Origin of the sequence: Acidithiobacillus sp. (assembly GCF_023229925.1) — a bacterium.
In the GTDB taxonomy this organism is placed as follows: Bacteria; Pseudomonadota; Gammaproteobacteria; order Acidithiobacillales; family Acidithiobacillaceae; genus Acidithiobacillus.
This window is the reverse complement of sequence record NZ_JALNYM010000003.1, coordinates 1-56,073: the sequence shown is the minus strand read 5'-3', so window position 1 is coordinate 56,073 and position 56,073 is coordinate 1. Positions and strand designations below refer to the sequence as shown.

Annotated in this window: 64 protein-coding genes (2 of these 64 cut by a window edge); 18 read left to right on the top strand and 46 right to left on the bottom strand. The window is 57.8% G+C overall.

Annotation, left to right across the window (positions count from 1 at the left end; genetic code table 11):
* Position 1: a 1-nt sliver of a hypothetical protein gene (locus M0P56_RS10285; protein ID WP_291509938.1), read on the bottom strand. Its footprint begins 311 nt before the window's first position; just 1 of its 312 coding nucleotides falls inside the window; the start codon is cut by the window's left edge — 1 of its three bases falls inside, at position 1; the stop codon falls past the left edge of the window.
* A protein-coding gene (locus M0P56_RS10280; protein ID WP_291509937.1) for an ATP-binding protein crosses the window boundary here: on the bottom strand, positions 1-1,505 show its 5' portion. It extends 10 nt beyond the left edge of the window; only the first 1,505 of its 1,515 coding nucleotides appear in the window; the start codon lies at positions 1,503-1,505; its stop codon lies off the left edge, out of view. Before M0P56_RS10280 ends, M0P56_RS10285 begins: the two co-directional genes overlap by 11 nt.
* A gap of 81 nt (positions 1,506-1,586) precedes the next feature.
* Positions 1,587-2,702, bottom strand: coding sequence for a carbohydrate porin (locus M0P56_RS10275; RefSeq protein WP_291509936.1), 1,116 nt, complete (start codon positions 2,700-2,702; stop codon positions 1,587-1,589).
* A gap of 14 nt (positions 2,703-2,716) precedes the next feature.
* Positions 2,717-3,832, bottom strand: a complete 1,116-nt coding sequence (locus M0P56_RS10270) for a PQQ-binding-like beta-propeller repeat protein (protein ID WP_291509935.1) — start codon at positions 3,830-3,832, stop codon at positions 2,717-2,719.
* Between the two features lie 568 nt (positions 3,833-4,400).
* Positions 4,401-4,664 carry a hypothetical protein gene (locus tag M0P56_RS10265; protein ID WP_291509934.1) on the bottom strand — a complete coding sequence of 88 codons (264 nt, stop codon included), beginning with the start codon at positions 4,662-4,664 and terminating at the stop codon, positions 4,401-4,403.
* Positions 4,665-5,160: 496 nt separating this feature from the next.
* The gene (locus tag M0P56_RS10260) at positions 5,161-5,433 is read right to left on the bottom strand and encodes an oxidative damage protection protein (protein WP_291509933.1); all 273 of its coding nucleotides are present in this window, start codon (positions 5,431-5,433) and stop codon (positions 5,161-5,163) included.
* A gap of 129 nt (positions 5,434-5,562) precedes the next feature.
* Positions 5,563-6,672: an A/G-specific adenine glycosylase gene (gene mutY / locus M0P56_RS10255; protein ID WP_291509932.1), complete on the bottom strand. Its 1,110-nt coding sequence runs from the start codon at positions 6,670-6,672 to the stop codon at positions 5,563-5,565.
* Positions 6,669-7,838: a hypothetical protein gene (locus M0P56_RS10250; protein ID WP_291509931.1), complete on the bottom strand. Its 1,170-nt coding sequence runs from the start codon at positions 7,836-7,838 to the stop codon at positions 6,669-6,671. The genes mutY and M0P56_RS10250 overlap by 4 nt, the downstream gene beginning before the upstream one ends.
* A gap of 97 nt (positions 7,839-7,935) precedes the next feature.
* Positions 7,936-9,648, bottom strand: coding sequence for a phosphoenolpyruvate--protein phosphotransferase (gene ptsP / locus M0P56_RS10245; RefSeq protein ID WP_291509930.1), 1,713 nt, complete (start codon positions 9,646-9,648; stop codon positions 7,936-7,938).
* A complete protein-coding gene (locus M0P56_RS10240) occupies positions 9,645-9,917 on the bottom strand; it encodes an HPr family phosphocarrier protein (protein WP_291509929.1) in 273 nt (90 codons plus the stop codon). The genes ptsP and M0P56_RS10240 overlap by 4 nt, the downstream gene beginning before the upstream one ends.
* A 35-nt stretch (positions 9,918-9,952) precedes the next feature.
* Entirely contained in the window at positions 9,953-10,369 is a 417-nt protein-coding gene (locus M0P56_RS10235; RefSeq protein ID WP_291509928.1) for a PTS sugar transporter subunit IIA, read from the bottom strand.
* Positions 10,366-11,265: an RNase adapter RapZ gene (gene rapZ, locus M0P56_RS10230; RefSeq protein WP_291510159.1), complete on the bottom strand. Its 900-nt coding sequence runs from the start codon at positions 11,263-11,265 to the stop codon at positions 10,366-10,368. The genes M0P56_RS10235 and rapZ overlap by 4 nt, the downstream gene beginning before the upstream one ends.
* Positions 11,265-12,221 carry an HPr(Ser) kinase/phosphatase gene (gene hprK / locus M0P56_RS10225; RefSeq protein ID WP_291509927.1) on the bottom strand — a complete coding sequence of 319 codons (957 nt, stop codon included), beginning with the start codon at positions 12,219-12,221 and terminating at the stop codon, positions 11,265-11,267. The genes rapZ and hprK overlap by 1 nt, the downstream gene beginning before the upstream one ends.
* A 30-nt stretch (positions 12,222-12,251) precedes the next feature.
* Positions 12,252-12,698, bottom strand: coding sequence for a PTS sugar transporter subunit IIA (locus M0P56_RS10220; protein WP_291509926.1), 447 nt, complete (start codon positions 12,696-12,698; stop codon positions 12,252-12,254).
* Positions 12,699-12,704: 6 nt separating this feature from the next.
* Positions 12,705-13,046, bottom strand: a complete 342-nt coding sequence (gene raiA / locus M0P56_RS10215) for a ribosome-associated translation inhibitor RaiA (RefSeq protein WP_291509925.1) — start codon at positions 13,044-13,046, stop codon at positions 12,705-12,707.
* Positions 13,047-13,156: 110 nt separating this feature from the next.
* The gene (locus M0P56_RS10210) at positions 13,157-14,575 is read right to left on the bottom strand and encodes an RNA polymerase factor sigma-54 (RefSeq protein ID WP_291509924.1); all 1,419 of its coding nucleotides are present in this window, start codon (positions 14,573-14,575) and stop codon (positions 13,157-13,159) included.
* 12 nt (positions 14,576-14,587) lie between these two features.
* Positions 14,588-15,313, bottom strand: coding sequence for an LPS export ABC transporter ATP-binding protein (lptB, locus tag M0P56_RS10205; protein WP_291509923.1), 726 nt, complete (start codon positions 15,311-15,313; stop codon positions 14,588-14,590).
* The gene (gene lptA / locus M0P56_RS10200) at positions 15,310-15,840 is read right to left on the bottom strand and encodes a lipopolysaccharide transport periplasmic protein LptA (protein WP_291509922.1); all 531 of its coding nucleotides are present in this window, start codon (positions 15,838-15,840) and stop codon (positions 15,310-15,312) included. The genes lptB and lptA overlap by 4 nt, the downstream gene beginning before the upstream one ends.
* Complete coding sequence (gene lptC / locus M0P56_RS10195; protein WP_291509921.1) at positions 15,830-16,399, bottom strand: LPS export ABC transporter periplasmic protein LptC; 570 nt, start codon at positions 16,397-16,399, stop codon at positions 15,830-15,832. Before lptC ends, lptA begins: the two co-directional genes overlap by 11 nt.
* A 25-nt stretch (positions 16,400-16,424) precedes the next feature.
* Positions 16,425-16,967: a phenylphosphate carboxylase subunit delta gene (locus tag M0P56_RS10190; protein WP_291509920.1), complete on the bottom strand. Its 543-nt coding sequence runs from the start codon at positions 16,965-16,967 to the stop codon at positions 16,425-16,427.
* Between the two features lie 8 nt (positions 16,968-16,975).
* A complete protein-coding gene (locus tag M0P56_RS10185; RefSeq protein WP_291509919.1) occupies positions 16,976-17,962 on the bottom strand; it encodes an SIS domain-containing protein in 987 nt (328 codons plus the stop codon).
* Between the two features lie 9 nt (positions 17,963-17,971).
* A complete protein-coding gene (locus M0P56_RS10180; RefSeq protein WP_291509918.1) occupies positions 17,972-18,250 on the bottom strand; it encodes a hypothetical protein in 279 nt (92 codons plus the stop codon).
* Positions 18,251-18,281: 31 nt separating this feature from the next.
* Entirely contained in the window at positions 18,282-18,716 is a 435-nt protein-coding gene (locus tag M0P56_RS10175; RefSeq protein ID WP_291509917.1) for a hypothetical protein, read from the bottom strand.
* Complete coding sequence (gene murU, locus M0P56_RS10170) at positions 18,706-19,395, bottom strand: N-acetylmuramate alpha-1-phosphate uridylyltransferase MurU (RefSeq protein WP_291509916.1); 690 nt, start codon at positions 19,393-19,395, stop codon at positions 18,706-18,708. Before murU ends, M0P56_RS10175 begins: the two co-directional genes overlap by 11 nt.
* Positions 19,368-20,399: a phosphotransferase gene (locus tag M0P56_RS10165; RefSeq protein ID WP_291509915.1), complete on the bottom strand. Its 1,032-nt coding sequence runs from the start codon at positions 20,397-20,399 to the stop codon at positions 19,368-19,370. Before M0P56_RS10165 ends, murU begins: the two co-directional genes overlap by 28 nt.
* 152 nt (positions 20,400-20,551) lie before the next feature.
* Between M0P56_RS10165 and M0P56_RS10160 the strand changes: the two genes are divergently transcribed.
* The 17 genes from M0P56_RS10160 to tatC all read left to right on the top strand — a co-directional run bounded on the left by M0P56_RS10160 (position 20,552) and on the right by tatC (position 35,119).
* On the top strand, positions 20,552-22,624 hold the full coding sequence (locus tag M0P56_RS10160; RefSeq protein ID WP_291509914.1) for an LPS assembly protein LptD: 2,073 nt from the start codon (positions 20,552-20,554) through the stop codon (positions 22,622-22,624).
* Entirely contained in the window at positions 22,624-24,057 is a 1,434-nt protein-coding gene (locus M0P56_RS10155) for a peptidylprolyl isomerase (protein ID WP_291509913.1), read from the top strand. Before M0P56_RS10160 ends, M0P56_RS10155 begins: the two co-directional genes overlap by 1 nt.
* Entirely contained in the window at positions 24,050-24,874 is an 825-nt protein-coding gene (locus tag M0P56_RS10150; protein WP_291509912.1) for an ABC transporter permease, read from the top strand. Before M0P56_RS10155 ends, M0P56_RS10150 begins: the two co-directional genes overlap by 8 nt.
* Before the next feature lie 89 nt (positions 24,875-24,963).
* Complete coding sequence (locus M0P56_RS10145; protein ID WP_291509911.1) at positions 24,964-25,218, top strand: BolA/IbaG family iron-sulfur metabolism protein; 255 nt, start codon at positions 24,964-24,966, stop codon at positions 25,216-25,218.
* 36 nt (positions 25,219-25,254) lie between these two features.
* Positions 25,255-25,587, top strand: a complete 333-nt coding sequence (gene grxD, locus M0P56_RS10140; protein WP_291509910.1) for a Grx4 family monothiol glutaredoxin — start codon at positions 25,255-25,257, stop codon at positions 25,585-25,587.
* A 9-nt stretch (positions 25,588-25,596) separates the two neighbouring features.
* Positions 25,597-26,868, top strand: coding sequence for a UDP-N-acetylglucosamine 1-carboxyvinyltransferase (gene murA, locus M0P56_RS10135; protein ID WP_291509909.1), 1,272 nt, complete (start codon positions 25,597-25,599; stop codon positions 26,866-26,868).
* Positions 26,865-27,512 carry an ATP phosphoribosyltransferase gene (gene hisG / locus M0P56_RS10130; RefSeq protein WP_291509908.1) on the top strand — a complete coding sequence of 216 codons (648 nt, stop codon included), beginning with the start codon at positions 26,865-26,867 and terminating at the stop codon, positions 27,510-27,512. Before murA ends, hisG begins: the two co-directional genes overlap by 4 nt.
* On the top strand, positions 27,509-28,810 hold the full coding sequence (hisD, locus tag M0P56_RS10125; RefSeq protein ID WP_291509907.1) for a histidinol dehydrogenase: 1,302 nt from the start codon (positions 27,509-27,511) through the stop codon (positions 28,808-28,810). Before hisG ends, hisD begins: the two co-directional genes overlap by 4 nt.
* The gene (gene hisC / locus M0P56_RS10120) at positions 28,807-29,886 is read left to right on the top strand and encodes a histidinol-phosphate transaminase (RefSeq protein WP_291509906.1); all 1,080 of its coding nucleotides are present in this window, start codon (positions 28,807-28,809) and stop codon (positions 29,884-29,886) included. Before hisD ends, hisC begins: the two co-directional genes overlap by 4 nt.
* The gene (hisB, locus tag M0P56_RS10115; RefSeq protein WP_291509905.1) at positions 29,883-30,482 is read left to right on the top strand and encodes an imidazoleglycerol-phosphate dehydratase HisB; all 600 of its coding nucleotides are present in this window, start codon (positions 29,883-29,885) and stop codon (positions 30,480-30,482) included. The genes hisC and hisB overlap by 4 nt, the downstream gene beginning before the upstream one ends.
* The gene (gene hisH, locus M0P56_RS10110) at positions 30,479-31,150 is read left to right on the top strand and encodes an imidazole glycerol phosphate synthase subunit HisH (RefSeq protein ID WP_291509904.1); all 672 of its coding nucleotides are present in this window, start codon (positions 30,479-30,481) and stop codon (positions 31,148-31,150) included. The genes hisB and hisH overlap by 4 nt, the downstream gene beginning before the upstream one ends.
* Before the next feature lie 39 nt (positions 31,151-31,189).
* Positions 31,190-31,918, top strand: coding sequence for a 1-(5-phosphoribosyl)-5-[(5-phosphoribosylamino)methylideneamino]imidazole-4-carboxamide isomerase (gene hisA / locus M0P56_RS10105; RefSeq protein ID WP_291509903.1), 729 nt, complete (start codon positions 31,190-31,192; stop codon positions 31,916-31,918).
* A 4-nt stretch (positions 31,919-31,922) separates the two neighbouring features.
* Positions 31,923-32,684: an imidazole glycerol phosphate synthase subunit HisF gene (gene hisF / locus M0P56_RS10100; protein WP_291509902.1), complete on the top strand. Its 762-nt coding sequence runs from the start codon at positions 31,923-31,925 to the stop codon at positions 32,682-32,684.
* A gap of 77 nt (positions 32,685-32,761) precedes the next feature.
* Positions 32,762-33,460: a bifunctional phosphoribosyl-AMP cyclohydrolase/phosphoribosyl-ATP diphosphatase HisIE gene (gene hisIE / locus M0P56_RS10095; RefSeq protein WP_291509901.1), complete on the top strand. Its 699-nt coding sequence runs from the start codon at positions 32,762-32,764 to the stop codon at positions 33,458-33,460.
* A gap of 75 nt (positions 33,461-33,535) precedes the next feature.
* Positions 33,536-33,754, top strand: a complete 219-nt coding sequence (gene tatA / locus M0P56_RS10090) for a Sec-independent protein translocase subunit TatA (RefSeq protein ID WP_291509900.1) — start codon at positions 33,536-33,538, stop codon at positions 33,752-33,754.
* A 6-nt stretch (positions 33,755-33,760) separates the two neighbouring features.
* Positions 33,761-34,132 (top strand): Sec-independent protein translocase protein TatB, encoded by a 372-nt coding sequence (gene tatB / locus M0P56_RS10085; RefSeq protein ID WP_291509899.1) that lies wholly within the window; start codon positions 33,761-33,763, stop codon positions 34,130-34,132.
* Positions 34,133-34,282: 150 nt separating this feature from the next.
* On the top strand, positions 34,283-35,119 hold the full coding sequence (gene tatC, locus M0P56_RS10080; RefSeq protein ID WP_291509898.1) for a twin-arginine translocase subunit TatC: 837 nt from the start codon (positions 34,283-34,285) through the stop codon (positions 35,117-35,119).
* A 71-nt stretch (positions 35,120-35,190) separates the two neighbouring features.
* Here the strand turns inward: tatC and M0P56_RS10075 are convergent, their stop codons facing one another.
* The 21 genes from M0P56_RS10075 to M0P56_RS09975 form a co-directional block, all read right to left on the bottom strand.
* Positions 35,191-36,465, bottom strand: a complete 1,275-nt coding sequence (locus tag M0P56_RS10075; RefSeq protein WP_291509897.1) for a dihydroorotase family protein — start codon at positions 36,463-36,465, stop codon at positions 35,191-35,193.
* A 5-nt stretch (positions 36,466-36,470) separates the two neighbouring features.
* Entirely contained in the window at positions 36,471-37,457 is a 987-nt protein-coding gene (locus M0P56_RS10070) for an aspartate carbamoyltransferase catalytic subunit (protein ID WP_291509896.1), read from the bottom strand.
* Positions 37,454-37,960, bottom strand: a complete 507-nt coding sequence (gene pyrR, locus M0P56_RS10065; RefSeq protein WP_291509895.1) for a bifunctional pyr operon transcriptional regulator/uracil phosphoribosyltransferase PyrR — start codon at positions 37,958-37,960, stop codon at positions 37,454-37,456. The genes M0P56_RS10070 and pyrR overlap by 4 nt, the downstream gene beginning before the upstream one ends.
* On the bottom strand, positions 37,957-38,388 hold the full coding sequence (gene ruvX / locus M0P56_RS10060) for a Holliday junction resolvase RuvX (RefSeq protein ID WP_291509894.1): 432 nt from the start codon (positions 38,386-38,388) through the stop codon (positions 37,957-37,959). The genes pyrR and ruvX overlap by 4 nt, the downstream gene beginning before the upstream one ends.
* The gene (locus tag M0P56_RS10055) at positions 38,381-38,938 is read right to left on the bottom strand and encodes a YqgE/AlgH family protein (RefSeq protein ID WP_291509893.1); all 558 of its coding nucleotides are present in this window, start codon (positions 38,936-38,938) and stop codon (positions 38,381-38,383) included. Before M0P56_RS10055 ends, ruvX begins: the two co-directional genes overlap by 8 nt.
* Positions 38,939-39,007: 69 nt before the next feature.
* Positions 39,008-39,946, bottom strand: coding sequence for a glutathione synthase (gene gshB / locus M0P56_RS10050; protein WP_291509892.1), 939 nt, complete (start codon positions 39,944-39,946; stop codon positions 39,008-39,010).
* Positions 39,943-41,253: a glutamate--cysteine ligase gene (gene gshA / locus M0P56_RS10045; protein ID WP_291509891.1), complete on the bottom strand. Its 1,311-nt coding sequence runs from the start codon at positions 41,251-41,253 to the stop codon at positions 39,943-39,945. Before gshA ends, gshB begins: the two co-directional genes overlap by 4 nt.
* A 9-nt stretch (positions 41,254-41,262) precedes the next feature.
* Positions 41,263-42,423: a citrate synthase gene (locus M0P56_RS10040; protein WP_291509890.1), complete on the bottom strand. Its 1,161-nt coding sequence runs from the start codon at positions 42,421-42,423 to the stop codon at positions 41,263-41,265.
* 194 nt (positions 42,424-42,617) lie between these two features.
* On the bottom strand, positions 42,618-42,968 hold the full coding sequence (gene erpA / locus M0P56_RS10035) for an iron-sulfur cluster insertion protein ErpA (protein ID WP_291510158.1): 351 nt from the start codon (positions 42,966-42,968) through the stop codon (positions 42,618-42,620).
* A 125-nt stretch (positions 42,969-43,093) separates the two neighbouring features.
* A complete protein-coding gene (locus tag M0P56_RS10030) occupies positions 43,094-43,567 on the bottom strand; it encodes a phosphate-starvation-inducible PsiE family protein (RefSeq protein WP_291509889.1) in 474 nt (157 codons plus the stop codon).
* Between the two features lies 1 nt (position 43,568).
* Complete coding sequence (locus tag M0P56_RS10025) at positions 43,569-46,205, bottom strand: FAD-dependent oxidoreductase (RefSeq protein ID WP_291509888.1); 2,637 nt, start codon at positions 46,203-46,205, stop codon at positions 43,569-43,571.
* A 97-nt stretch (positions 46,206-46,302) separates the two neighbouring features.
* Positions 46,303-47,283: an alpha-ketoacid dehydrogenase subunit beta gene (locus M0P56_RS10020; protein ID WP_291509887.1), complete on the bottom strand. Its 981-nt coding sequence runs from the start codon at positions 47,281-47,283 to the stop codon at positions 46,303-46,305.
* Positions 47,276-48,256, bottom strand: coding sequence for a pyruvate dehydrogenase (acetyl-transferring) E1 component subunit alpha (pdhA, locus tag M0P56_RS10015; RefSeq protein WP_291509886.1), 981 nt, complete (start codon positions 48,254-48,256; stop codon positions 47,276-47,278). The genes M0P56_RS10020 and pdhA overlap by 8 nt, the downstream gene beginning before the upstream one ends.
* A gap of 533 nt (positions 48,257-48,789) precedes the next feature.
* Entirely contained in the window at positions 48,790-49,989 is a 1,200-nt protein-coding gene (locus M0P56_RS10010; protein WP_291509885.1) for an outer membrane beta-barrel protein, read from the bottom strand.
* Between the two features lie 304 nt (positions 49,990-50,293).
* On the bottom strand, positions 50,294-50,563 hold the full coding sequence (locus M0P56_RS10005) for a hypothetical protein (RefSeq protein WP_291509884.1): 270 nt from the start codon (positions 50,561-50,563) through the stop codon (positions 50,294-50,296).
* Positions 50,564-50,626: 63 nt separating this feature from the next.
* The gene (locus M0P56_RS10000) at positions 50,627-50,929 is read right to left on the bottom strand and encodes a hypothetical protein (RefSeq protein WP_291509883.1); all 303 of its coding nucleotides are present in this window, start codon (positions 50,927-50,929) and stop codon (positions 50,627-50,629) included.
* Positions 50,930-51,198: 269 nt separating this feature from the next.
* Positions 51,199-52,233, bottom strand: coding sequence for an N-acetyl-gamma-glutamyl-phosphate reductase (gene argC, locus M0P56_RS09995; RefSeq protein ID WP_291509882.1), 1,035 nt, complete (start codon positions 52,231-52,233; stop codon positions 51,199-51,201).
* A gap of 75 nt (positions 52,234-52,308) precedes the next feature.
* Positions 52,309-52,695: a 30S ribosomal protein S9 gene (rpsI, locus tag M0P56_RS09990; RefSeq protein WP_291509881.1), complete on the bottom strand. Its 387-nt coding sequence runs from the start codon at positions 52,693-52,695 to the stop codon at positions 52,309-52,311.
* Between the two features lie 12 nt (positions 52,696-52,707).
* Positions 52,708-53,136, bottom strand: a complete 429-nt coding sequence (gene rplM, locus M0P56_RS09985; protein WP_366110091.1) for a 50S ribosomal protein L13 — start codon at positions 53,134-53,136, stop codon at positions 52,708-52,710.
* Between the two features lie 388 nt (positions 53,137-53,524).
* Positions 53,525-53,737: a DUF2892 domain-containing protein gene (locus M0P56_RS09980; RefSeq protein ID WP_291509879.1), complete on the bottom strand. Its 213-nt coding sequence runs from the start codon at positions 53,735-53,737 to the stop codon at positions 53,525-53,527.
* A 94-nt stretch (positions 53,738-53,831) separates the two neighbouring features.
* Positions 53,832-54,431 (bottom strand): nitroreductase family protein, encoded by a 600-nt coding sequence (locus M0P56_RS09975; protein WP_291509878.1) that lies wholly within the window; start codon positions 54,429-54,431, stop codon positions 53,832-53,834.
* Positions 54,432-54,727: 296 nt separating this feature from the next.
* Between M0P56_RS09975 and M0P56_RS09970 the strand changes: the two genes are divergently transcribed.
* Positions 54,728-55,906, top strand: coding sequence for an NAD(P)/FAD-dependent oxidoreductase (locus tag M0P56_RS09970; protein ID WP_291509877.1), 1,179 nt, complete (start codon positions 54,728-54,730; stop codon positions 55,904-55,906).
* Positions 55,907-56,073 lie beyond the last annotated feature (167 nt).

Here is a 56,073-nt window from a genome sequence, read left to right as displayed (position 1 = left end):
CTGTATTTGGAGGTAGTAGAGGCAACGGCGTGGTCGCGCAACCCGCCAGGGTCAACATGGCGAGCGTGGGCAGCAGTACGATCCGTGATCGGCAGGCGCAACCGGAAGCAGGCCCCTGGCGTTTTTTTATCCAGCAATTCAAGACTTCCCCCATAACTCAGTACATATTCTCTGGCGATGGCCAGTCCCAACCCGCTGCCCTCGATCTTCCCCGCGTCCGAGGCCTCGCCCCGGTAGAGAATATCGAAAATCTTTCCACGCTCTTCAGGCGCTACACCTGGCCCCTCATCCTGAACATCGAGAACCGCTTGTTCGTCCTGTACCTGCAAATATATCCGTATAGTAGCGTTTTGCGGCGAGAATTTCACGGCATTTGACAACAAATTATCGCAAATAGTCCGCAGGCGGTCTTCATGACCACGCACACGCACATCGGCCAGATCCGTGACCAGATGCAGGGATTTACTGCGCAGGCTAGGCTTATAACTCAACAGCAGTTCCTCCACCACCGCCGTCAGGGAGATATCCTGCACCATACCCGCACCTACTGGACCCTCGGCCAGGCTGAAACGCAGGAGATCCTCAATCAGCCGCTGCAGACGCAGGCTGTTGTCGCGAACGATATGCACGATCTCCTGCTGCTCGTCGGCGCCCAACTCGTGGCCCAGGTCCTCCTGGAGCAACTCTGCGCCTTCACGAATGGCCGTCAACGGCGTCTTCAACTCGTGGGAAAGTTGCCGCAGGAAATGCAGCTTGGCTGCCTCCAACGCATTGAGCCGGTTACGCAACCACTCCAGACGATCGCCCAGACTGGCAATATCTCGCGGCCCCTGCACGGCGATGGGTGTTTCCAGATCACCATCACCCAGACCGGAAACCGCCTGGTCAAGACGCCGGATGGGACGGGTGATCAACACAATAAACAGGATCGCGAAGGCAATCGAGAGCGGCAACACCAGCAGCACCTCCACAACAGTCAGACGCTTGATCGCCAGCGCCCGGGTACCCAGCTTGGCCACCTCGGTGCTGATGCCTTCATTGACATCACTTTGCAGGTGTTGCGCCTCCGCGCTGGTACGGCTGAAGTCGCTCTCCAGTGCTCTGCGATTTCCCTCCAGCGATACCAGTGGCAATAACCGACGGGCGCGACTCAGATGGGTGGCGAGCCGTTCCAGGCGTTGTCTATCGACAGGGGAGGGGCCGGCAGCAGCAAATTGGGCGCTGGATTTTTTGTATTCCGTAAAACTCTGATCATAGAGCACCAGCAACGCCTGATCCTGTAACACGGTATATTGCAGTCCGTAGCGCTCCATGGATCGCACCGCATTATTCATCCGGTTGGCGGCATCACTCATAGCCACCGCGCGCAAAATGCTCACCTGCCCCTGCTCGGCGAAGTGGGCAATGGAAATGGTCACACTAACAATGACCAGCACCAGCGGCACAATGGCCAGACCAAAACCGATGACGGCCAGCTTGGAAATGGAACTCGGGCGTAATGCCATAGACCAGCAGGCTCCGACGAAGAAAAAAGAGTCTCAGCGTAGAATCGCAGCCTGGAAAGTGCAAGGGCTACCGCTTAGTCCCTATGAGAATCGCATGTGAAGACGAAGGATACCGACCAGGGCATTCGGGTAGGTCGCACTGGGATGAACCACATACTGAAGGTCACTTTGCAGATATAAACGAGGGATAATCCGCGCTGAATAGTAACCCTCAAAATCTGTTTCCGCATGATAAGGCGCGTCCCGCAGCCAGGCCCGGGCCATACCGATACCCACACTATCGCCCGTTCGCGCCACCCAGAAATGTCGTAGGCGCAATCCGGCACCCATATACCAGGGCAGAACATTCACCGGATTGGGTGCCGCCTCAAACTCCAAAAAACTTCCCCAATTCATACCATCCTGCTCCCAGCGGTATTCCCCTGTCGTGTAGAAGCCGCTGGTGTCGTTACCCAGTGTGGCCTGGTATTGCGGTAGCTGGCTGTTGCGCCACCCGCCTAATTTCACGATATATTTCCCGCCGCCCAGAGAGCCGTTCCGGTCGGCCTCCAACCAGACCATATTTCCCCGATGCGCGGGATTCTCAAAGGGGTGAATGGCATCCCCCTCGAAGACACCTGCCATACCTGTCCAACCGTCAGTGCGATAACTTCCCATTACCCCCAGGCTGGAAAATGGGTAAGAAGATGCTCCTGGCACATTGATGCCCATCGCCGCCCCAAACCCATAAGAAACATTCAGGAAATTACTGGCCACGCCGGTAGAGTCGAAATAGTCATTGGCACTGATGAGTCCAGCCCACAACGTAGCATTGCCCATATTTTGCCTATAATACAGCTTATAGAGCGCACCCCGATTGAGGCCGGTGAAGGCGTTCACGCACTGCGTATCCCCAACGTAGTTCTCCGGGTTACCGTTCTGGATCGCCAAAAACTCTGTGACGAAGCGCCCGCCAGACCACCATCCGGCGCGACGGGTGTCGAAAGCAAAGCCCGCTTTACCGGTAGCGTTGCCCACCGCGCCGGGTGCGATTCCCCCGGAAAAATTATCAATGCCCTCCAGACTGAGATGCAGGTTCCAGGAAAGTGCGTTACTGAAGCTGGCAGCATCCGCTGTGGATGCCATCAGACAGGTTGAAACGAGCATCCCCAGACAAGCCAGCCAGATAGGACGACGCACTTTATGCTGATTGTGCATGTGCTCATCCCCCATCAGTGGCCAATGGCTACTATCGTTCCACCGCTCGTGCCCACATAGACATGGTCGCCTTCAGGTACCGGGGAGGTGACCACGTCCTTGCTGTGATAGGTCCATACGGGACGACCGCTCTGCGCGTTGAAGGCCATGACCTGGTGGTCATTCACCTTGAGTACGGCGACACCTTGCCAAAGCACTGGCTGCGACAGAGGAACGCCATGCAAATGGCTACGCCAGAGCACTTTCCCCGTTCTTGCCGCGAGACCCAGCAGATGCCCATCCCGTGAGGCGACTATCAGGGTTTGCCTGACCATGACCGGGGGATAGGCGGTGTAGTCGGTCATCTGGGTGTGCCAAATCTGTTTTCCGGTTTTGGCCGAGAAGGCATAGACGCCGCGGCCTCCTGCCCCAGATGCAATATATGCCCGGTCATGCCAGATGAGAGCGGCTGTATCAATGGGTCCATTGGTCGTGAAATTCCACAGTGACTTGCCCGTCGTCGTCGAATACGCATGCACGGTGCCGCCGCGGTTGCCCAGGATTACCGTGTGTTCCCAAACCACAGGTTGCGCAACAAAGGCATAGCCAGTTTTTTGCTGCCAGCGGATTTTCCCGGTGTTATCGACCAACCCATAGACGTTGTGATCCGCAGAACCAAAGATGACTGTACTATCTGCCAGAACGGGAGGGGTCAGCTTGGCACCATCACCAACAAAGGTCCAAAGGCGATGATCCGGGATTTTTCCGACGGGGTAAAAAGCATACAGGCTGTGGCCATCCGTTTCCGCAAAAAGCAGATGCTGAATATAGTGCGTCACATGGCTGCACATGCATTCCGGTGGTTCATGGCGGGTATAGTCCCAGATCAACGCACCGGTTTTGGCGTCGATGGCGCGCATGAAATGAATGCCCCCAACATCGGAGGCCACAAAGACCTGTGCCCCGCCCAAAGATACCGGCATTTGGATCGTCCCTTCCGTGGCGAAACGCCAGAGGACTTTGCCCTCCTTCACAGCAAAAACATTGGGGCCCTTAGCTTGCGCAGTATCCACATAGACCGTGCCATCGGCAACGCGTGGAATATTGTAAATCGGTGCGTGGACATCTGCTGTCCACTGTATTGGTGCCACAGATATTGCCGCTGAGGCGGCTATTGGCAGACTAATTGTTGCGGCGGCTAGGAGGCTGTGAACAATGCGCACGACATAAGTATCCCTTTGTAGTTCGGTAGTAGAATTTTACCCTATCCTTACAGCAATGAGTAATAATAATGTTTTTGGATGCCATGCACCTTTTGATATAACTTGCACCAACTATCTACTGTGATGTTTATACATTTGTCAGCGAACCAAAGTTGACTGGCGCCAAACGTAACGTCGACCATAACCCGCCTCGAACATCAGCAAATTCGCCAAGCCGGAGACCGCCATCCGGAAGACACCCCTCAACCAGCTTTACTAGGCGTCGTTAGGCGGGTTTATCTGGACCAGCGGCTCATGTCATACGGAACGCTGCTGCCGGGTCCCGGCCGTTCGATCAACATGAGTCTGCATATAGATTTTGACGGGGATAATGTCTGAATGCTGCAAATCGCAGACACAAAAAAACCTGGGGTTTAAAAACCCCAGGTTTGGAAATCAGAACTCAACAGGTCAGGCCGCAGAGGCGCAACCCGATAAATCCCTAAACGGCAGGTCCTTAAGCCGCAGGCTCGGCCTTCTTCTCGACAGGCTTCTTCATTTCGGCCTTCTTCTCCATCACTTTGTGCTCAGGAGCCTTTTTTTCGACCTTCTTGTGTTCAATCTTCTTGTGCTCGACCTTCTTCTCCATGGCCTTGTGCATAGGGGCTTTGTGCTCCACGGTCTTTTCCGGGGCCTTTGCGGCTGCGGGGACTTCGGTGGCAAAGGCAGCAGTGGCAGTCAGGAAGGACAGGGCAGCCGTCAGGGCAACAATCTTCTTCATTGGTAAGCTCTCCTCAAAAAGTGGTTCCAGTTTCCGCGCTCGGCGGTGCCGTTTTTCGACAGCGAAGAGGCAAAAGCACAAGTCGTGCCAACATTTAACTATATGTTTTTAAATTAATTATTTTACACCTCGGCATTGGAGAGCATTAATGAGTCGCTTATATCCAATATGCATGCAGGTGGGAAGGAGCTCCGCCGCGCGTCTTCGGATGCTGAGCAGACATCACCTTATAAAAAAGTATTCATATATACATGGTGTTAACAAGCAGCGTACGAGAGCAAAAGACAGAAGTGCATCACCAACACCCAGGCAAGAACAGGGAAGGGGGAACAAGGAAGAGAAGCCAGTGCGTCACCTTTAGGCGACAGGACTTGGCAGTCTTGCAATAACGGCGTGGTCTGGCACGCTTCGCGCCTGTCGTCCGGCAACGACGTCAGGGTCTGGCGCGGATTGCGGGGCACTCCGGAAAGCGCCCTGTAGCATCTATTAAGGGGTTTTAGGGCGCAGGCGGTATGTAGCCTTCAGGTGCCGGGGCACCCTCGCCAAAGAAATAGGCATCCATCTGTTTTTCCAGAAAGGTTCGCGACTTGGGATCAATGGGAGAAAGACGGTATTCGTTGATGAGCATGGTCTGATGTTTGAGCCAGCCCTGCCAGGCCTCCTTAGAGACCTCTTGATAAATTCGCGCGCCAAGGGCGCCAGGATAAGGCGGACGATCAAGACCTTCGGCCTCGTGGCCAAGTTTTACGCACTGTACCATTCGTGACATAACGGAAATTCCTCAATGGTTCTGGGATGGATAACACGGTGTGGCTCTATATTACCTGAACTCGCCGCTCAGGAATAAGCCGCACGGCATGGCTGCTTAACTTGGCGGCACACATAGCAAAATGGAGGATCAGCGACCGCCGCCGAGATTCCCTAGAATCCGTCGAATGGGCGTGGGCAAGCCTTGTGCCAGAGCGTCTGCGGGGCGATACCAGCGCAGAGTGGCTGCCGAATCCGCCACAGCGCTGTCCAAAACGCGCGCATGCGCACAGCGAAAACGCAACTGGAAGTGGGTAAAAACATGTTGCTGCTCTTTCTCCAGCGCCACCAACTGGAGATCCAGCCGCAAACGACGCGACCATGCCTCCTGCAAAAATTGCCGCACGGCGGGGGTGTCTTCCAGCGGATGAAGGGTATCCTTGCAAAGAATGGAGAATTCGTAGCCATCGGGCGCCGCCTGCGGTAGGCACCAGAGTCCGCCCCAGATGCCGGAATCCGGCCGCTTTTCCAGCAATATCCGCCCTTCCATATCCGCGACCAGGAGAAAAAAGGCGCAGCGCTGCGGTTTTAGGGGCCGGTTAACTGTTACGGGTAGAGCATGACTGCGTCCTTGGGCATGGGCCATACAACGGCTAGCCAAAGGGCAATTTGGGCAACACGGCTGGCGTGGGGTGCAGATCATGGCACCGAGGTCTTGAATGGCCTGATTGTAGCCATGGGCGTCCTCCGGAGTAAGGGCGCTGGCCAATGTCCAAAGCCACTGCTGCGTCGCAGCGGCCTTCGGATCAGCATCTATGGCATGGCTACGGATGAGCACACGCCGGGCATTGGCGTCGAGGATGGCCTGTCTTTGCCCATAGGCGCTGGCGAGCACCGCCGCCGCAGTACTGCGGCCCACTCCCGGCAGGGTGACGGCATCTTCGAGGGTATCGGGAAAGTGGCCGCCGAAGGCCGTGACCACCTGCTGCGCCGCGCGTTGGGCGTTGCGGGCTCGGGCGTAATAACCGAGCCCGCTCCACAGAGCGAGCACCTGATCCTGCGGCGCCGCTGCCAGTACCTGCCAGTTCGGCAAGGCTTGCAGAAAGCGGTCGTAATATGGTTTGGCGCTCTCCACCTGGGTTTGCTGCAACATGATTTCTGCAAGCCAGAGGCGATAGGGATCACGGGTCTGGCGCCACGGCAGGTCGTGGCGCCCGTGGCGAGCGTACCAGTCCAACAGGGCTTCGGCGATGAGGATCATGGCTGCGCCTTGGAGGCTGTGCTGTGAATAACCAGATCGCGGGCGCTCATTTTGCCCCAAAGCAGCTTTGCGACGTGGATTTCACCAGTCACTGGCCACTGCGGCGGTACTGCAGGAAGCGGCGCCGCTTTGCCGGGTTGGGGAGCAGGCAGATAGCGACCGAGATTGAGCTGCGCCACGTGCAGATTGACGTGAATAGCCAGCGGGCTCCAGGTCCCGAATATTTTGCCCGTCCAGGCGCTGTCATCCAACTCGCCTTGGGTGACAGCCCACTGGAAATGGGAATTGTCTAACTGGACTGTGCCCTTCGACGTCAATCGTTGCAAAGCATTAGGGTCTGTCCACTTCGGCAGAGACAGCCCCCAGCGGGCGGCCAACTGGGGCAAACGCCGGATGGTAATCTGATAGGCCAGATGGCCCTGCAACGTCTTCCAGTCAAAACCCCCTGTTTGGACTTGAAGTGCCAGATCATCCCCCGCTGTCAGCGCGCCATCCTGCACCACAAGCTGGCTTTGCCTCATGTTCAGACGTAGCGCCTGCAAGCGCAACTGTGCCGGATCTTGCCCACGCGCTTGCCAGCGGGCGCGCAACGTCGGCAAGACCATGCCCTTTGCCGCGCTCAGGAACGTCGGAATAACCACCTGCAGCAGCGTCGGATCATCCGTTGTACCCACCCGCAAAGAAATGTTCCGCGCGAACAGCGCAGGCGCCGGCCCCATCTCGGCCGCCCAATGCCAGCGCCCGTCTTTCCCTTGCCAGTGCCAGTCACCCGCCAACTGACTGGGTCCCTGCGCCAGCACCTGTCCATTCACGGCCGTTAGGGACAGGGTATGTCCGGTCACACCGCGCCAGCGTAGCGTGCCGTCGCGCACTATCATCCGGCCCGGCAGGGAAAGCGCAGCGCCCGCGTTAGCGGCGCCTTTCCACGGCGCGTTAAACATGGGCGCATCGAGTACAATTTGTTGGAGTTGCACCTGGCCGTGCAGGAGCAAGCGCCAGTCTAATGCCACCATAATTCGACTTGCGCTGAGCTGAGGGTGGGCCGCCGGACCAATGCGCAGACCTGGTAACGTGAACCACAATTCTTGTTTTCCCCAATGCCAATCCGGGTTGGCGGCGAGATGCACCTGCCGCTGCAAGCGGGCAGCCAGGACCCCCTCTAACACGTAGCGAGGACCACCCACGAGCCAAAACAGCATAGTCGCCGAAACGATGGAAATTAACGCGACGACAACAGACGCCGTAATCCTGCGCAGGCTCAGCCTAACTATGTCCGCCCCCGCTCAACACCGGCATTTCTCCGGACAGTGCGTGGGCAGCCAGCGCCTCAGCATCCGCGATGGTGGTCTGCCGAATCACTTCCTTGACCTCGGGAATGGCGCCGGGATACATGCTGAATTCACGCAGCCCCAATCCCAGCAGCAGCGCTGTAAAGGCCGGGTTCGCGGCCATCTCGCCGCACATAGCTACCGGGATGTCCCGTGCATGACCGGCGGTGATGGTGTATTGAATCATCGCCAACACCCCGGCGTGCAGGGGGTCAAAGAGATCGTTGACGTCATCATCACCGCGATCCACTGCCAGCGCGTACTGAATCAGATCGTTAGTGCCGATGGAGAAAAAATCGGCTCGCCCAGCAAAGTAGTGTGCGGCCATCGCCACGGCAGGCACTTCCACCATAATCCCCATTGGCATATCCGGGTCACAGCCATGTCCTTCGGCACGCAATTCTGCCTGCAACTCACTGACCAGCGCCCGGGTTTGCAGTAATTGCCCCATACTGCTGAGCATGGGCAGCATCAGCCGTACCGGCCCCAGTGCCGAAGCGCGAAGAATGGCGCGCAGGTGCGGCCGGAACCACTCCGGACGCCGCAGACAAAGACGTAGCCCACGCAAGCCAAGGGCCGGATTGAGCGCCGCATGGAGCCCGGCATCGTCATCACGCAGGCCCTTGTCGGCGCCAATGTCGAGCGAGCGAATGGTCACTGGTGCCCCAGCCATCTGCTCTACCACTCGGGCAAAGGCGTGGAACTGCTCTTCCTCATCCGGGATGTCCGGGCGATTCATGAAAAGAAACTCGCTGCGATAAAGGCCGACACCATCCGCATTCATGCGCCGCACCATATCAATATCATCCGGCAATTCAATATTAGCGCGCAGATGAATGCGCACCCCGTCGGCGGTTATCGCGGGCAAATCGCGCTGCTCTTCCAGGAGCCGTCGGCGCCGCTGCCGCTGCTCCTGCAACACTTGATATTGCTGCAGTATCAGGGCATCCGGCGCAACCAGCAGAATACCCTGGTCCCCATCGACAATCACCACATCACCACTGCGCAGCAGGCGCGTCGCCGAGTGCGTGCCGACCACGGCCGGAAGGCCGAGGCTTCTGGCAAGAATAGCGGAGTGGGAGTTCGCCGCACCAAAGTCAGTTACCCAGGCGAGCACCTTGTCTTTTTTCATCAACACCGTGTCCGCTGGCGTCAGATCTTCGGCGATGATGATCTGGCCCTCGGCGCTCTGCAGGGCGGGGGTCTTTACACCAATGAGATGACGCAAAACCCGGTCTATCACCTGAATAATATCTTCCCGCTTGGCGCGCAAATACGCGTCTTCCATGCGGTCAAAAATCTCCAGCAACCGCTCCCGCTCCAAATGGATAGCCCATGCTGCATTGCGATGTTCATCACGAATAGACCGCAGAGGCCGCTCGCGCAGCGCCGGATCATCAAGCATCAACAAGTGCGCATCAATAAAAAGACGGGTATCTTGCGGGGCATCGCTCGGGATCGCGTCGCGCACCGAGAACAACTCATCCCGGGCGCTGCTCAAGGCCGCACGCAGGCGCAACACTTCCGGTTCTACGGCTTCAGGCAGCAGTAAATGCTCAGGAATATCGAGGGTGGTGGGCTCAAGTACCAGCGCCCTGCCGATAGCAATGCCGCCGGAGGCACCAATCCCCGCCAGTTCAAAACTCATGATTCTTCCCCAAAACAGTCCGCCGCAAGGGCGAGCAAGGCATCCGCACAAGCCCGCTCACCCTCACCATCCGTTTCCAGGGTCAGAATAGTCCCCTGCGCCGCGGCAAGGGTCATTAGCCCCATGATGCTCTTACCATTGACCCGCTGACCATTACGCACCAACCAGACCGCGCAGGGATAGCGCACCGAGAGGCTGACAAATTTGGCCGAGGGTCGCGCATGCAAACCGAGTTGGTTGATAATGGGATAGTCTACGCGCAGGGTCACTGGCACTTGCCTCTCTTCTCATGTACAAAAATCACTCAAATATCCTCGGAGCATAGTGACGGTCGCTGTTCGAGAATATCGACGACACCCTGGATGCCCCCTTCCAGAGCACCCTGCCGTGCTGCCGCCAGTCCTTCACCACGCCGCGACAAGGCGCGCAGAAGCATCGCCAGATTAAGGCCGCTCACCGCAGCTACCCGACCTTCTGGAAGAATGGCCGGAATGAGATTAGCGGGAGTAGCGCCATAGAGATCATTCAGAATCAATATGGCATCACCGTTACCCGTTTTTTCTAACACATTCCACAAACGCCGACGGCCCTCCTCCGGAGTTTGATCAGGCAAAATTTCCAGCACCTCCAAGGCGGGCGGCAGAACTCCGAAAATATGCCGGAGCGCAGCCGCGAAGGCCTCACCCAGTCCCGCATGAGTGAGGAGCACGATGGTAATCATGTCAGCGTCTCGGTAATACCCAGTTCCCGATGCTGGACCAGGACACGCTGCCCTTCTTCGGCAAGAATTTGCGCCAATGCCTCCACCATATATACGCTGCGATGCTGCCCCCCGGTACAACCCAGAGAAACCGTCACATAGTTACGGTGCTCTTGCGCAAAAGGCGCCAGCCATGCCTGCAGGAAGCTGCGCAAAGAATTGAAGGCACGGCCCATCTCTGGAGATTTCTCCAGAAAATCTCGCACCGGTGTGTCACGCCCCGTCAGAGTGCGGAGTTCGGGATTATAATGGGGATTGGGCAGTGCGCGCAGATCAAAAACGAAGTCGGAATCCAAAGGCAGACCTTTTTTGAAGGCAAAAGACTGCAACAGCAAGACCAAGCCGCTGTAATGATGCGACGCCAGACTCCAGGCCTGCACCCGCAAACGCAACTGGTGGGTATTGATCTGAGAAGTGTCGAGGCGCTTGTCAGCCACATCGGCAAGAGGTTGGACCATCTCGCGTTCACGCCGCAACACCGTGAGCAGCGATTCGCCCAAGGCTGCTGCGAGGTCATCGGTGAGGGGATGACGGCGGCGAGTTTCACTGAAACGGCGCAACAAGGTACCCTCATCCGCTTCCAGAAAAAGGATGCGCGGGCGCAAAGCGTAACGCTCGCGCAGCTCGGCCAGCGCCTGTGGCAGAGCTGCAAGAAACTCGCGGTTGCGCACGTCAATACTCACGGCGGCGAGCATGGAGCTGGCATCCCGCCGCGCCAGTTGGGCCCCGAACTCCACCAACAAGGTCGCAGGCAGATTATCGACGCAGTAATAACCTTGGTCTTCCAGTGCTTGCAGGACGGTAGATTTTCCTGAACCGGATAGACCACTGACGATAATAAAGTCCCGCTCCGCCATCATTCTTCCCCGACACTCAAGCGTACCTGCGCCTCAAAATCCGCGAGCATATCTCCACCGGACTCCTTAACATACTGGCTGCGTGCCGCCGCCTCGACCAGTACGGCCAGATTACGCACCGCTGAAACAGGCATGCATAGTCGGGGCAATTGGGTTCCGAGAATATCCAAGTGATCCACCTTGCCTTGCAAGCGATCGATATCCGCCATTTCCATATCGCGCATATCCTGGATTTCAACGACCAGCCGGATACGTTTGGAACGTACGATAGCAGCGGCGCCGAAGAACTCCCGGATATTAATAATACCCAGACCACGTACTTCCAAAAAATTACGCAGCGGGGCAGGGCAATGCCCGGTCAGCACATTCGGCGCTTCACGGATACAGAGCACGCTGTCATCCGCCACCAGGCGATGACCTCGGCTCACCAGTTCCAACGCTAGTTCGCTCTTGCCGATGCCAGCTTCGCCCTGCAAAAGCAATCCGACCCCGAGCACATCCACCAGCACACCATGCACCTGCTGGCGGGGCGCCAGCTCCTGATGCAGGTAGTGTTGCAGCCGCGCCAGCACTATTTTTGCGCCCATTGGCGTCGCCATCACCGCAATATGCCGGGCTTTCAGATCTTCATAAAGATGATCATCCAGTATCTGGCCTTCACAGACAACGAGCAGACACAACCTATGGGGCGGAAACTGGGTAATGGCCTCTGGGTGGGCACGCAGGTAGGCTAGTTCACAACTCCCGGCAATCTGCACCGCATGTGGCCGGATAAAATTGAAAAACCCAACCAGTGCCGCCCCACCCACATCATCTTCCGCCGAGGAATCTCGGCGGAGATGATGGTCTTCCTCGGGATGGTGCAGACACTGCCAGCGCAATTCGCTGTTTAGGTCCCCATAGAGCCGACGCAGGCTGACTTGTCGTTCAATAGCACTGCCTTGCCCGGCACTCATGGCGGCAACCCTTCTGCTTTGTGGTACAAACTACGCCGAACTCGTCAACAAACGAAAAAGCTCCTGCGGATCCACGGTTTCCATCAGCACTTCGCGTACCTCGTCCACTGCAAGTTTGGCGGCTAATGCAGAGAGCGTCTCCAGATGGGCGGTCGCAGCCGCTTTGGGCACCACTACCGCCAAAAATATACGCACGTCCAATCCATCTGGCGCCGCAAATGGAATACCTTGCGCCGTGCGCAGCGCTGCAACAGCTACCTGACTCACACCCTCCAACCGCGCATGGGGCAAAGCCACTCCATGCCCGATGCCTGTCGACCCCTGTGCCTCACGGCTTTGCAAAGCCGCCGCGATCCCTTCGGCAGACAGACCGGTAGACCCTGCCAGGATTTCCGCCAATGACTGCAGCACATCACCAGCATCGGCCACAGGCGGATCTATACGAATATTTGTCAGGGAAAGTGGCGGGATCATCATGGCTATTCAGTCGACTTCAGCAATGGTTGCCAAACCAGCGGGGTGATCATTACGGCGATCCTGCAGCTTTTCCTTGTAGCTGTGCACCTGCGCCTCCAGTTTGTCGGACACCAGATCTATAGCTGCGTACATATCGGCATCATGCACCTCGGCATGGAAGACGTGCCCTGGAGCATTGACAGTAATATCTACGACGTTGGTCAATTTTTCGTGAGGGAGGTGCTTCAGCACCACCTGGGCGTTAATGACATGGTCGAAGTAACGACCAAGGCGTCCAATCTTTTCATCGACATAATTTTTGATGGCATCCGTCAAATCCAGGTGCTGTCCGGTAAGTGTAATTTGCATAGCGCTCTCCTACCCAAGTGCTGTGATCGTTATAAATCCTGTCCCGCTACGGGTCCGCTTCCAGTGTAGCGCCATCGGCATCGGCACAAAACCCTGACGGCGGCATCCACTCACAAACGACGACGCTGGCTCGCAGCAGGAATATTGGCCGCCTCGCGGTACTTGGCCACGGTCCGCCGCGCAATCTGAATACCCTGATCCGCCAACACCCTGGCAATTTCCGCATCGCTCAGGGGATGACGTGCGCTTTCGGCCTGCGTCATCTTGATGAGTAGCGCGCGAATCGCCGTGGCCGACGCGGAACCACCACTGTCAGTACCCACATGACTGGAGAAAAAGTATTTAAACTCATAGAGACCGCGGGGCGTAATCATGTATTTCTGATTAGTGACCCGCGATACCGTAGACTCATGCATTTCTACTGCCTCGGCGATATGACGCAGGACCATGGGCCGCATAGATTCAGGCCCGCTGGCAAAAAAATCCTTTTGCCGTTCGACAATGGCCCGCGCCACCTTCAGTATGGTGTCCTGGCGGCTCTGCAGGCTCTTGATAAACCAGCGCGCCTCGTTGAGCTGATCCTGAATATATTTATGCGCCGCATCTTTCCCACCTGCCATGCCGGCATAACGACGATTGATATGCAATTTTGGCATGGCCTCGGGATTCAGATCTACGCGCAGGCGCTTACCCGTCCAGCGCACGATCACGTCGGGGATCACATACTCGGTGCTCTCCGCACCCACGTCTTCACCCGGCTTGGGATTCAGTGCGGAAATCAGCGCCATCGCTGCACGCAATGCCTCCTCATCCACCCCCAGAGCCGCACACAGACGCGGATAATCGTGGCGTGCCAGTGCCTGCAGATGATCCTTCACAATCCGTTGGGCGAGCAATATGGGAACATCCCCTTCGACCATCTGTTTTAGCTGTAGCAAGAGGCACTCGCTGAGATCACGTGCGCCAACGCCCGGTGGGTCGAAATCTTGCACGCGCCGCAACACGACCAACAGCGCATCTTCTTGCACATTCATATTGACGGCGAGTTCTTCCAGGCTTTCCGCCAGATAACCGCGCTCATCAATGGCGTCAATGATTAACTCCGCCATGTTGCGCTCATCAGGGCTGAAGTGCGTCATATCAGCCTGCCAGCGGAGATAGTCCTGCAAGCTTTGGCTGTGGCTGTTACGCGATTCAAAATCTGGCATATCTTCGTCAGAAGCGCTGCCAGAGCCTGGCGTACCCAAATCAAAGACATCATCCCACTGACTGTCTACAGGCAATTCGTCAGGCAACGTATTCTCAGCCGCCAGATCCAGTTGACGGTCTTCGGAAGGAGCCTCAAGCGTCTCCGGGACCGGCCCGCCGTCGTCTCCCGTCTCTTCATCAAGCAACGGATTACTTTCCAACATGCTTTGAACTTCCTGCTGCAAATCAAGCGTAGACAACTGCAGCAGACGAATCGCCTGTTGCAGTTGCGGGGTCATGGCCAGATGCTGGCCGAGCTTGAGTTCTAAGCCTTGTTTCATAATTTCCAAAAATCAGATTTGAAACTGGTCTCCCAAGTAAACCTGCCGCACCATGGGATCATCAACAATTTCCTGTGGACTACCTGCCGTCAAGACCTTGCCATCATGCAGTATATAGGCGCGTTCGCAAATGCCTAATGTCTCGCGCACATTATGGTCGGTAATCAGAATACCGATGCCACGCCCACGCAAATCCTGGATGAGCCGTTGAATTTCCAGCACAGAAATGGGATCGATACCAGCGAAGGGTTCATCCAGCAAAATAAAACGCGGGCCCATGGCCAGCGCCCTCGCAATTTCCACCCGCCGCCGCTCACCACCGGAAAGACTATGCCCTTTGGTGTCACGCAACAGATGGAGATGGAGATCACTGAGCAATTGCTCCAGGCGCTCTTGCCGCTCGACCTTGCTCAACGGCAAGGTTTCCAACACGGCGAGGACATTGTCAGCAGCACTCATCTGGCGAAAAACGGAGGGCTCCTGGGGGAGGTAACCCAGCCCCATGCGGGCGCGTTCGTGCATAGGCAGCGCGGTGATATCGCGCTGTTGCAGAAAAATATGGCCGCGATCGGGACGCACCAATCCGACCATCATGTAAAAGGTTGTGGTTTTCCCCGCTCCATTAGGTCCGAGCAGCCCCACCACCTCGCCTGCAGCCACCTGCACTGAAACGTCGCGTACCACAGCCCGCCGCCGGTACGACTTGAACAGGGATTGCGCCTGCAACAGGCCGTTCATGGCCTCCCACCGCTGGTGGCGTGATCCGCCGCTGCGGGGTAGAAGATCGACTGTACCCGCTGACCCGGGGCCGCAGTAACGGAAGTCTTCTGCGTCTGCAGGAAATAGGTGACCTGCTGACCACTGATCTCGTTTTTTTTCTGCCAGAGATGGGCGTTACCGATAAGCACAATTTCGCCGCTGCCCGGTTTATAGATCAGGGTGTTACCATAGCCGTGGCGCTGGGCACTGGGCATGGTGAAGGTAACCGGGCTCCCCACCGCCGTGGCCTGCTGCACCTTGCCACCGGCAGCTACAACAGTGAGCTTATCGGCATGTACAAGCACGTCACCTTGGGTCATAACCACGTTCCCGGTATAGACGGCCTGCTGCTGCGGTTTGTTCTCACCATGCAACGCGTCGGCGCTAATCTGAATAGGGCCTTTGCCCAGCCCCTGCCCCGCATCCGGTGCGGCAGAGGCGGTGGCAGAAACAACCATGAGCAAGAAAGGCCAGAATCGCCGGTGAGAAAATCGCTTATGGGACATACATGCCACGCACATCATGCAAAATATTCACCTCTTGGGTTTTTACCGAAGCCCATAGACCTACCCCGGTCATCCAGTCTTGACCCCGTTCCAGCCGTACCGGCTCTTTGGACGTAATAATGCCCGTTTGCGCATCATAGTGCACCTTTTCGGTGAGCAGGCGGGCGTCCGGTTGCAGGGTGCCAATAACGTTTCCCCATAAGGTAATCAACTGGCTGTGACCATCTACTATGCCCTGATTGGCACGCAGGTGCGTCTGCTGTCCCGGCTTGAACCGCTCAACGGTAACCTGGCTAAGTATGGTTTGATCGGCACCCGGCTCGTGATAGGCAGTCTGGGCGGTGGCCAGCAAATCCAGTTTCCCGGTTGCCGTGTACTGGCGCATGACCACGTCTTCGGCCGCCTGATCCCCCTTATGGATTTGACCATGCCAGTCAATGGGCGGCTGGGGCAGGGGATGCTGTGGCCAGGACCACCACACCAGCGCCGCGAGGACAAGCAACAGCAGAGACAAACCCAAACTGGGGGCGCGGAAACCCGGCATCAGCTTACGCGACATGGCCCGCGCTCGAATGGGCTGGTGATCAAGACAGCGCCCCAACGGCTCTGGAGATGACTGCTGGCCAGTGCCCCTGTGCCTGCAGAATCAGCTCGCAGAGCTCTCGAACCGCACCACGACCGCCCCGTTGCACGCTCTGCCAGTGTACTCGACAACCGACCTCCGGGTGCGCATCAGCCGGAGCAGTCGCCAGCCCAACGCGGGTAAGAATGGGCAGATCAATAAGATCATCTCCCATATAAGCTACCTCGGCATCATCCAGGTCGAGAGCGATTTTGAGCTCCGTGTAGGCCAGACTCTTATCCAGACAACCTTGGTGAATCCGCTTGACGCCTAGATCATGTGCGCGATGGGCCACTGCCGGGGAATAGCGCGCGGTAACGATCGCAACCTCTATAGCTAGTTCCTGCACGAGCTTGATGCCGTAACCATCCCGCACATGAAAGGCTTTACTCTCCTTGCCATCATCGTCAAAAAATAAGCGGCCATCAGTCAACACGCCATCCACGTCCAGAATCAGCAGGCGGACCCCGGCAGCGCGCGTCAACAAGTCGCTGTCAGTCGACATCAATTCATTCATACAATGCCTGCGCGCAGCAAATCGTGCATATTCAACGCACCAATCAGCCGCGCCTCACCATCGGTGACCAGAAGCACGCCGATGCGATTATTTTCCATCAAGGCAAGAGCTTCAGCAGCAAGGGCTTCGGCAGTAATAGTGGCCGGTTTGGCATGAGCCAGTTCAGCCATGGGCTGTTCCCAGATATCCTGGCGCCGCGCGAAGGCACGGCGTAAATCACCGTCGGTAAAAATCCCCAGCACTCGGCCCTCTGCATCCACCACTGCCGTCATTCCCAGCCCTTTGCTGCTCATTTCCAAGACTGCTTCGCATAACGGCGTATCCTCCTGTACCTTGGGTAGGCTGGCACCCCGGTGCATCACATCCTGCACCCGCAGCAGCAGGCGTTTGCCGAGGCTGCCACCGGGATGCGACAGGGCAAAATCATCTGCCGAAAAACCGCGCGCCTGTAAAAGCGCCATGGCCAGAGCATCACCCATGGCCAAGGTTGCTGTCGTCGACGCCGTAGGCGCTAGGTTGAGCGGGCAGGCCTCTCGCGCCACACTGCAGTTGAGATGTACGGCGGCACTGCGCGCCAGGGTGGACTGCGGATTGCCGGTCATGGCGATCAAGGGCACCGCGAGGCGTTTGACCACCGGCAAAATAGCCAGAAGTTCGGCAGTCTCCCCGGAGTTGGAGAGCGCGAGCAGGCAATCCTGACGAGTGAGCATACCCAGATCGCCGTGGCTGCCTTCAGCGGGATGCAGAAAAAGGGCGGGGCTGCCAGTACTGGCCAAAGTCGCTGCGATTTTTTTGGCGATAATCCCGGACTTACCCATGCCGCTGACGACGATACGGCCGGGGCCGTTCAGCAGGAGCTGGCAAGCTCCCACAAAATCCGCATCAAGACGCGCTTCCAATGCCGCCACCGCCGCCGCCTCCAGGCGCAACACATCCCGGCCCGTGGCCAGCAGACTTTCTGGCGTTACGGTCAGTACAGTCACCGGCAGTCGTCAATTCGCATGGGCGGGATTCTGCCTCTGGATAGCTTCATAGACCGTACGGCAGTGGGGATGCGCGGTCATGACCTTGTCCACATTCGCAAATGAAGCGTTCTGCAGTAATTTCCAGCATTTCAGATTTTCGGCAGCCAGCGCGCCAGGATGCCGGGCATACCAACCCGTACTGTCAAGAGGGGCTGCAGCATCACCTACCTGCCCGCGTGCCCACCATAAGAGCAAGGCGAAGAGCGCAAGAGCGCCAATAACAACCAAGGCGTACACAATTTTCATAAATATGCCGGTTAACCTGAATAGGGTTAGATCACACTTCTTCCTGATACTGCTGATTCAACAACTGCACTAATTGCTCTTCACGCATGACGATGTCCGCCATCAACGCAGCACTTATGGCCTCCCACACCGCCCGTAAGGCGGCAAGGTCTACCCCGTCGCTCAGCTGATTTGCAATTTCGCTGACCTTTTCCAGCGACTCTCGGGTCTGCAGACTGGTGCTCAGGGCGCTCTTGATTTGTTCCCGGGGGTGTGGGATCCAACTCCGATCACTTCCATAGGAGCGCAGGCGCTCCCCGAATTCGAGCACCCGTTTGTGTAATTTGCCTGATAAGCCGATCTGGCCGCTGCGCAGATCTCCCCAGACCGCCAGATCCATGAGCAAGCCCCACTCCTGGCGCAAGCGGCAGCGCAAGTCGGCATCCACACTAATCGCCGCCTTCACCGCTGCCGAATCAAAGTCCATGCGAGGCCTCCGCACAATCACGCCGGGCCGCCCACAACCGGTCTGGCGTGCCCACATCTGTCCATTTTCCTTGATACAAGGTCCCCTCCACCACACCCGCAGCAACCCATTGCCGTAACCAAGGGGCCAGAGGAGCCGACTGATCGGGAAAGCCCCGCAACAACTCCGGGTCAAGTCGCGCGATACCTGCGTAAGTATGACGTTCTTCGCCCGTCAAAGCCACCATACCGGCAGACAATGCGAAATCTCCCTGCGGATGCTGCATCGGGTTAGGCACCAGCACCAGATGCACACGCGCAAGGGAAGGCTGACAGATCTGTGCCCAGGGAAAGTCCGTGCAAATGTCGCCATTCACCAGCAGAAAAGGGCAATGCCCCAATAAAGGGAGGGCGCGAACAAGAGCGCCGCCCGTCTCCAGACGGGCCGCACGCTCATCGCTGTAAGTGATTCTTAGTCCCTGCCAATTTTGACCCAAGGCCTGCATGATCGCATCACCTAGATGCCCGACATTGATGACCACATCGCGAATGCCCGCCGCGGCCAGCGAATCCAGGTGGCGCACGATTAGGGGTTTACCGGCAACCTCCAGCAAGGGCTTCGGGACATGATCGGTAAGCGGCCTGAGCCGCTCGCCCCGACCCGCAGCCAGGATCATCGCACGGGTAACGGGGGTTGCCATGGGGCAAAAAGCTCCTGATAAGGCTGCAACTGCGAATCAGCATCCAGTGCATCCACGACATAGGCCCAGAATTGCGGCAGAAAATCAAGATAACTCGATTTTCCATCCCGGTACGCCAAACGACAGAAAATGCCGAGAATCTTCAAATTACGCTGGAGAGCCATGCGCCCGACACTTAGCAAGAAGCCCGTGGACGATGGCAAGGCAGCCCCATCCTGATGCGCCGCCGTCAAAAAATTCTGGGCCCACGCGTCCCTTTGCGTCCGTCCCCAATCCCAGTAACGATCCCAGAGCAGAGACGCCAAGTCATAGGTCCATGGCCCGCGCACGGCATCCTGAAAATCAATCATGGCCAACATCCCAGTGTCCCGCTGAACAATAAGATTGCGCGCGTGAAAATCTCGGTGGACCCAGACCTGCGGCTGCGCTGCGGCATTGTCCAGTAACACAGCAAAGAGTGCTTGCAGGGACTTCCTCTGCGGAGAACTCAGAATTAAATCAAGATGCCTGCCCAGGTACCAGTCCGTAAACAGGGCCAACTCGTCCCTCAGGCGGGCCGGCGAGAAAAATGGCAGAGGAGGGAGTGCCGTCTGCGCTTGCCCGGCGTGCTGCAAATTGAGGATCAGGGTCATTGCCCGCTGCATCCACAGATTAATATCTGCACCAGCATCCAGTACAGCCCTGAGATCCGTTTTCCCCAAATCCTCCAATAACACAAAGCCGGGATCCATTTGCACGGCCAGTACCCGGGGTACCGGCAAAGCGGCGCGGGCAAAACGGTGCTGTATCCGCAAAAAGGGCAAGATATCTTCGGGATGCGGGGCATCCATGAAGATCAGGCCCTGCGGCAAACGCCAATAGCGCCGCCCGCTGGCATCTCCGGGAATGGGGCACGCCCGCGCCACCGCCACGCCCTGCTGCGCGAGCCAGTCCGCGGCGGTGGGTGACAAAGAGTCTCCCGCCGCCGCGGTGTAGAAATTCGATGCAAGGAAAGATTGCGACATAAAAGCATTCTGTGCGATTTTAGGCCTCTATGAAAAGTCCTCTGCACAGCATCGGAAAATCCCGACCCCGTCCAATCCGCCGGGAAAGAAATCGCCGTGCCCCGCGCTCCAGCCTTCGCCTGGCTCTGCTGAGTGCATTGCTGGTACCTGGAATGGCCATCGCCGCAGCTGCGGAGCGCCCGGTCACGCTCTATGCGGATCAGGTTCACGGCCTGGGCAGCGGCCACTGGACGGCCACTGGCAATGTCGAAGTACTCTATGGTGATCGTCGAGTCTATGCCGATACCGTGCACTACGACCAGGCCCGTGACGAGATCGTCGCCGACGGCCATGTGCGCATGGTCAGTCCCGGCATCGTGACCGCCGCCCCCAAGGCCACCATCCATTTACATGTCAACGAGGGGGTGGTAGTCCATCCCCGCTATCTACTCGAAGCACAGCAAGGACATGGTCACGCCGAAAGCGGCAGGGAACTGAGCAGAGGGCATTACCAGCTCAACGAAGCGTGCTATACCACCTGTGATGGCGAAAAACCGGCCTGGCAACTCTGGAGCAGCCGCATCGATCTCAACCAAAATGACAACTACGTCTCTACCACCAACACTACGATCGACGTCCTTGGGCTACCCGTATTCTGGACACCCTACCTCAGTTTTCCGCTGAAGCGGCACTCCGGATTTCTTGCTCCCAGTGTGGGAAGCTCTACCATCAACGGCTTTTACCTCGGCATCCCCTACTATTTCGATATCGCCCGTAATATGGACGATACTCTCACCGTCAACTATTTCGCCAGACGCGGGGTGATGTTGCAAAACGAGTTCCGCTATCTGGAGCCTAATTACAGCGGAAAACTCTATCTGGACCTGCTCCCCTCTGATCAATTGACCCACAAAAATATCTGGGCCATTTCCTGGCAGCATAACCAGAATCTGGGCGATGGATTCAACTTCAACGTCGATTACAACCAGGTCAGCTACAAAAACTTCCTTTCGGATTTTGGCGGCGCAGCCGGTTTCGGCAGCAGTTTCGTGGGCGGCATTGGCAACGCACCCTACATTGCCTCCTCCGGGGGACTCTACTACAACAACACGCATATTAGGGCGGGCGCCACCCTGCAAGCCTACCAGGAACTCGTGCCTGGCGGCGCTGCGCCCTATTCCCAGCTTCCGTATCTGTTTGCCGATGGCTACTGGCGGGTGGGGCACAACGGCTATTTCGACTGGCACAGCAGCTTTAACTACTTCTCAGCTTCTGCGGGACCCGTCGGTCAACGCCTTGACCTCACCCCCACCCTCGGCTGGCGTTTCAGCCAAGGGTGGGGCTTCTTAGAACCGCAGGCCAGGCTCTACTACAGCCACTATCAGATTCAGCGTAATGCCCCTTACGCGCGCGCCATCAATCGCACCTTACCAGCACTCAGCCTCAAGGGCGGCCTCAATTTCGTCCGTTATGGCACTGATGGTAGCACGGCTCTGCTGCAACCGTTGTTCAAATACACGTATATTCCCTTACAGGCCCAAAGCGGCATCCCTATCTTCGATGCCAGTCAGCCCTATCAGAACTTTCCGATGATTTTTGAGGATAACAGCCTCTATACCGGCAACGATCGCATCAACGCTGCCAATCAAGTAGCACTAGGGCTGCGCGGTACCTGGCTGACACCCAGTGGGCGCCAACTCTGGCAGGCGGCCGTCGGCCAGATCCGCTACTTCAACCAGCGTCAAATCAATCTCGCCGGCGATATCATCCAGCAGAACCAGCAGTCCAACTATTTTTTTGAGGGGCAATACGCGCCCCTTCCAGACATCAACCTTCTCGCAGATTCACAGGTCAACGCCCAGCAGCGCAAGCTGGAGCGGCTCAACCTGCGCGCCCAGTGGCTGCCCGGCCCGCAGCGCGTCATCAACCTTGACTATCGTTTTACCCGTGGCTTCGTGGATCAAACCGGCGTTTCCGGTGCCTGGCCAATCTACAAGCGCTGGCAGGTACTCGGTAGCTATCAGTATGATGTCACCGATCACAAGCCGCTGGAGGAGCTCGTAGGGATGGGCTATGATGGCGGCTGCTGGGCTACCCATATGATGGTTTATCATCAGATACTTCTCGGTGGGCAGTCCAATAACGTTGTTTATCTAGAGATCGTATTGCGTGGCCTAACCAGTCTCGGCAATGCCTCAAACGATTTGCTCAGCCAGTATGTGCCGGGCGCCAGCATGGAGTTCTGATGTCGCTCAAACGCCGCCCAATCTTATTCGCCCTGAGCATCGTTCTGGGGGCCGCCCCGGTTTTGGCTTGGGCGACTACGCCCTTTCTCAACCGTGACACTCTGCTGCCGACCGCACCGATGATGACACCTGGTACGACAACGCACACTTATTCGGAAAACTCTGCCGAAGCACCGATAGCGGCGCCGCTACCCGAAAACACCCAGAATCTCGACAAGATCATTGCTGTGGTGAACGATAATATCATCACCTCCATGCAGCTCGAGCAACAGGTTAGCGCCGTGCGTGCCCGCCTGCAGACACAAGACCCCAACGCCATGCCTTCCGAAGACATCCTGCACCGCCAGGTGTTGCAGCAGATGATCCTGCAGGATATCGAGCTGCAAATCGCGCACCGGGCCGGAATCAAGGTTGACAAAGGCACGCTGGACCAAGCCATCAGCAACCTCGCTCAAGCCAACCACCTCACCTCTGACCAGTTACGCCAAGCGCTGGCCAATCAAGGGCAGTCGTGGGAGCAATTTACCAACGATCTCAAGGATCGCATTCTTGTGGATCGCCTCATGCAGCAGGAAGTGGAAAGCCGAGTCCACATTGGCCCCGACGAGGTGAAAACCTTCGCGCAACAGCTCAAAGAAATGGGTGGCGTGAGTTTCGATCTGCAGCAGATATTCATCCCGCTGTCTGACAACCCGACACCAGACGCCGTCAGCGCGGCCCGGCATGAAGCCGGACAGGTGCGTGATCGGGTGATGGCTGGCGAAAGCTTTGCGCGCCTAGCCGCCCAGGTCAGCAGCAGCCACGACGCCTTGCAGGGCGGACACATCGGTTGGGTCAAGGCGGGGGAGCTCCCGCCCTCAGTGACCCAAATTCTCCTCCAGTTGAAGGCCGGCGAAATCAGCCCCGTCATCCCGGGACCCACTGGGTTTCATATTTTCAAGTTGCTCGATGTCAAACATGCACAGCCGACGGTCACCGAGGTCAAAACGGCCGTGATTGTCTTGCGTGCCGGCAACAGCCTGCAATTGCAGGAGGCTCAAGCACGCGCTCAGGATATCCAGCAGGCGCTGCAAAACGGCGCCCGCTTCTCTGAGCTGGCGCGCAATTATAGCCAGGATACCAGCACCGCCGCCAGCGGTGGAGAAATGGGCTGGGTCGCTCCCGGACAATTACCGGACAGCCTGGAACGCACTCTGGTCACTTTGCAACCTGGTGGGGTGAGTAGTCCCATCCGCGAAGGGGATGCGATTTACATTCTGCACTCCCAGGCTCAGCGCCAGCAGCCGGTTGAAGAGAAACAAATTATGGCCGCAGCACGCATGCAGCTCTATAACCGCATCGTCCACGAGCGCATGGACGAATGGCAACGTCGCATCCGCGACGGCGCCTACGTCGAGATCCTTGAGTCCGGCCTGCGCAGCAGCGATGCCTGAGCCTTTCAGCGGGTTACATCAGGGCGCGACTGGCCCCTGCCCGGGCCTTGCACGCGCCCGCTTCGCGCCGGTCTGGACGCTGTTCTACAAAGAGACCTTGCGCTTCGGCAAAGTGTGGCTACAGACCATTGCCGCCCCTTTGATCACCACCATCCTCTATCTGGTGGTTTTTGGGCACGCATTAGGCGGACATATGTCGGTCTACCCAGGCATCCGCTATACGGTCTTCATCGTTCCCGGGCTGATGATGATGTCGATCTTGCAAAATGCCTTTGCCAACAGCTCTTCCAGCCTGATTCAAGCCAAGGTGACGGGAAACATCGTTTTTCTGCTGCTCAGTCCGCTCAGCCCTACCGAGATTTTCGTTGCCATGGTTGCCGCGTCGGTGCTGCGCGGCGCGCTGGTGGGGATTGCGATACTCGCACTAGCGCTGCTTTACCTGCAGATACCTCTGCTGCACCCCTTGTGGATCGCCATATTTACCATTCTGGGCGCGAGCGGCATGGGTTCACTGGGTCTAATCGCCGGGCTTTGGGCCGAGAAATTCGATCAGATTGCCGGTTTCCAGAACTTCATTATCATGCCGCTGACTTTTCTTGCCGGTGTCTTTTACTCGGTGCAATCCCTGCCCGGCGCGTTGCAGCACATATCACTGATCAACCCGTTTTTCTACATCATCGACGGGTTTCGCTATGGGTTTTTCGCAGATTCTGATGTCAGCGTGTGGACATGCCTTGGCGTCAGCATCACCTTCGCGGGCGTGACGGGTCTTTTCGCCTGGCGCCTGCTGGACCGTGGTTACAAATTGCGCCAGTAAGCTCCCCGCGTCACGACTTGCACAACCAGGCGCAGCTGGGTATAAAAAGCGACATCACTCAGCGGCCTTTTTACGGTACACTACACACGATGAACGCCAGCACGATCAAATCACTCATCCAGCAACATCTTCCCGATGCTCTCGTAGAAGTCCAGGGAGACGACGGCGCCCATTTCGAGGCTCTGGTCGTTTCTCCTGCCTTTGTTGGACTTTCCCTCATCAAGCAGCATCAAATGGTTTATGATGCGCTGGGCGAGCGTATGCGCGAGGAAATTCACGCCCTCTCGCTGCGCACCATGACCCCTGAGCAGGCGCAACAACTCCGTCCCTCAGCAGCCCATTAGTCGCCGCATTCACCCCCCAATTTAGCGAGGATAACCATGGTAACGATTCAGGAACTTATTCAGGAACAGGTCCAGAAACACCCGGTCGTGCTTTATATGAAGGGCAATCCACGGGCGCCGCAGTGCGGTTTCTCGGCCCGTGCGGTGCAGTTATTGCAGCAGTCAGGCGTCAAGGAGCTCTTTACGGTGGACGTGCTGGCCGACCCACAGATTCGCGACGGCATCAAGCTGTATTCCAACTGGCCGACTATTCCCCAGCTCTATATTCAGGGTGAGTTTGTCGGCGGGTCAGACATCATGTCCGATCTCTACCAGCAGGGCGAATTGCAGAAATTGGTTGAAAGCGCCCAAGCAACCAGCGCGAGCTGATTCGAATCTATGGATAAACTGCTGCTGCGTGGTAATGGCCCCCTGCGTGGTGAGCTGCGGATTTCCGGGGCCAAAAACGCGGCCTTGCCTTGTCTCGCCGCCATCCTGCTGGCGCGCGAGCCGGTGCGACTGCGCAATATTCCGCACCTGCGTGACATCACCACAACCCTGGAATTGTTGAGCACACTCGGCGCAAGGGTACTGGTAGACGGCCAGCTCGGGATTGAAGTCGATCCGCGCCCGGTGCACTCTGTGGTCGCCCCTTACGAACTCGTGAAGACCATGCGTGCCTCGATACTGGTACTCGGGCCACTGCTGGCCCGACACGGCTCGGCAGAAGTGAGCCTTCCTGGTGGCTGCGCCATCGGCAGTCGTCCGGTGAGTGTCCATCTCAGCGGCCTACAGGCTTTGGGTGCAGAAATCACTGTAGAGGACGGTTTCGTTAAAGCACAGGCATCCCGCCTGCGCGGCACCCGCATCGTTATGGAGATAGTCTCTGTCACCGGTACGGAAAACCTGCTCATGGCAGCCACCCTCGCCGAGGGCTGCACCATCCTCGAAAACGCTGCCCGCGAGCCGGAAATTGTCGATCTCGCCCGTTGCCTGTCAGCCATGGGTGCGCGCATCTCTGGAGCGGGGACTTCTGTCATTGAAATTGAGGGTGTAGCTGAACTGCATGGCGCCGAGCACAGCGTTGTGCCTGACCGCATTGAGACAGGAACCTATCTGGTGGCCACGGCTATGGCGGGCGGTGATATTTGCCTGAAACGCACCGATGCGGGCCTGCTGGAGAGCGTCATCCTCAAGCTACGGGAAGCGGGGGCCGAAATAACCGCCGAGGCGGATACGATCCGCATCCGCATGACACGACGGCCGCAAGCAGTGGATGTACGGACAGCACCTTATCCGGCCTTCCCCACGGACATGCAGGCGCAATTCATGGCGATGAATTGTATCGCTACGGGGAGCAGCGTCGTCACCGAAACCATCTTCGAGAATCGCTTCATGCACGTCTCTGAATTGCAGAGACTGGGTGCCGACATCAATGCCGATGGGAAGACCGCCGTAGTGCGCGGGGTACCTCGCCTGCGGGGCGCGCCGGTGATGGCAACCGATCTGCGGGCGTCGGCTTCGCTAGTCCTGGCTGGATTGGTGGCAGAGGGCGAAACCCTCATCGACCGCATCTATCATCTGGATCGCGGCTATGAGGTCATCGAAGAGAAACTCAGCGCCTTAGGCGCGGATATCCGCCGGATCAGTAACAGCAGGAGCGTCGCATGAGTGCAGCTATCACCATCGCACTGTCCAAGGGACGGATTCTGCAAGAGGCCATTCCCCTCTTTGCAGGCGCTGGCATTCATCTGGCGGAGGACCCGGAAGAATCCCGCAAGCTGATCATCCCCAGTACCGATCCCGCCGTGCGCTTTCTGGTGATTCGCGCCAGCGATGTGCCCACCTATGTGACCTGGGGCGCTGCCGATCTGGGCATTGCCGGTAAAGATGTGCTGTTGGAGCAGGAGGGCCTGGACCTTTACGAGCCCCTGGACCTGCGTATCGGCATCTGCCACATGGCAGTGGCCGAACCTGCCGCGCTGGCAGCCTATGACGCACCGCAAAGCTGGGAACGGGTGCGTATTGCGACCAAATATCCGCACATCACCCGCAATTATTTCCATGCCCGCGGCGTACAGACGGAAATCATCAAGCTTTACGGTAGCATGGAACTGGCGCCATTGGTCGGATTGGCGGATCGTATCGTGGACCTGGTGTCCAGCGGACGTACGCTCAAGGAAAACGGGCTGGTGGAAGTGGAAGAAATCATGCCCATTTCCAGCCGTCTGGTGGTCAACCGCGCGGCCATGAAACTCAAGCGCCGCGCCATCGAAACCCTCATTAACCAACTGGAGGCGCAAGTCACGTCATGAACCGTCTGGATACCAGCGACCCCGATTTTGCCCGCCAGTTTCACGCGCTGCATGACTGGGATGCCAATCTGGACCCACAGATTGAAGTGCGGGTGCGGGAGATTGTTGCAGCGGTCCGTGATCGGGGCGATGCGGCGCTACGCGAGTACACCGAGCGCTTTGATGGGATGACGACAGACTCTGCCGCTGATTTGGAAATTCCCCGCAAGAACTGGGACGCGGCGCTCAATAGCCTGGAGCCCACCCAACGTGCTGCCTTGGAAGAGGCAGCGCAGCGTATCCGCAGTTACCACGAGCATCAGCGCAGTGAAAGCTGGACGTTTACCGAGGCCGACGGCACGATGCTAGGCCAGCGCATCCTGCCCCTGTCCCGAGTGGGGATTTATGTGCCCGGCGGCAAGGCGGCTTATCCCAGCTCCGTACTGATGAATGCCATTCCCGCGCACGTGGCCGGCGTGCAGGAAATCATCATGACCGTACCCACCCCGCAGCGGCAGGTGAATCCTTGGGTGCTGGCAGCGGCGGCCATTGCCGGCGTGGATCGGGTGTTCTGTATTGGCGGTGCACAAGCGGTAGCAGCGCTCGCTTATGGCACAGAAAGCGTCCCGGCAGTAGACAAGATTGTCGGCCCTGGCAATATCTATGTGGCCACCGCCAAACGCATGGTCTTCGGTCGGGTCGGCATCGATATGATTGCCGGCCCCAGCGAAATCCTTGTGATCAGCGATGGCTCGGCACCGGCAGAATGGTTGGCCTGGGATCTACTCTCGCAGGCGGAACATGATGAGATTGCCCAAAGCATTTTCATCAGTTGGGACGACGCCCACATCGAATCGGTGGTCGCTGCCGTTGATGCGGCGCTGAACGTACTGGACCGCGCACCCATCGCCCGCAAGAGCTGGGCAGACCGGGGTGCGGTGATTCGTGTGCGCGACCATGCCGAGGCCTGCGCCATTGCCAACCGCATCGCGCCGGAACATCTGGAGCTAGCCGTGCAGAATCCCGAAGACTGGCTGGCGAACATCCACAATGCCGGGGCCATCTTCATGGGCATCCACAGTTGCGAGGCCCTCGGCGACTATGTGGCCGGCCCCAATCATGTACTGCCCACGGGCGGTAGCGCGCGCTTCTCCTCGCCCCTCGGCGTCTATGATTTCGTCAAGCGGAGCAGTCTCATTCACAGCAGCCCCGCCGGTGCCGCCCGACTGGGGCGGATCGCCGAGCGTCTCGCTCTGGGCGAAGGTTTGACCGCCCATGCCCGTTCAGCAGCCTGCCGTATCCCCAAAGCCGGGGCATGAGCGACAGCGCTATGACCATCCTGATGCAGAGCCTGCTCCGCCCGGAATTGCTGGCCAGCAAGGCCTATGCGGTGGCAGCCGGTGAGGGGCTCATCAAGCTTGACGCCATGGAGAACCCCTATGGCTTACCTCCAGCCTTGCGTGAGCAATGGCTGGAGAGTTTGGCCGATGCGCCCCTCAATCGCTACCCCGACGCGCACCCCAACGCCCTCATAGACGCCCTCAAGGCACATATCGGTCTGCCCAATGGCGTGGAGCTCATGCTCGGCAACGGCTCCGACGAACTGATCCAGATTCTGGTGACCGCCGTAGCGGGTAGCCAGCGCCCCATCATGGCTGTGGATCCCAGTTTCGTCATGTACCGCCTGCTGGCGCAACAGCTTGGCCTGCCTTTTGTGGGCATCCCCCTGGATGCGGACTTCCATCTGGACCTCCAGGCCATGCTGACCGCCATCACCGCGCAGCGGCCTGCCATCATTTTCCTCGACTGGCCCAACAATCCCAGTGGCAGTCTCTTCCCTGAGACCGATCTGGAAGCTATTGTCGCTGCGGCACCGGGCCTGGTGGTGGTGGACGAGGCCTATCACGCGTTCAGTCAGACGACCTTCGCCGATCGCCTGGGCCGCACCCCCAACCTCCTCTTGCTCCGCACCCTGTCCAAGGAGGGTCTGGCAGGGTTGCGGCTGGGGATGCTGGCGGGGCCTGCCGCGTGGATTCAGGAACTGAATAAGCTGCGCCTGCCTTACAACATTAATGTGCTCACCCAGCGCAGTGCGTCCTTTTACCTACGTCATACCGAAGTGCTGGACGCCCAAGCCGAAATTCTGCGCGCCGAGCGGGAACGGATCTTCAACACCATCAGCGCCTGCGGCCTTTCGATCTGGCCCAGCGCCGCTAATTTTCTGCTCTTTCACGCCCCTGGGCGGGCCGCGGCACTGTTCTCAGGACTACGTGAAGGGGGGGTGCTTATCAAAGCCTTTACAGGCCACCCCCGTCTCAGCGACTATCTACGGGTCAGCGTCGGCACACCGGCCGAAAATGACCGCTTTCTGGCCGTACTGGAGTCTTTACTGTGAATCCGCGTCAAGCCGAAGTCGAAAGAAGCACCCTCGAAACCCAGATCCGTGTCACCCTGAATCTCGATGGTTCGGGGCAAGCCGACCTGCACACCGGGTTACCCTTCCTTGACCACATGATCCACCAGATCGTCCGTCATGGTCTTTTCGACATGCACATTCAGGCTCAGGGTGATTTGGATATCGACGCCCACCACACGGTGGAAGACATCGGCATCACCCTCGGTCAGGCCTTTGCCCTCGCCGTAGGGGACAAGGCTGGCATCCAGCGCTATGGCCACGCCTATGTGCCTCTGGACGAGGCGCTCTCGCGGGTGGTGGTGGACCTCTCTGGCCGTCCCGGGCTGATCTTCGCGGTCGAATTCCCCCGCGCTCAGGTCGGCGGCTTTGATGTGGATCTCTTTCATGAGTTCTTTCAGGGCTTCGTCAACCACGCACAGGTGACACTGCATCTGGACGCCTTGCGTGGCACCAATGCCCACCATATCGCCGAAACCCTCTTCAAGGCCTGTGGACGTGCCCTGCGCATGGCTGTCGCTCCTGATCCGCGCATGGCGGGCACCGTGCCCAGTACCAAGGGCACCTTGACTCGATGAGCGCCGCCACGACCCGCGTCGGTATTGTTGACTACGGCATGGGCAACCTTTACTCGGTGGCCAAGGCGGTGGAGTATCTGGGCGGCAAGGCGATTGTCAGTGATCAAGCCAGCGAACTGATTACCACGGACCGCATCATTTTCCCCGGCGTCGGCGCCTTCGGCGACTGTATGGCAGCGCTGGAAGCCCGTGAGCTCAGTGACTTCGTCCGCGTTGCCGCGCAGACCAGGCCTTTTCTCGGCATCTGCCTCGGGATGCAGATGCTCATGGACAGCAGTGTGGAGCATGGCGAACACGCTGGGCTCAGTCTGCTACCGGGACGGGTTATCCCCTTTCCCGAAGAAGCCCTCCATGCCGCGGATGGCAGGCGTTTGAAAATTCCCCACATGGGCTGGAACGAGCTGCATCAACGCGTGGAACACCCGCTGTTTGTCGGCGTTCCCCAGAATGCCTACTTTTACTTCGTCCACTCCTTCTATGTGGAACCATCCGCCCCCGAGATACTCGCGGCCTCCAGCGATTACGCCTTTCCATTCTGTGCGGCGGTGGCAGCGGACAACCTGTTCGCCCTGCAATGCCACCCGGAAAAGAGCGGCACGGCAGGCTTGCGCCTGCTCGGGAATTTTCTCGGCTGGGATGGCGATTGCGGAGCCAACGGTGCAATTTGAATCTGTTTTCTGGAATAACTTTGTGGGGAGGAAGTTGTCATGCTGTTGATTCCAGCCATCGACCTCAAGGGCGGGAACTGTGTGCGCTTACGGCAGGGCCGGATGGAAGACAACACGGTTTTCTCGGATAATCCGGTCGCCACCGCGCAACGCTGGGTGGAAGCAGGCGCCAAACGCCTGCACATCGTCGATCTCGACGGTGCCGTGCAGGGAGAACCAGTAAATGCACAGGCCATTGCCGCCATCTGCGCGCGCTTCCCTGACCTCGAAATCCAGGTCGGCGGCGGCATCCGCAGCGAAGAGCAGATTGAAACCTACATCCAGGCAGGCGTTCGTTATGTGATCATCGGCACCCAGGCAGTTAAATCCCCCGGCTTCGTCGCCGATGCCGCAGTGAGTTTCCCCGGCCACATCATGGTGGGCATTGATGCCCGCGACGGCAAAGTCGCCACTGAAGGCTGGTCCAAACTTTCCCGCCACGATCCTATTGACCTCGCCCGGCACTTCGCCGCCGACGGCATTGAAGCCATCATCTACACCGATATCAGCCGCGATGGCATGCTCAGCGGCCCTAATATTCCGGCGACAGTCGCACTGGCTCAGGCCGTGCCAGTACCAGTCATCGCCTCGGGCGGCATCGCCAATCTGGAGCAGGTGCTGGCGCTCAAGGCCTACGAGGGCGACGGCGTCACCGGCGCCATTACCGGCCGCGCCATTTATGAAGGGACCCTGGACTTTACCCAGGCCCGCGCCCAGGCCGAGGCCTAAGCAAATGCTCGCCAAGCGAATCATACCCTGCCTGGATATCGACCACGGTCGTGTGGTGAAAGGCGTCCAGTTTGTGGCCCTGCGCGATGCTGGCGATCCGGTAGAAGCGGCCAAACGCTACAACGATGAGGGTGCCGACGAAATTACCTTTCTCGACATCTCCGCTAGTTATGAAGAACGCGGTACCCTTGCCGATATGGTGTCTGCCGTAGCGGCCCAGGTCTTCATTCCCCTGACGGTAGGCGGCGGGGTACGTTGTGTCGAAGATATCCGCACCCTGCTCCTCGCCGGTGCCGACAAGGTCAGCATCAACAGCGCTGCCGTGCATGAACCGGAACTGGTGCGCGCCGCCGCCCAACGTTTCGGCAACTCCTGCATCGTCGTCGCCATTGACGCCAAGCGGGTGGACGACCACTGGGAAGTCTTCACCCACGGCGGCCGACGCAGTACCGGCCTGGATGTGGTGGCTTGGGCGCAGCAAATGGCCAAATATGGCGCTGGCGAAATCCTGCTCACCAGCATGGACCGAGACGGTACGGGGATCGGTTTTGATCTCGCCCTCACCCGCGCCGTCAGTGATGCCGTGCCAGTACCCGTGATTGCCTCGGGTGGTGTCGGAGAAATTCAGCACTTCGCCGAAGGTGTCCAGCAGGGTCATGCCGATGCGGTGTTAGCCGCCAGCGTCTTCCATTTCGGCCAGTTTCGTATCTCCGAGGTCAAGGCGCAGATGGCTGCCGCGGGGATTCCAGTGCGCGGAACCCGCTAAAGCGCGCAGTCCATCTGTCATGGCGTAACCTGCGTATTACTGAATAGACAGACATCAACGAGGGGTTTCTGACCATCATGAGTGAACCGAAAGGGCAGCACGCCGCCATATTAGCCGCCGTGCGCTGGAATGCAGATGGCCTGGTGCCTGCCGTCGCTCAGGATGCCCGCAGCGGCCAGGTACTGATGCTGGCATGGATGAATGCCGACGCATTGCTGGCGACGCTCCGCGATGGCATGGGCACCTACTGGTCGCGCTCCCGACAGGCCCTCTGGCGTAAAGGCGAGACCTCTGGTCATATTCAACATCTAGTGGATCTGCGTCTCGACTGCGACGGCGACACCGTTCTCCTGCGTGTCATTCAGGAAGGTCCGGCCTGCCACACCGGGGAGCAAACCTGCTTCTTCCTCGGCCAACCCGACGAGCGGGGTTGGCAGAATCAGGCCCCACCCCCCGGCAGTATCCTTGATAGTTTACAGGCCACGTTGCACAGCCGGCGGGCGGCTGACCCCGGCCAATCCTACGTGGCACAATTGCTCCATGAGGGCCAGGATCGGATATTAAAAAAGGTCGGCGAAGAAGCTACCGAATTCGTCATCGCTTGCAAGAACCATGAGAAAAAACAGATTATTGCAGAATCTGCCGACCTCCTCTTTCACCTGATGGTGGCCTTGGAGGAACAGGAATTATGTATTGGTGATGTCCTCGGGGAACTGGCACGACGTGAGGGGATTTCCGGACTGGAAGAGAAGGCGACACGACGTCCACAAGCTTGACGCAACCGGCTTATTTTCCTATGGTTGGAGAATTCGTTGTAGCGTGTAAACCCCTGCGGGGGAAGGAGAGCAGTCATGGGCGCTTTTAGTATCTGGCATCTGGTCATCATTCTACTAATCGTGGTTGCGCTGTTTGGCACCGCGAAGCTGCGTAACGTGGGTTCAGACCTGGGCTCTGCCATCAAGAGCTTCCGCTCCGCCGTCAAGGAGGAGGAAGAAAAGAAGGAAAGCATCGGCCACACTATTGATGCCGGTGTCCAGCCCAGCAAAGAACACGAAGCCGTTAACCGCTGACCGCTTATGTTTGACTTCAGCTTTGGCGAGCTCGCGCTACTCGGGATTATTGCGCTGCTCGTGGTCGGGCCAGAGAAAATGCCCGAGCTCGCGCGCACGGCGGGGAGATGGTACGGCGCCATGCGGCGTACCATGACCGGCCTGCGCTCTGAAGTCGAGCAACAGTTGCTGCTGGACGATCTGCGTCAGGAAGCCAACAAGCTGCGCGACTATGCCAAAGAGGAGTTGCTGCCTGCCGATATCATCGCGTCAGACACCCTGAAAACGGGTGGAGAGAAGCCCGAAGTGAAAGAAGAGCATAGGCAGGGTGAACTCGACATTATGTCGGCAACGGTACCACATGCGGACCTTCCAGGGCCGGAAGACCGCGTGCATTGATTTCGAGCCTGATGCGCGCCTGATGCGCTGGCAGAAGTTCGCCACTATTATACCGACACACTACAGCCTGGGCCTCCACCAAGTATTTTACCGCTTACCCATTATCAAATTCACTCATACCTCGATACCGCCTAAGGATATTTTTTAAGCATGGATAAGTTGGCGGAGAACACTTTTATCGGCCATTTGCTGGAATTGCGCCGCCGCGTATTATTTGCAGTGATCTCTATTTTCGCCGGTTTTTTGGTTTCTTATCCCTTCTCCAAAACGATTTATAATATTCTGGCTGCCCCACTCATTGATGTACTACCAAAGGGCAGCCACTTAATTTACACCAGTTTACCCGAAGTATTTTTGACTTATGTGCAGCTTTCCTTGCTATCCGGCTTTGTTCTGGCATTACCCGTCGTACTCTACCAATTCTGGGCCTTCATAGCGCCGGGCCTTTATGAGCATGAGCGCAAGGCCTTTTTTCCGCTAATTTTTGCCTCCATTTTCCTGTTCATCGGCGGGATGCTGTTTGCCTACTTTATCGTATTCCCCAATGCCTTCCACTTTTTCGTGAGTTTTTCGGGCGGTGATATTACCGCCATGCCCAAAGTCGATAGTTATCTCTCGCTCATCGTCAAATTCTCGCTCGCCTTCGGCCTGGCCTTCCAAATCCCCATTCTCATTGTGGTACTGGTACGCATCGGGGTACTTCAGGTGGCTACACTGCGTCGCAGCCGCCGCTATGCCTTCCTGATCTGTGCCATCGCCTCGGCAGTACTTAGTCCTCCCGATGTATTATCCATGGTCATGCTCCTCATTCCTATGTACATGCTCTTTGAAGTCGGACTGTTCTTCGCGGCACGTTTACCCGCAGTCAGGTCCGCAGATGAAGATACCGCTGATGACGCGGTAGAGTCCTCGCGCAGCGCTGCTGACGAGATGGATGCTGCTGAGGAGAGTTTCAGAAGTAGGGATGAGGACAAACCGAAGATATGACGGACACGCAATGAGCCATAATAACACCTGGAGATCACATGAGTATTGATTTGCTTCAGTGAGCGTTACCCTCACCCCCGGAAAACCACTCGTCCCTCCACCAGCGTATAGCGCACCTGCCCGCGCAACTCCCACTGCCCGTAGGGAAGATTCCGGCCCCGGCTCCACTGCCGCGCTGGCTCCACGGTGAAATAGGACTCCGGATCGAAGATACAGAGGTCAGCGGCGGCGCCGACCGCCAGGGATGGCGTCGGCAAACCAAGGGCCTGGACCGGGCCGACACTCAGCAGGCTCAGCACCGTCATCAAATCCACCACCCCTTCATCCACCAGCCGCAGCGCCAGGGGCAGGAGCCATTCCACGGCAGCGATGCCGAATGGCGCCTGGGAAAAGGTCATGCCTTCGCGGTCCACGCCCCAGGGGCTGTGATCACTACTGATGGCCGTTATAACGCCGGTAGCCAGCGCATGGCGCAGGGCATCGCGCTCTGCAGTGGAGCGCAAGGGCGGCAGAATCTTGGCATGGAGGTTGAAAAATCCAACCTCCTGCTCGGTGAGCAACAGGTGATGGATACTCACCCCACAAGTCACCGGTTCACCACGCTGCCGGGCCGCTGCAACCTCGGCCACCGCCGCGGCGGTACTCAAATGCGGAAAATGGATGGGGCAGTCGCTGAGCGCGGCAATGGCGATATCCCGCTGCACACCGATCTGCTCCGCTGCCGCCGGGCGTCCGGTCAGGCCTAAGCGGACGCTCAGACGGCCTTCATGCATCACCCCATGGGCCGCCAACTCTGGCTCTTCGCCATGGAGTAATACGGGCAAACCCAAATCCGCCGCATAGCTCAGCGCCAGCCGCAACAAGGCCGCACTGGGTACGGGCTCTTTGGCCTGACCAAAGGCAATGGCGCCGGCCTCTGCCAAACTCGCCATCTCGGTCAGCGCCGCACCCTGAAGCTGGGTGGTAAGGGCACCGGACAGATGCACCTTGGCCAAGGCCAGACGATCCGCCAGGACACGCTGCTCCTGTAAAACGGCCGGGGTATCCGCCATGGGTTGGGTATCCGGCCGCAGCAAAACCTGAGTCACGCCACCGGCCACCGCCGCGCATAATTCACTGGCGAGATCACCATCCCGGCCGTGACCGGGCGTGTGCGCCTGAAAAGAGGTTTCGACGAAACCGGGGCAGGCGATCAAGCCACTGCCATCCAGCACCTCTTCTGCAGCAAAGTCAGGAGGCAGGGGTCCCCGCGCGACAATCCGGCCGTCGGCTATGGCCAGATCGGTGACCGTGTCAAAGCCATCGCCGGGGTCCATGACCCGAATATTGCGTATGATTCTGTGCATGGTCCTCACTCCCCGCCCGCCGCGCCAGCGAGGATGGTGAGCACCGCCATCCGCACCGCCAGACCATGGGCTACCTGTTGGAGAATCACTGACTGAGCACCATCGGCCACCTCCGAGGCGATTTCCACCCCGCGGTTCATGGGCCCCGGATGCAGCACCAGCGCGCCGGGTTCTGCCCACTGCAAGCGCTCCGGGGTCAGCCCGAAGCGGCGATGAAATTCATCGAGACTGGGCAGACGGTGCGACTCCATGCGCTCCCGTTGCAGGCGCAGGGCGCAAATCACATCCACCCCGCGCAAACCGGCCTGCAGATCGTGGTAGACATGCACCCCCAGCGCCGAGAGTTCTTCGGGCACCAGGGTACGCGGGCCGATGACGCGAATTTCCGGGCAGCCGAGAATGGACAAGGCATGAATCTGCGAGCGCGCCACCCGCGAATGGAGCAGATCACCGACAATGGCCACCACCCGGTCTTCAATCGGCCCCGCCAGACGGCGGATGGTGAACACATCCAGCAGGGCCTGGGTGGGATGGGCGTGCTGACCGTCACCGGCATTCACTACCAGCGCCGAGTCGCCGAGATGGCGCGCGACCAGATGAGCGGCTCCCGCCTCAGGATGGCGGATGACAAAACCATCCACCTGCATGGCCATCAGATTATTGACCGTATCCATGAGAGATTCGCCCTTGCTGGCACTACTGGTGCTGACGGCGATATTCAGCACATCCGCCGAGAGGCGCTTGGCGGCCAGTTCAAAGGTGCTGCGGGTCCGCGTGCTGTTCTCAAAAAAGAGATTGACGATGGTGCGGCCACGCAAGGTGGGGGTCTTTTTGACACTGCGGTGGGCAATACTGAGGAAAGACTCCGCCGTATCGAGAATCTGCAGTAATTCGCGCTCCCGGAGCCCTTCGGTACTGAGCAGATGACGCAGACGACCCTGGACGTCGTATTGCGGATTTCCTTCGCCAAAACGAAAGGTGGCTGCGCTCATGGCTGCGGCCTCCGCTGCTCCATTTCCAGACGCAAGGGGTCGGGGCCACGCAGTTTGATGTGCTCGCCGGCTGTGGCATTCAGGCGTAGCGCCGCGACATCGGCGGCCACTGGCAGCTCGTGCCCGCCGCGATCTACCAGTACTGCCAAAAGGATGCGGGCCGGTCGCCCATAGTCGAAAATTTCATTCATAGCGGCGCGCACGGTGCGGCCAGTGTAGAGGACATCGTCCACCAAAATGATATCGCGGCCATCTACGTCGAAGGGGATATCCGAGGCGCGCACCTGCGGATGCAGGCCGATCTGGCTGAAGTCGTCGCGATAAAAAGAGATATCCACTTGCCCCAGGGGTTGTTGCAAACCAAGTGCGGCATGCAGGGTACGCGCCAGCCAGACGCCGCCGGTAAAAATACCGATCATCGCCGCCTGCTCCGGATCAATGCGGGGGCGCAGATCACGCGCCATAACCTCCAACAGTGCGCTCACATCCCAGTCGGTCGTCATGCGTCTCCTCCAGCGTTATGAAAGGTCCACAGAATCTCGCAGGCAGCAGCCTGATCCAGCAAGCGGCTCCGTTTTTTTTCAGAAAAAGTGCGATCTTTCAGAACTAGCTCGGCGGCGTGGCTGCTCAGGCGCTCATCCACCCAATGGATAGGCAGGGAAAAGCGGCTCTGCAAACTTTCCGCGAATTTGCGTACCCGGCCCACCATGAACCCCTCGCTGCCATCCATGTGCAGGGGCAGCCCCAGCACCAGCGCGCGAGGTCGCCATTCTTTGAGAATACGTGCAAAGCCATCCCAATCCGGGCCACTCTCGCCATTGCGCAGGGTGGCGACCCCTTGCGGGGCCAACCCCGACTCCCCCAAAACTGCAATCCCGATCCGGCGTTCACCGAAGTCTATCCCGAGCAGCGGCCCGCTCCGCTCAGGCATGACCCGCCGCACCGCTGAGCAGGCGCATGTCCACCCCCAGCAAGCGCGCCGCGGCCTGCCAACGCTCACTGGCGGGCAGATCGAAAATCACCGCCATATCCAAGGGGCCGTGTAACCAGGCGTTGTCCTGCAGCTCCGCTTCCAACTGCTGCGCGCCCCAGCCAGCATAGCCCAAGGTCAGCAGATAACGCTGCGGCTCTTCGTGCTGGGCAATGGCCTGCAGAATATCCGGCGAACTGGTCAGCGCCAGATCGTCATTGACCTCCAGACTGGAAAGCCATTCGCCCCGCGGCGAATGCAGAATAAATCCATGCTGAGGCTGGATCGGTCCACCCCAATACACTGGGCGATGGATCATTTCTTCAGAGGGCTGGATGTCTACCGCCCGCAGGGCATCGGACATATTGATGTCCACCAGCCGGTTGATAACCACGCCCATGGCGCCTTCGGCATTGTGCTCGCAAACCACAATCACGGTGCGGTCGAAAACGCCGTCGTGCAGCGCGGGCATGGCAATGAGCAGATGGTTTTTGAGGGAAGAAAAGGTCATAAGTCCTATGATACGTGTTTTAGCCCAAAAACGGCAGGTGCCCATGACCGGTCACGTTGACCTGGTGCATCACCGCCCCCGCTCGAGACGCTGCCAGAGCAGATCCGCCGCGTCGACCCCGAAGAATCGCCTGATCTCCCTCGCCCCGGTTGGACTGGTCACATTGATCTCCGTCACATACCCGCCGATCACATCCAGACCGACAAAAAGCAGACCCGCGGCACGCAAGGCCGGGCCTATCGCCGCGCAGATATCCCGATCGCGGGCATTAAGCTCCGCTGGCACCCCGGTTGCGCCCGCCACCAGATTACCGCGAAAATCCGTGGCCGAAGGCACCCGCAGCAAGGCACCCGGCAGCGGAACGCCATCCACCAGGAGAATCCGTTTATCGCCCTCGCGGATCTCGGGGAGGTAGCGCTGCGCCATCACATAATGCTCGCCCCAGCCCGTCACCGTCTCCAAAATACTGCCGACGTTGCGGTCCTGCAGGTGCAGATAGAACACCCCTTCGCCACCACGCGCCGATAGCGGTTTGACGACAATTTCGCCGTGTTCAGCGAGAAAGGCCCGTAAATCCCCGAGATCGCGACTCACCAGCAAGGGCGGCAGAAACTCGGGGAAATGCAGGGCATAGAGCTTTTCATTGGCATTGCGCAGACTGATCGGATCGTTGACCACCCAGGTACCTGCGTGCTCCAGCAGGTAGCAGGCCGTAAGATATTCCAGACCCACGGGCGGGTCCTTACGCATGAGGACCACATCCATGTCGGCGAGGGGACGTTCTTCTGTCTCACCCAGCGTGTAGTAATCTCCCACGTCATCGCGCACGACGACGGTACGTAATCGCCCCCAGGAACGCCCATCCCGCAGAAACAGGTCAGACAGGGTAAACACCCGGCATTGGTGCCCGCGTGCCTGAGCCGCCAGCAGCATGGCGAAGGTCGTATCTTTAGCCGGTTTGATCCCGGCGATGGAGTCCATAAGTATGGCGGCCTGGAGCGCGCTCATTGGCCGGTCTCCTGCACATCTTGCATCTGCCAGTCCGCCATCTCCCGCGCTGCGGCCACCAGCGCCAGGCGCGCGATGACGCCATAGGCGTAATAGCGGTTCACCGGTGCATCGGGCGGTGATTTCCGGCAAGGAACCACACAGGTCTGGCCAAAGGCCATGGGCTCAAAATGCGCTCCAGGGGCATTGAGGTTCTCATCGCGCCCGCGCTCGGTATGCACCCGGTAGAAGCCACCCAGCACCTGCTGACCGACCATATACACCACAGGCTCCGCCACCGCCTCCTGGGCAGTTTGCTCAAAGGTATACACGCCTTCCTGAATAAAAACATCACTCACTGGCAGGCCCTCTTTACTCTTGGCCATGCGGGTCCGCTCCTTGCGATTGAGATCCAGAAACTCCTCACCCGAATAGGCGGTCATGATTCCCATACCATAGGTACCAGCGTCTGCTTTCACGATGACAAAAGGGCGCTGACGAATACCATAGTGGCCGTAACGCTCGCGGGTAATCGCCAGCACTGCGTCTACATTAGCAACCAAACATTCGCGGCCTTCGGAACGCATAAAATCAATGCCCTGACAGCGACGAAAAACAGGATCAATCAGCCAGGGATCGATATCGATCACCTCCGCCAGCTCCTGTGCTGCAGAGCGATAGTGAGCAAAATGCTGAGACTTGCGCCTATTGCGCCAGCCCGCGGCAAGGGGCGGTAAAATAGGCTGCTCAAGGTGCTGCAGCATTTCTGGAACACCACCTGACAGGTCATTATTCAGCAAAACCAACTGTGCATCGAAACCGGCGGTCGAAATCCGTCCCCCCTCTCGTCGCAGCGGTTCCAGGAGCAGTTGGTTGCCCGAAGGCAGATCATGGGTCGTGCGCTCTTCCAGAATCAGCGAACCCACCCGCACTTCGAGACCAGAGAGTTCCAGCAACTCGCGCAGCCGTGCCACATTCTCCAGATAAAAGAGATTACGGGTGTGATTTTCCGGGATCAGCAGCACCCGCTCCAGACCTGGGTAATACTGATTGAGAAAATGCTGGATCGCCGCCACATAGAGCGACGAAAACTCCGGATTGAGGTTATTAAATCCCGCCGAAAACAGATTGGTGTCCACGGGTGCCAGCTTGAAACCGGCGTTGCGCAAGTCCACAGAGGCGTAGAAAGGCGGCGGCGTCCGCTGCCATTGCCCCCGAAACCAGCGCTCAATCGTGGATTGCTCGGCGATCAGGTGGCGCTCGATATCCAGCAACGCCTCCACCCGATCCGTGGCCAGGAAAGGGATATCCCGCAAAACTTCTGTCATACATTTTTCCTAAAGTCGTTGCGCAATAGGAACATAGCTTTTACCTTGTTCCCCTGTATACACCTGTGTAGGCCGGAAAATCCGGTTGTTCGCCAGTTGCTCCCGCCAATGAGCCAGCCAACCCGCAGAACGCGCCATCGCAAAAATAGGCGTAAAAAGGTCCGCTTTGATGCCCATCTCGTGATACAGCACACCCGAATAGAAATCCACGTTGGCATGTATGCCCTTGGGACCGAGTCGCTCCGTAGCCTGGCGCTCCACCTCCATGGCGATTTCAAAAAGACGACTGTGGCGCAAATGACGGTGGCTGGCCAGATCTTCCATCATCTCCTTGAGAATCGCAGCGCGCGGATCGCGGGTCTTATAGACACGATGCCCAAAACCCCAGATCTTCTCCTTGTTAGCCATTTTCGCATCGAGGTAGGCACCCACCCGTTGGGCAGAACCGATTTCTTCCAGCATTTCCACTACCTTCTGATTGGCGCCGCCGTGCAGGGGGCCGGCCAGAGTGCCAACGGCCCCACCGATAACATGGTAGGGATTGGTCAGGGTAGAACCGGTCACCAGCACCGAGAAGGTACTGGCATTGATGGTGTGCTCGGCGTGCAGAATCAGGCAGGAGTCAAGGATTTTGGCGAGGGCCGAATCCGGGTCACGACCCGACAACATATACAGAAAGTTAGCCGCGTGACCAAGGTCAGGACGTGGTGCAATGGGGTCGTTGCCAAAACGCATTTGCTCCCACATGGCAACGATGGTGGGCATACGGGCAATAATCCGCATCGCCATGGCATCCAGATGAGGCGTATTTTCACGCTCGGCATCAGAGAGTTCCTGCTGCGGGTAGAACATGCCCAGACTGGCTACGGCACAGTGCAGCATATCCATGGGGTGTCCGGTCACGGGCATGAACTTCATGATTTCCCGGACATTGTATTTGACTTGGCGGTGTGTGCGCAGCCCGTGATCGAATTGTCCCAGATCAGCGGCACTCGGCAGGGCACCGTCCAGCAGCAAAAGTGCTACTTCCTCGAAGCTGCTGTGTGCCACAAGATCCGCAATGGCAAAACCACGGTAACTCAGTAAACCAGCGACACCGTCAATGTTGGAAATGCTGGAGTGGGTTGCAGCCACACCCTCCAGACCTGGCGCAAAGTTCGGTTCCGCCATACAGAACTCCTTTTATCATTCTGATGATTGACTGCCCGGACCTTCGGCGGCCCCCGCCAGCCAGGGCACTGCTTACGGGCAGCATCCTGCACAAAGGCTTTCGGACGACAGCCGCCAGACCATCATAACCTGCCCGTAAAATAAAAGGGAGGCCGTCAGCCTCCCCTTGGGGGCATTTCCATACCAGTCGGCGATCAGGCCGAGAAGGAAGATCCGCACCCGCAGGTGGTCGTTGCGTTGGGATTTTTAATGACGAATTGTGCGCCTTCCAATCCCTCGCTATAGTCAATCTCTGCGCCGACCAGATACTGATAACTCATGGGATCAACCAGCAGGCTCACACCGAACTGATGCACTTCCGTATCGCCTTCATTCATATTCTCATCGAAAGTAAAGCCATATTGAAAACCGGAACAGCCACCACCTGTCACAAAAACACGCAGCTTCAGGTCTTCAGAACCCTCTTCTTCGATCAGCGAGGCAATCTTGTCCGCCGCATTTTGCGTCAGGGTCATAACCGGGGGGATGGAATCCAGATTGGTCATTGTTTCTGTTGCTGTGCTCATTATGCATCGCTCCATGCGCCGCAGCGCTTCATTCAGTGGATACCCGAGTATTTTGCTCGCTTTTACGCACAGGCGTCAAGCCGCACCACAGACCGCGTAAACACTCACTCTGCGCTGGAATGTCCGGGGGCAAAGTATACTGCTGCAATACGCGCACCGATCAGCACCGCCAGCAGCGCCGCTGTCGAAAGCAAATCCAAAGAACCCATACGGTGGGCGTAAAGTCCGATGAATAGCTCGCGCAACACGAAAACAATAGCCACTTCCGAGAGCACACGCAAACGTATCCGGTGAAATTCGAGATAATCCGTGAAAGTGCGGAAAAGTTCGATCAGCACAAAAACGGAGAGCACATCCGCCACCAGGCCTTGTATCGCCTGCTCCTGACGGAAGGCCAAGGCCGTGTCATAGACATCCCACATCAGCCCGATTACGGCGGCGAGCAGTGTGATCAACATGATAAAAATCAGGACGATAACAATGAGATCGAGCATTTTCTCGTAAAACCGCAGAATTTTGCCGCGCGCTCCACTGAGCAGCACGCCAGGAATTAGCTCCTGCGGGTCTCCATCTGTCAAATCAGCCCGCCCCTTTTGCGGAGCGGCGCAGGCGGGACAACAAACGTCGCGCCATTTCGCCGAAGAGCTCGGTCTGCGTTGGATGGGGATGAATGGCTTCAGCCACCTGCTCCAGAGTCAGACCGGTGCTCACCATCAGGACCGCCTCACCCACCAGCGTATCGGCATGATCGGCCAGGAAGTGTACACCGACAATGCGATGGCTGGCCTTGTCGGCGACAATTTTGATCAGACCATCGGTCTCGCCAGTCATCATCGCCTTGGCATCAATGCTCAGGGGTACCTTGACCTCGACCGCATCAATGCCTGCGGCCCTCGCTTGCTCCAGGGATAAGCCGACAAAGGCGCACTGGGGCCGCGTGAAAGTCACACCGCTGTCTTTAGCCGCATCATAGCGAGCGCTATGCCCCAGCAAGTTAGCCGCCGCAACTCGTCCTTGTTTGCCCGCCGTGTGGGCCAGCATGTAACCGCCGATGACGTCACCCACGGCATAAATATGAGGCACATTGCTCTGCCCGGTCGCGCTCACCGCAATGGCGGCCCGTTCATCGAGCGTTACGCCAGCCGCTGCGAGGTTCAAACCGCTGGTGTCCGGGCGCTTGCCCGTCGCCACCAGCAGCAGATCACAAGCATAGGTCGCCGCCTCTTCACCTACCTGATAACGGATCTCCAACTGGCCGGTCTGCCCAGCGACATCCAATACTTTGACGCCAGTCAACACCTGCAGGCGTGGGCTGTTGTGGGCGAGGGCCTTCATCAATTGTTCCGCGACCTCCTTTTCCATCTCCGCCACCGGTCGGGGCAAGGCTTCCAGCACCCGCACTTCGGCGCCGAAGTCATGGAACATCTGCGCCATCTCCATCCCTATGGCTCCGGCACCGATGACACAGAGGCACTTGGGGGGCTGTTGCAGGTCCCAGACCGTATCAGAAGTCACGGCGGCGCCCTTCTTTAACGCCTCCTGGATACCGGGAATCGGCGGCACAAAGGCAGGAGCCCCCGTAGCAATGACACAAGCACCAAAAGTCAGAGTCCGCGCATCTTTACCGCTAATTTCGACACTATGCGCGTCGGTGAAGCGGGCGTAGCCCTCCAGCACCTGAATCTTCATGCCCTGATCAGTTTTCAGCGCCATTTCCCCGCGCGTCTGGAGAATGCCACGTCGATGCTGCTCCAGTTGCCCCCAGTCCAACTTCGGAGTGCCGAGAGTAAGTCCCATGGCGGCATCGTGCTCACGGTCACGAATACGGTCCGCAGCGGCGCGCCAAGCCTTAGAAGGGATACAACCGCGCCAGAGGCACTCGCCACCGGGCAGCGGTGCGTTATTAACCATAGCCACCTTGATGCCATTCTCCACCAGTTCGCGGGCGCAATCTTCACCGCCGGGGCCTGCGCCGATGACCAGCACCTGCACGTCATAATCCCCTTCGGGAATCACCGGCCCGGTGCTGCCCAGCCATGCTTCAGGATGCTCAATCGCCTGCTTCAGTTCTTTGAGAAACAGAGCCGCCTCAGCGCCGTTCACCACCCGATGATCCGCAGTAATGGTGATAGGCATACCCTCGGGGCCATTCCCGGCGATAGCAATGATGGCCGCCGTGCCCGGAGTGACGATAGCATCGAACTGGGCGATGCCGTACATGCCCATATTGGAGATCGTAAAAGTCGGGTTCGTATATTCAGGCGGACTCAGACGACGTTTGCGCGCCTTCTCTACCAGAGGAGTCCATTCTGCTTGCAACTGGTCAAGGCCTTTGCCTTCCACACCACGTAGCACCGGCACCACCAACCCGCCATCCTCCGTGGTTGCCGCAATGCCGATGTCATGCTGGCTACGTTCGACAATCTTATCTGCGGGCTGATAAGCGGAATTCACCAAGGGATGCTTACTCAGCGCCTGCGAAGCGGCCTTGGCAATAGCTACAGTAACAGAGACTTTGTGCGCCTTGGCGGCGCGAATCAATGCCTCGGGTTTGGCCTGCACGGTAACATGAAAAACGGGGATACTCAGAGAAGCGACCATCGCCTGACTGATTGCCTTTTCGATGGCCGTCATGGCGCGGCCATTGCCAGGCACCGCCGGCTCCGTAGGACGTGCGGGCGCGACCGGTGTCGCATCGCCGCCAGCCGCAAGGACGTCGGCAGCGACAATCACCCCTCCCGGACCCGTGCCGCGCAAGCCGTTGATATCCACCCCTTGCTGGCCCGCCAATTGCCGAGCGAAGGGGCTGGCCGCGCCCTGCCGCGGACGTGCCGCCGGATATGCATCCGATACCAGAGCAGGAGGCATGGCAGCGGCTACGGCGGACATAGGGATTGCTGTCGGTGCAGCAGAACTGGTTTGGCTTGCCGTACTGGTGCTGGATACAGCGCTTTCGTGGCGCACCTGATCCGGCGACTCCACCAGCCAAGCGATAGGCTCGCCAACCGGTACCACCACATCTGCCGCCACCAACGGACCGGAAAGGTAACCTGCACGAAAGACTTCCACGTCCATGATGGCCTTATCAGTTTCCACCGTCGCCACCACGTCACCGCGCTCCACCCGCGCACCCACGGGCTTCTCCCAAGAAACGAGAACACCTTCGGTCATGGTGTCGGAAAGTTGCGGCATCTTGATGACGTAAGGTTCAGCCATGTTTCACCATTATTGAGTCAACCCGAGATTGAGAGGGAAGTCGTGACACCATCCGAAGAATACGCCACGGTCAACCACTAGAACAGTCGCCGGAACCTTATCGGCCCAGCATCTTCCGCACAGCGGCGACCACATCCCCGGCATTGGGGATCGCCGCCTTTTCTAAACGGCGATTATAAGGAATGGGCACATCCAAGGCATGCACCCGCACCGGCGCGGCATCCAGATCGAAGAAGCATTCCTCATTGAGGATCGCAATCACCTCAGAACCCACGCCCACCGGGGCTTCGTCTTCTTCGACCACAATGGCTCGATGGGTCTTGTGCACGCTGGCCGCGATACCGGCGCGATCCATGGGTTTGAGTGCTCGCAGATTGATGACTTCAGCATCAATGCCATGCTCCTCTGCCAGTTTCTGTGCCGCATCCAGCGCCCAGTGCACACTAATATTGTAGGCAAAAATGCTGATATCCTCACCCGAACGCATCACTTCTACCCCTTCCAGCGGAGTGAAGAATTCCTCGTCCGGTATCTCGCCCTTGAGGTTATACATGCTCTCGTGCTCAATGATCACCACCGGGTCATCGCAACGCACGGCGCTTTTCAACAGACCATAAGCGTCGCTCGGGGTTGCCGGGGTTACCACCCGCAGACCGGAGATACCCATGAAGACTTTCTCCATGCGCGCCGAATGCTGGGCGCCCAACTGGTGCGCCGTGCCCCCCGGCACCCGCATCACGAAGGGGCAACGGATACGACCACCAGACATGTAATGGATTTTCGCCGCATTATTCATGAGCTGATCCATCGCCAACCAGGCAAAATTGACGCTCATAATTTCGACGATAGGACGAGCCCCGACCATGGCGGCGCCCACACCGATGCCGGTGTAGCTATTTTCGGAGATGGGAGTGTCGATCACCCGTTGCTCGCCGTACTTGGCAAAAAGGCCGCTGGTTGCCTTGTAGGTACCACCAGCGACGCCGATATCCTCACCCATGGCAAAAACCAGAGGGTCCCGCGCCATTTCTTCATCGTGGGCACGCAGGATACCCTGCCAATACATCATTTCAGCCATGGCTGCTGTCTCCTTCTGTATACACATAACGGGCGACGTCTTCGACGCGCGGCTCCGGGCTCTCGGCGGCGAAACGCACGATCTCATCTTCGATCTCGTCCAGAATGGCCTTGTCCATAGCGTGGAACTCGTCCTCCCTGACTACCCCGGCCTCCACCAGACGGCGCTTATAGATACCGATAGGATCGCGCTGTGCCCATTCCTCCACCTCTTCTTTGGAGCGGTAAGCACCAGAATCCGACATGGAATGACCACGCAGACGGTAGGTCATCAACTCCAGAAAGTAGGGTTTGCGCTGCTCGCGCACATGCTGCACCGCCCTTTCAGCGTGAGCCATGACCACATCAATGTCCTGACCGTCGCACTGCGCTGCTTCAATACCGTAAGGGGCCACACGCTTGTATTGATTGATTTCCACCGTCGAGCGCTCTATGGCTGTACCAATACCATACAGATTGTTTTCGCAGACAAAGAGCACCGGCAGATTCCATAGACTGGCCATGTTCATGGTCTCATGAAAAGTGCCCTGATTATTAGCACCATCGCCCAGGAAGCAGATGGAGATTTCATCACCGCCACGCAACTGGATGGTCTTAGCAAAACCGGCCGCCAGCGGAAAGGGTCCGCCAACCAGCGCGTAGCCACCCATGAAACGCACCTCGGGATCGAAGAGATGCATGGAACCGCCGCGGCCCTTGGAGCAACCCGCTTCTTTGCCGAAGAGTTCGGCCATCAGCGCCTTGGGATCCATCCCCGACTTCAGCGCATGAATGTGGTCGCGATAACCGGTCACCACATAATCCGAACCGGTACGGGCCTTTTCCAGTACGCCGATCGCGCAGGCCTCTTCACCGGGATAGAGGTGCAAAAAACCGCCGATCTGGCGTTCGTGATAGGCCTCCGCGCAACGTTCCTCAAAACGGCGGGCAAAAAGCATTTCACGCAACAGGCGCTTCTGGTCCGTGGCGTTCATGGTCCTCCCAGGCAAAATTATGGACCGCATCGCGGGGATGCAGGTCGCGGGTGAATGTTGAGAGCAAAGTCTTGGGAATGATGGCCCAGGGCACGGCAAAACGTCAAGAGTGCTCGTAAATAAAGCACCATCGCGCCCGCAGGGACGGTCTCAAACTAAAATTTGACTCAGTTTATAACAGGGAGGAAATATTTGGAATGATGCAAGACACACAAAAAAGGGGCGGGAGGGCCGCCCATGAATATTGCTAGAGGAGGGTACGCAATCAGGACAAGTTCACCATCCTGCACCACATATTAAGCAAAATTAATGCCATCACATCTGCCCGCAAAATCAAGCATATTCACCCGCATCTGGCAACAATTGCCCCAGGATGACGCAAAAGCGTATTGCGTTGGTGCATTATTCACCGATATGGCGCATACGAGGCAAAAAACCCGCCTCCAGGACGCATAAAACCCGCCCAACGTCTGTGGCGGGTTTCTCAGCAAGGCAGCCCCGAAGGGATCGGGGCTATTGTTGGGGGGTGGGATTCAGAACATGAAGCCCGTTTCTAACATGCCGCGAAGCTGGGTAGTGTTGGTGCCATTGGTCCCGATAGTTCCCACCCACCCGTAGGGCTCTGACGCTTTGACATACGACAGATCTGCGCGTGCGAAGAAGCCACCATCCTGATAGGTAGGAGTCAACGTAAACGACCAGGCATGAGAACCAGGACCAAAACCAGTGACACTTCCCGCCGCTCCGCCACCAGACGCTCCACCATTGTCTGCCGCGAGATATTCCACACGACCCGCGAGCGAAACGGTATTGGTAAAGCTATAATCAGCCAACAACGCTGCACCGTAATTGGCGGAACTAGTGTTGATCCTCAAAAAGGGATGCGACGGCGTATACATATACTGAACATAAGGCTCAATCATCCAAGGACCGGATGAGTACTCGTACATCAGCCCATAGATATCACTATCATCCGCACCGTCAACAATGTTAGCGTTGGAGTAGCTGTTGGGCGAGTAACCTGCCGAGTTACCTAAATTGCCGCCTGCGTAAGCGCTTACGGTATTTGAAGAATCAATAGCATAACTGACCAATCCAGTTACCCAGTTAAAACGATTGGAATAATAACCATCGTTCCACGAAACCGAGGCGCTAACGGGACCAGCAGTATAGTTAAACTGTATGCCTCGGCTCACGATGGGTTCAACATTCCACAACAGGCCACGCTGGATATTGATGTTCTGGTAAGTAAAGCCAGATTCCGCACCGATCAACGTCGGCAGCTTACCAATTTCCATAGAGAAATTGGCAGTGGGCGCATATTTGAGATAGGCAACGGGCAATGCACCGAATTCACTACTGACGGTAGAGCCCGTGGATGTGAAGGGAACACTCACTGTTGGGAAGTTGTAAACACCCGCTTGAATGTAAAATTGCAGTGGACCTGTGTTTTTCTGGACGATGACCATACCATTACTGATATCGGTACCGGTGTATTTACCACCGAGCCCAGAGATAGCGGGTGGATTATCCTGGTAAAAAGCCATACCACTGGCAATACCCTGTACATCCAGCTTACCGAGAGGGCCGGCACTAAAGGTCAGGGGGGCGGGCATGGACAGGGGACTGGCCTGAGCCACCCCGGTGATCATAGAAAGGCTCAGGGCGGTGGCGGCCAAAACCGAGCGGTGCAGCAACAGGCGGGAAGATTGGGAAATACGGTTTTGCGACATGACGACTCCTTGAGTTTGTATGAAAAAATCAACCACTGTTGCCAAATAGCAAATAGCATGCCATCAACAACACAAACCAGAAATGCCGCGTTTAATTTTATTATCAATATGTTAATCACTGTTTTTAGCATTCGCCCCTTAAACGCCTGCACCACTACAGGGCGCTACGGAGCGATGCGCACTATGCTGGTGCGACATTTTGTTGTTTTTTTCATATCTAATATTGGCTAGATTGCCAACGTCCAAGCGCAAAAAAGTCCCCACTTCGGCACAGAAGCAGGGGCCTCATACAACAGGTAGCATTTTAATTGCCGTTAAGGGTGCGCTCAATGTCGGGAAGTGCCGCACCCACACCAGCACCAACAGCGCCACCAACCGCTGCGCCGACGGCCGGATTGCCTGCAGCCACAGTGCCAAGAATCGCGCCACCGGCAGCACCAATGGCCCCACCACTCAGAGCACGCTGACCGGTGGGGCTCATATTGGCGCAGCCGTCCAGGGCCACAACACAAACGGCCAGCGCGAGCATCCAACGCCGCCCAACTGAAACAGTACTTACATTTTTCAAGATCATCTGCTGCTCCTATTCATCGTTCTGCCATCGTAGAACGATTAGACCAGAATTCCACCGCGTCATTCAGCGATCCCCATCATCATGCCGCCATCGCCCTGCCCATGGAGGTGGCCCGCGGCGCACCCGGGGGCGAGGGCCATAAACTCTGGCGGGCATCGCTGCCACGTAATAACCCGGTGGTGGTGGAGGTGGGGGCGGCGCGTAGTAGGCTAGTGGATCACCGAGAAACACGCTCAGCCCAGGAACAGCAAGCCCGAGCGATAGATCACCGTCCGCCCAAGCGGAAACGCTAGTCAGACCGCACAGTAGCGCCGCACTGGCGGCAAGTACCAGCTGACGGATGCCGAAAGCCGACGACTTAATCATAATAAACTCCTTGTCTTAGGTAGCGATTTACCCGGATTCAATCATCAGCGGGTTGTCGTGTATCACGCCCTTACCCGAACGCCTGCCAACGTCGGCTTCAGGGCGGACCATATGCTACGCAACATTGATGCCAAGGTCATTTCATATGTTTTTCAATATGTTGCGTTATATTGCTATGGAAAAATGGCTACAGATCCGGAAGCGTATCCGGCGTTATATTTACTTTTCAATGGGTTACATTGTCGCCAATTGCCGAGCGTATTGCGGCCTTATGGCAACAAGGCGATGTGCGCCAACCCCATATCCTCCGGCAGGGAGAACAACCGATTCATATTCTGTACCGCTTGTCCGGCCGCCCCTTTAACCAAATTGTCGATGACCGAGAGAACGACCACCAGCCCCGGCCGCGGCTGGTGGACGGCGATTCGACAAATGTTGGCACCGCGCACCGAACGTGTAGCCGGGCAACTGCCGAAGGACAAGACATCTACAAAGGGCTCACCGGCGTAACGGGTGATGAACAAGTCCTGTAGCGCCGCATCGCTCACGGGCTGGCGCAGCCGCCCGTAAAGGGTAGCGTGGATGCCGCGGATCATGGGCATGAGGTGGGGCGTGAACTGCAGCTCCAGCCGGGTGCCACTGATATCGGAGAGTACAGCCTCAATTTCCGGCCGATGCCTGTGACCGCTGACACCGTAGGCGCTGACGCTATCCGCCGCTTCAGGGAGAATCAGGTCTACCTTAGCGGCACGACCTGCTCCGCTGACGCCAGACTTGCAATCCGCGATCAGCGTATCCTCCCGCAGCAAGCCCTCGGCCAACAGAGGCGCCAAGCCGAGGATGACCGCCGTGGGATAACAGCCTGGATTGGCAATGAGTCGCGCCGCACTAATCTTGGCCCGATAGTACTCCGGTAAGCCATAGCAGGCTTCTGCCAGCGCTTCGGGCGCACGGTGAGACATGCCGTACCACTGAGCAAAGACTTCCGCATCGGGCAAGCGGAAATCGGCACCCAGATCAATGACCCGCACGCCTTTGGCCAAAAGTTCCGGCGCGCCATCCATCGCCACCCCATGAGGCGTTGCGAAAAAGACGACATCGAGCTCACCCAACAGCGCCGGATCGGGCATGGTGTAATACAGGTCGCAGTGACCGCGCAGATTGGGGAAATGCGTATCCACACGCTGCCCGGCCTCAGCACGGGAAGTGATGGCCACCACCTCGACTTCCGGATGCGGCAGCAGCAAACGAAGCAACTCCACCCCGGTATACCCCGTACCACCGACAATACCTGCGCGAATCATGCGTTTCTCCATTTTTGAGTTATAACAGAAAAAGCCGCCCGAAGGCGGCTTGTTTCCCAGTCCGAAGCGCGGTGATTAACGCTTGGAGAACTGGTGACTACGCCGGGCCTTATGCTTGCCGACCTTCTTTCGTTCCACTTCGCGCGCGTCACGGGTGACGAAACCAGCGCTGCGCAAGGGGCGGCGCAAGGCTTCATCATAAACCATGAGGGCGCGGGTGATGCCATGGCGGATCGCTCCGGCCTGACCACTGGCACCACCACCGCTCACATTCACGAGAATGTCGAACTGGCCACCATGACCAGTCAACTCCAAGGGCTGCATGACCACCATGCGCGAGGTCTCCCGGCCAAAGTAGTCTTCCAGGGTGCGCTTGTTGATGACGATCTTGCCAGAGCCACGGCGCAAATACACGCGGGCAGTTGCACTTTTACGCCGACCGGTACCGTAATATTGTTCCATAGAGTCTTCGCCTTAAACGTTCAGGGGCTGCGGCTGCTGCGCCGAATGAGGATGCTCGGAGCCGGTGTAGACCTTGAGCTTCTTGAACATTGCCCGACCCAGCGGATTCTTGGGCAGCATGCCCTTGACCGCGATTTCGATAACCCGCTCTGGATTGGTCTCCATCATCTTTTCAAAGGAGGCACTCTTCAGGTTGCCGACGTAGCCGGTATGATGGTAATAGATTTTGTCTTTGGCCTTGTTGCCGGTGACCGCGATTTTGTCGGCATTGATGACGACAATGTAATCGCCGGTATCGGCATGGGGCGTGTACTCGGGCTTATGCTTGCCACGTAAACGTTTAGCCAGCTCTACAGAAAGGCGGCCCAGGACTTTATCGGTGGCATCCACCACGAACCAGTCTCCTTGCACTTCATGAGACTTGGCAGAATAGGTCTTCATCACAAAACTCCGGCTTCGGGTTTTTCACTGAGGGGCGGGAGATTAGCGATGATGGGGGCAGATGTCAAGGTATTTGCGCACTCGCAGACTGCTACCCAATGAAATTCGTGAGAGTCGAAACTCTGCATTCAAGCAAGGATCACGGGTTGGCCGTGTAAGACGCGCCAAACGTCGACATGATCCGATCCGGGTGCTCGAGATAGAACACCAGGTGCGGCTACCCCTTCGCGGCGTAGCCCGTAAGCCCGGGAGGTCCATCTGTCGCTGATAAAGCTATGTGGGCGGAAATGCAGATCAACCGGACAGAAGCTCTTGACAGGAAAGGCGCGGTCGCCGCCGCGCCTTTCCATGCAGCGCCCTGAAACACCGAGAAATCGTACTTAACGGATTAAGATTTTGCTCGCGGCTTCATCGGGCAAGTCTTGATGCCCAACAAAGTATACAGCGCGCAAAAACCGGTAAACCCGGTAATAAGCGGCACCAAACCCACCAACGCCCACCATTTGTTCGCGCCCGGTAGAAAAACAGCCAGCACTACAATAATGGCCAACCCCACAACCACCCGAATAATCCGATCCGCAGTTCCTTCATTGACAGGCATTCTTAACTCTCCCGCAGGTGGTCCCCTGCTCGGTATAGTGAATTATGAGTATAGAACATGAATACATTTGCCTCCGCGACGATTTGTCCAGGGCTCAAAAATGATCGATAGATACCAGTTTCTCCACAGGTTCCCGGTTACTCGGCCAAGCATTACCTGTACCCTTGCCGATCGCCACCATATAGCCGATGGCAAAGTCTGCCGGCAAACGAATAATCTTTGCCACCGCGTCGAAATCAAAGCCGTCCATGGGACAGGAATCGTAGCCCAATTCCTGCGCCACCAGCATCAGGGTCATGCCAAAAATACCCAGCGTGCGCATCGCCTCATCGCGCGCCGTCTCCGGCTTGCCGCGATAATATTCATCCAGTTTTGGCAACAAAAAGTCCTGCACCATCTGCGGCGATGTCGCCCAGTACCGCTGGGGCTCTTCCTGCCAGGCGTTGAGGTCGGCACACAGCACATAGAGCGCGGAAGCATCTGTCACCTGCGCTTGGCCCCAGGCCACTTCACGAATAGCCACCCGCTGCGCAGGGTCCCGCACGTCTACGATCCGCCAATGCTGAATGTTATATGCACTAGGTGCCAACACCGCTGCCTCCAACAGCGCCTTTCGTGTTTCATCGGACATTTTATGATGTGGATCGAAGGATTTTACGGCACGACGATTTCTTACCGCAGCAATAACTTCCATATCGGTCTCCGTAACATTTCAGCATGGACCTCTATATAAGACCGACCGGTTGGTATTGTCAAGAAGCAGGTATATGGGTCGGCAGGATTGGGGCCCAAAAGCCAACAATTTTCTTTGATAATCTATAAATATTCGTCATCATGGCAAAACAAAAAATGAGCAGAAGGCGAATTTTCTGAACGGCGCCCTTCTGCCGCAAGGATCCGGGACAAATGTTCGAGTCGTATAATCAAGGAAATAAGAAATAATGTGCATCAACGACGATCTATGTCACGCATTGAATCCGCGGTAAACCGGTGAAGGTAGATGTGCTGATCATCGGCGCAGGTGCCGCCGGGCTCATGTGCGCGATCGCCGCTGGCCAGCGCGGGCGGCGCGTGCTGGTGGTCGACCATGCCAACAAAGTTGGTAAGAAAATCCTGATGTCTGGCGGCGGCCACTGCAATTTCACCAACCTCGGGGTAACGCCAGCGCAATACCTCTGCAGCAACCCCCATTTTCCCAAGTCTGCGCTGGCGCGCTATACACCCGCGGACTTCATCGCACTCGTGGAGAAACACGGCATCGCCTTTCACGAAAAGGAACTCGGCCAGTTGTTCTGCGATGGCTCATCCAGGCAGATCGTACAGATGCTGCTGAACGAGTGCGCCGCGGCCGACGTGACGATTGAAACCGGTTACCACATCGACCGCATTCATAAAATAGCTCAGGGCTTCAACCTGCGCACCACGCGCGGCGAGGTGCAGACCGAAGCACTGGTCGTTGCCACCGGTGGCCTCTCCATTCCCAGTATGGGTGCCACAGGTTTTGGCTACGACATCGCCCGCCAGTTTGGTCACGACGTGCTGCCCACCCGCCCGGGATTAGTGCCACTGACGCTGAGTGGCAGCCATCAGGCGCATTATAAGGATCTGGCTGGCGTCACTTTACCGGAAGTGGAAACCAGTGTGGCCAGGCGGAGTTTCCGCGGAGGCCTCCTGTTCACCCATCGTGGGCTCAGCGGTCCCTCTATCCTGCAAATTTCCTCCTTCTGGCAACCTGGAGACCACCTGCATATTGACCTGTTCCCGGACCAGGACGTAGGTGAATGGCTGTTGGAACAGCGCACGGCACGACCACTCGCCGCACTTAAAGCCGTGCTCGGCGACGCGCTGCCGAAACGGCTGGCGCAGCGCCTCTGCGAGCAGTGGTTCGACAGTCGGCCGATGCAGCAATACCGCAGCGCGGAGCTTAGACTGATCGGCAGTCAGCTCAACGCATGGCCCATCACCCCCAGCGGCACCGAAGGCTACCGCACCGCGGAAGTCACGCTGCGCGGCGTCGATACCGACGGGCTATCCTCCAGCACTTTGCAGTCTAAGCTGGTGCCCGGCCTGTATTTCATCGGCGAAGTGGTCGACGTCACCGGCTGGCTCGGCGGCTACAACTTCCAGTGGGCTTGGGCATCAGGACAGGCAGCGGGACAGGTCGTTTAAATTCGCGTATAGGAGGATCCGCGGCATTCCTGCGGATAATCACAAAAAACAACCCCGTCTCAGAGTAGAGAGTCGGGGTTGTTGGGTATAGGTGTCTGGCGGTGACCGACTTTCGCGGAGGGAGGCCCTCAACTATCATAGGCGCTGCAGCGTTTCACGGTCCTGTT

Bases quoted from the DNA above. Each gene is read 5' to 3' on its own strand.
- M0P56_RS10275 (WP_291509936.1), bottom strand. From the start codon at position 2,702: ATGCACAATCAGCATAAAGTGCGTCGTCCTATCTGGCTGGCTTGTCTG.
- M0P56_RS10265 (WP_291509934.1), bottom strand. From the start codon at position 4,664: ATGAAGAAGATTGTTGCCCTGACGGCTGCCCTGTCCTTCCTGACTGCC.
- M0P56_RS10260 (WP_291509933.1), bottom strand. From the start codon at position 5,433: ATGTCACGAATGGTACAGTGCGTAAAACTTGGCCACGAGGCCGAAGGT.
- mutY (WP_291509932.1), bottom strand. From the start codon at position 6,672: ATGATCCTCATCGCCGAAGCCCTGTTGGACTGGTACGCTCGCCACGGG.
- ptsP (WP_291509930.1), bottom strand. From the start codon at position 9,648: ATGAGTTTTGAACTGGCGGGGATTGGTGCCTCCGGCGGCATTGCTATC.
- M0P56_RS10235 (WP_291509928.1), bottom strand. From the start codon at position 10,369: ATGATTACCATCGTGCTCCTCACTCATGCGGGACTGGGTGAGGCCTTC.
- rapZ (WP_291510159.1), bottom strand. From the start codon at position 11,265: ATGGCGGAGCGGGACTTTATTATCGTCAGTGGTCTATCCGGTTCAGGA.
- hprK (WP_291509927.1), bottom strand. From the start codon at position 12,221: ATGAGTGCCGGGCAAGGCAGTGCTATTGAACGACAAGTCAGCCTGCGT.
- M0P56_RS10220 (WP_291509926.1), bottom strand. From the start codon at position 12,698: ATGATGATCCCGCCACTTTCCCTGACAAATATTCGTATAGATCCGCCT.
- raiA (WP_291509925.1), bottom strand. From the start codon at position 13,046: ATGCAAATTACACTTACCGGACAGCACCTGGATTTGACGGATGCCATC.
- M0P56_RS10210 (WP_291509924.1), bottom strand. From the start codon at position 14,575: ATGAAACAAGGCTTAGAACTCAAGCTCGGCCAGCATCTGGCCATGACC.
- lptB (WP_291509923.1), bottom strand. From the start codon at position 15,313: ATGAACGGCCTGTTGCAGGCGCAATCCCTGTTCAAGTCGTACCGGCGG.
- lptA (WP_291509922.1), bottom strand. From the start codon at position 15,840: ATGTCCCATAAGCGATTTTCTCACCGGCGATTCTGGCCTTTCTTGCTC.
- lptC (WP_291509921.1), bottom strand. From the start codon at position 16,399: ATGTCGCGTAAGCTGATGCCGGGTTTCCGCGCCCCCAGTTTGGGTTTG.
- M0P56_RS10190 (WP_291509920.1), bottom strand. From the start codon at position 16,967: ATGTCGACTGACAGCGACTTGTTGACGCGCGCTGCCGGGGTCCGCCTG.
- M0P56_RS10180 (WP_291509918.1), bottom strand. From the start codon at position 18,250: ATGAAAATTGTGTACGCCTTGGTTGTTATTGGCGCTCTTGCGCTCTTC.
- M0P56_RS10175 (WP_291509917.1), bottom strand. From the start codon at position 18,716: ATGGACTTTGATTCGGCAGCGGTGAAGGCGGCGATTAGTGTGGATGCC.
- murU (WP_291509916.1), bottom strand. From the start codon at position 19,395: ATGGCAACCCCCGTTACCCGTGCGATGATCCTGGCTGCGGGTCGGGGC.
- M0P56_RS10165 (WP_291509915.1), bottom strand. From the start codon at position 20,399: ATGTCGCAATCTTTCCTTGCATCGAATTTCTACACCGCGGCGGCGGGA.
- M0P56_RS10160 (WP_291509914.1), top strand. From the start codon at position 20,552: ATGGCCATCGCCGCAGCTGCGGAGCGCCCGGTCACGCTCTATGCGGAT.
- M0P56_RS10155 (WP_291509913.1), top strand. From the start codon at position 22,624: ATGTCGCTCAAACGCCGCCCAATCTTATTCGCCCTGAGCATCGTTCTG.
- M0P56_RS10150 (WP_291509912.1), top strand. From the start codon at position 24,050: ATGCCTGAGCCTTTCAGCGGGTTACATCAGGGCGCGACTGGCCCCTGC.
- M0P56_RS10145 (WP_291509911.1), top strand. From the start codon at position 24,964: ATGAACGCCAGCACGATCAAATCACTCATCCAGCAACATCTTCCCGAT.
- grxD (WP_291509910.1), top strand. From the start codon at position 25,255: ATGGTAACGATTCAGGAACTTATTCAGGAACAGGTCCAGAAACACCCG.
- murA (WP_291509909.1), top strand. From the start codon at position 25,597: ATGGATAAACTGCTGCTGCGTGGTAATGGCCCCCTGCGTGGTGAGCTG.
- hisG (WP_291509908.1), top strand. From the start codon at position 26,865: ATGAGTGCAGCTATCACCATCGCACTGTCCAAGGGACGGATTCTGCAA.
- hisD (WP_291509907.1), top strand. From the start codon at position 27,509: ATGAACCGTCTGGATACCAGCGACCCCGATTTTGCCCGCCAGTTTCAC.
- hisC (WP_291509906.1), top strand. From the start codon at position 28,807: ATGAGCGACAGCGCTATGACCATCCTGATGCAGAGCCTGCTCCGCCCG.
- hisH (WP_291509904.1), top strand. From the start codon at position 30,479: ATGAGCGCCGCCACGACCCGCGTCGGTATTGTTGACTACGGCATGGGC.
- hisA (WP_291509903.1), top strand. From the start codon at position 31,190: ATGCTGTTGATTCCAGCCATCGACCTCAAGGGCGGGAACTGTGTGCGC.
- hisF (WP_291509902.1), top strand. From the start codon at position 31,923: ATGCTCGCCAAGCGAATCATACCCTGCCTGGATATCGACCACGGTCGT.
- hisIE (WP_291509901.1), top strand. From the start codon at position 32,762: ATGAGTGAACCGAAAGGGCAGCACGCCGCCATATTAGCCGCCGTGCGC.
- tatA (WP_291509900.1), top strand. From the start codon at position 33,536: ATGGGCGCTTTTAGTATCTGGCATCTGGTCATCATTCTACTAATCGTG.
- tatB (WP_291509899.1), top strand. From the start codon at position 33,761: ATGTTTGACTTCAGCTTTGGCGAGCTCGCGCTACTCGGGATTATTGCG.
- tatC (WP_291509898.1), top strand. From the start codon at position 34,283: ATGGATAAGTTGGCGGAGAACACTTTTATCGGCCATTTGCTGGAATTG.
- M0P56_RS10075 (WP_291509897.1), bottom strand. From the start codon at position 36,465: ATGCACAGAATCATACGCAATATTCGGGTCATGGACCCCGGCGATGGC.
- M0P56_RS10070 (WP_291509896.1), bottom strand. From the start codon at position 37,457: ATGAGCGCAGCCACCTTTCGTTTTGGCGAAGGAAATCCGCAATACGAC.
- pyrR (WP_291509895.1), bottom strand. From the start codon at position 37,960: ATGACGACCGACTGGGATGTGAGCGCACTGTTGGAGGTTATGGCGCGT.
- ruvX (WP_291509894.1), bottom strand. From the start codon at position 38,388: ATGCCTGAGCGGAGCGGGCCGCTGCTCGGGATAGACTTCGGTGAACGC.
- M0P56_RS10055 (WP_291509893.1), bottom strand. From the start codon at position 38,938: ATGACCTTTTCTTCCCTCAAAAACCATCTGCTCATTGCCATGCCCGCG.
- gshB (WP_291509892.1), bottom strand. From the start codon at position 39,946: ATGAGCGCGCTCCAGGCCGCCATACTTATGGACTCCATCGCCGGGATC.
- gshA (WP_291509891.1), bottom strand. From the start codon at position 41,253: ATGACAGAAGTTTTGCGGGATATCCCTTTCCTGGCCACGGATCGGGTG.
- M0P56_RS10040 (WP_291509890.1), bottom strand. From the start codon at position 42,423: ATGGCGGAACCGAACTTTGCGCCAGGTCTGGAGGGTGTGGCTGCAACC.
- erpA (WP_291510158.1), bottom strand. From the start codon at position 42,968: ATGACCAATCTGGATTCCATCCCCCCGGTTATGACCCTGACGCAAAAT.
- M0P56_RS10025 (WP_291509888.1), bottom strand. From the start codon at position 46,205: ATGGCTGAACCTTACGTCATCAAGATGCCGCAACTTTCCGACACCATG.
- M0P56_RS10020 (WP_291509887.1), bottom strand. From the start codon at position 47,283: ATGGCTGAAATGATGTATTGGCAGGGTATCCTGCGTGCCCACGATGAA.
- pdhA (WP_291509886.1), bottom strand. From the start codon at position 48,256: ATGAACGCCACGGACCAGAAGCGCCTGTTGCGTGAAATGCTTTTTGCC.
- M0P56_RS10010 (WP_291509885.1), bottom strand. From the start codon at position 49,989: ATGTCGCAAAACCGTATTTCCCAATCTTCCCGCCTGTTGCTGCACCGC.
- M0P56_RS10005 (WP_291509884.1), bottom strand. From the start codon at position 50,563: ATGATCTTGAAAAATGTAAGTACTGTTTCAGTTGGGCGGCGTTGGATG.
- M0P56_RS10000 (WP_291509883.1), bottom strand. From the start codon at position 50,929: ATGATTAAGTCGTCGGCTTTCGGCATCCGTCAGCTGGTACTTGCCGCC.
- argC (WP_291509882.1), bottom strand. From the start codon at position 52,233: ATGATTCGCGCAGGTATTGTCGGTGGTACGGGGTATACCGGGGTGGAG.
- rpsI (WP_291509881.1), bottom strand. From the start codon at position 52,695: ATGGAACAATATTACGGTACCGGTCGGCGTAAAAGTGCAACTGCCCGC.
- rplM (WP_366110091.1), bottom strand. From the start codon at position 53,136: ATGAAGACCTATTCTGCCAAGTCTCATGAAGTGCAAGGAGACTGGTTC.
- M0P56_RS09980 (WP_291509879.1), bottom strand. From the start codon at position 53,737: ATGCCTGTCAATGAAGGAACTGCGGATCGGATTATTCGGGTGGTTGTG.
- M0P56_RS09975 (WP_291509878.1), bottom strand. From the start codon at position 54,431: ATGGAAGTTATTGCTGCGGTAAGAAATCGTCGTGCCGTAAAATCCTTC.